Below are 55,897 nucleotides of genomic sequence, written 5' to 3' on the forward strand. Positions count from 1 at the left end.
CGAGAGTTTCTTGGAAAACCCCACCCAACAGTCGCAAACTGGTGGAAACGACAAAACATTCTCACACTCTGAGGAGCATCGCGCGAGCGATGCATCTCGAAGGATGGCCACAAACTCCTACGCCGATTTCAGCTTCAGCCCGTCATACAGCGCCTTGTTGTCGGCGATGACGGCCTCCAGCAGCGACCAGTCGAAGGCGCCCTGATCGGGCAGCTTCTTGACGTAGCCGAGTTCCTTCATCGAGGCGCCGCGATCGATGATGAACTGGGTCTGGCTGCGCTGGTCGACCACGATCGGCTGCTTGGCCGACGCATCGATCGCCGCCTCCATCGAGGTCTTGTAGTACTTGCCGACGGTGTCCTTGAGCGCTGCGGTCTTGTCGGCCTCGGCCTGGCTCTGCGCCACCATCAACGCCTTGATCACGGCCTTCACGGCCGCCGGGTTCTTCTCGATCAGCGGAACGCGCGCCGCCAGCACGCAGTCCGAATAGCCCTTGCCGTAGAGGTCGGTGCCGTCGGACAGCACGGTCGCGCCCTTGCGCTGCTGCACGCATTGCGTGGCATAGGGCTCGATGTGACAGATCGCGTCGAGCGCGCCGGCCATGAAGGCCTGCGCGAGCTCCGGCGAGGTGTCGAGATATTTGATGTCGACGTCCTTGAACGACAGCCCGGCCTTCTTCAGGTAGTCGTAGGGCAGCACTTCGAGCGTGTCGGCCTGGAACGTGCCGAACGTCTTGCCCTTGAGGTCGGCCGCGGACTTGATGCCTTCCTTGGCGACGATGATGCAGCCCTGCACGCCGCCGCCGGCGACGATCTTCACCGGCGCGCCGGCGTCATAGAGCGTCATGAAGTTGGAGTACGGGATCATCGAGATGTCGACGAGCCCCGCGCCGAACATCGTGGTGATCTCGGTGTTCGACGGCGTGACGACGAATTCGAGTTCGACGCCGTCGGCAACCGTGAGGTTGCGTTCCTTGGCGAGGAAGATGCCCATGTTGCAGAAGCCGGAGCCATGGGTGGCCTTGATGACGGTCGCGGCCATCGCCGGCGTCGGCGTCAGTAGCGCGGCGAGATGAGCGGGAACGGCAACGGTGGCGGCTGCGGCGGCCACCGAGGTCTTGATGAAACTTCGGCGAGAGAAGCTGCGATAAAAGGTTCCGTCACGATCGCACATGCGAGTCTCCATCCATGACGACGGGATGGACCCCATGATGGCGACGAGCGACAAGCTCCACCGACGGCGGGCGCGACCTGCATCGTCCCACCGACCCCACGGGATCCCGACGATGGGCACGCCAACCCAAGAGAGCGATGCTCTGCGCTGCGCTCAACTACGCAAGCGGTGTGCCAACGGCACGATGTTGAACTCGCAGAGGAATTTGTTGTTGTGCGTTGCAAGGCGCGGCGAGCGCGCTCAATCGGGCATCAGCCTGCCCACGGCCGCAGCATCATGGCGCCCGCACCGTCTCGGACGTTGCATTTGCCTTGGCATCTGCTTGGGCCTCGGCGGTCGTGACGAAACCCTTGGCCAGCGCGTGATAGAGCCCCTCCTCGCAGATCAGCCTGGAGGTGCCATAGGCAATCAGCGAGGCCATCATCAGCGGCACCACCATCGCGTGGTTGTCGGTCATCTCGGTGACGATGACGAAGGCGGTGATCGGCGCCTGCACCACGCCGGCGAAATACGCGACCATGCCGAGCAGCATGATCGGCGCCAGCGGCATTCCGTGGAACAGGCTGGCGATGTTGGCGCCGATGCCGGCACCAACGGCGAGCGACGGCGCGAAGATGCCGCCGGGAATGCCGCTGATGGCGGCGAAGGTCGTGGCCAGGAACTTGAGCACGCCGAAATCGGCCGGCAACGGCGTGCCGGTCTCCAGCGCCGCCTTCACCTGCGCGTAGCCGGTGCCGTAGACCGTGTCGCCGGAGGCCAGCCCGCACAGCGCGACGGCGAAGCCGCAGACGAGCGCGAACGGCAGCTTCCGGCGCTTGATGAACAGGCCCACGGCTCCGGGCAGGCCGCGCGCCATGGTGATCAGGATGCGGCTGAACAGGCCGCCGGCGGCCCCGCCGACCACCCCGCAGAGCGGCACGGCGAGCCAGTCGATGCCCTTGGCCAATGCGATCGGCGTGGTGCCGAAATAGGCGTAGTTGCCCATCAGCGCCAGCGAGGTCAGGCCGGCGGCGATCACGGTGGCGATGACGAGGCTCGAGGTCCGCGTCTCGAAGGCGCGGCTCATCTCCTCGATGCCGAACACGATGCCGGCCAGCGGCGTATTAAAGGCCGCCGCGACCCCGGCCGCAGCTCCGGCCAGGATCAACCCGGGCTGCCGCCGTGGCGACAGCCGGCCGAGCGCGAACATGATGGAGGCCCCGACCTGGACCGTCGGCCCCTCGCGGCCGACCGAGCCGCCGCACAGCAGCCCGAGCAGCGTCAGCAGCACTTTGCCGATCGCGACCCGGATCGACACCAGGGGGCTGCGCGCCCTTGTGTCCGACAGATGCCGCGCGGCCATCGCCTGCGGAATGCCGCTGCCTTGCGCGTTCGGAAAATAGCGCTGGGTCAGATAGACCGACAGCGCGAAACCGGCCGGTGTGACCACGAGCGAGGCGTAGCGCGATTTCGACAGCAGCCAGTTGAAGGCGAGTTGGGCTTGGTCGGCGAGCTCCGCCAGCGCCACCGCTGCGGCGCCGACCACCAGCCCGCCAGCGACGAACAGCACCCGCCGCTGCCACCGCGCCGAGGTCAGCTTGAGCCAACGCTTGCGGCGGGGGGTGATCTTCAACATGGGCGCGGCACGGTCCGAAATTTACGCAGGTGCAACACCCTCGACGAAAATCAGCCGGCGGTCCAGCGCCCTCTCGCGCTCGCCCAGGGCCTCGGCATATTCGGGCGATGCATACCATTCGCGGAGCCGCGCCATCGACAGGAACTCGACGATGATGAGGGTCTTCGGCGGCGGCTCGCCTTCGACCGTCTCGGCCGGGCCGCCGCGGACGAGATAACGCCCGCCATATTGCGCGATCGAGCGCGCCGCACAGGTGCGGTACCGCTCCATCGCCTCGGCGTCGCGCACCTCGACCTCGGAGATGACGTAGGCCGCCATCGGCGGCCTCAGGCGATGGTGTCGACGAGGCCGCCCTCGACCCGCAGCGCCGCGCCGTTGGTGGCAGACGCCTCCTTCGACGCCACGTAGACCACCATGTTGGCGATCTCCTCGACGCTGGCGAAGCGCTGCAGCAGCGAGGCCGGCCGGTGCTGCTTGACGAAGGAGGAAGCCGCCTCTTCCTCCGACTGGCCGTTCTGGCGCGCCAGATCCTTGACGAAGGTCTGCACGCCCTCCGACATCGTCGGTCCCGGCAGCACGGCGTTGACGGTGACCCCGGTGCCGCGGGTCAGCTTGGCAAGCCCGCGCGACACCGCGAGCTGGGCGGTCTTGGTCGTGCCGTAGTGGATCATTTCGGTCGGGATGCTCAGCGCCGACTCCGAGGAGATGAAGACGATGCGGCCCCAGTTGCGCTTCAGCATGCCCTGCATGTAGGCGCGCGCCATGCGCACACCGGACATGACGTTGACCTCGAAGAAGCGGCTCCAGTCCTCGTCGGGAATGTCGAAGAAGTCCTTCGGCTCGAAGATGCCGGCATTGTTGATGAGGATGTCGACCTCGGGGACCGCGGTGACCACGGCATTGCCGCCATCGATCTGAGCGACATCGCCGGCGACGCCGCGGAGCCTGGCGGCGGGGATCGCCTGCTTCAGCTTGGCGACGGCCTCATCGACACGGCCCTGGCTGCGGCCATTGATGATCACCTCCGCGCCGGACGCGGCGAGTCCCTTGGCGATGGCAAAGCCGATGCCGGCAGTCGAGCCGGTCACGAGCGCGGTTTTTCCCGAGAGGTCGATGTGCATGAGCAGCTCTCCGTTGTGCTGAGGGAACGAATATGGGTGTCGTTGCGCCGACACCCAACGCGCTATGCGCAGAGCTGATCCCCTTTCGCTTGCGAGCCAAGCCTGGCGGCGCAGGCCGAACTCCTAGCCCGTGGTCCCCATGAGGGTCGCGACCTCGCCCCGGCCCTTCAGCAGCTGCACAAACTCCACAGCAAAGCGTTCGAGGATCGCATATTCCGTCAGGAAGCGGATCGCGGCGCAGTTCTACTGGTCGGCTCGTAGACGATCTGCAGCTCTGCCGTGCTGATAGCTGATGCTCCGACCCACCACGCTCATCTTCGTCCGCCACGCAGCCGAGCCGCGGCCCAACGACCCTTCCGAAAACGAAAAACGGCGCCCGAAGGCGCCGCTTTGCAGAACCGTGGACCGGATCCGCTTACGCGGCTTCCGAGGTCTCCTGCACCGGGCCGGAATCCTGGCCCTTGGCATCAACGTCGCGATCGACGAACTCGATCACGGCCATCGCGGCGTTGTCGCCGTAGCGGAAGCCGGCCTTGATGATGCGGGTGTAGCCGCCGTTGCGGTCCTTGTAGCGGGGCGCCAGCACGTCGAACAGCTTCTTGACCTGGTCGACGTCGCGCATCTCGGAGATGGCCTGCCGGCGCAGCGCCAGGCCGCCCTTCTTGCCGAGCGTGACCAGCTTCTCGACGATCGGCCGCAGCTCCTTGGCCTTGGGCAGCGTGGTGACGATCTGCTCATGCTTGATCAGCGCGGCGCACATGTTGGCGAACATCGCCTTGCGATGCTCGGCGGTGCGGTTGAGCTTCCGATGAACCTTGCCGTGACGCATATTCCTAGTCCTTCATTTCAATCTGCCGCGACGGTTCGTCGGACATTTGCTCAGGTGGGCTGCCTGCGTTCGCCCAGAGAGGCGAGTAGTGAATGGCGATGAGCGAATGGTTTCCCCTCGCCAGATCCCCTATTCGCTATTCGCCACTCCCTATTCGCTCAGTAGTGATCCTCGAAGCGCTTGGCCAGTTCGTCGATGTTCTCCGGCGGCCAGCCCGGCACTTCCATGCCGAGATGCAGACCCATCTGGGCCAGCACTTCCTTGATCTCGTTCAGCGACTTGCGGCCGAAGTTCGGGGTGCGCAGCATCTCCGCTTCCGACTTCTGCACGAGGTCGCCGATGTAGACGATGTTGTCGTTCTTCAGGCAGTTCGCCGAACGCACCGACAGCTCGAGCTCATCCACCTTCTTGAGGAAGGCCGGGTTGAAGGCGAGGTCCGGGATGATCTCCTGGGCGACTTCCTTGCGCGGCTCTTCGAAGTTGACGAAGACATTGAGCTGATCCTGCAGGATGCGGGCGGCATAGGCCACCGCGTCCTCCGGCGTGATCGCGCCGTTGGTCTCGATCGTCATGGTCAGCTTGTCGTAGTCGAGGATCTGGCCCTCGCGGGTGTTCTCGACCTTGTAGGAGACCTTGCGGACCGGCGAGAACAGGCTGTCGACCGGGATCAGGCCGATCGGCGCATCCTCAGGACGGTTGCGCTCGGCGGCGACATAGCCTTTGCCGGTCGCGACCGTGAATTCCATGCGGATCTCGGCGCCCTCGTCCAGGGTGCAGAGCTGCAGGTCCGGATTGAGCACGACCACGTCGCCGACGGTCTGGATGTCACCGGCAGTGACGGCCCCGGGCCCCTGCTTCTTCACGACCATCCGCTTTGGGCCTTCGCCCTGCATCTTGATCGAGATGTCCTTGATGTTCAGCACGATGTCGGTGACGTCCTCGCGGACACCGGCGATCGAGGAGAACTCGTGCAGCACGCCGTCGATGTGCACCGACTGCACGGCGGCGCCCTGCAGCGACGACAGCAGGATGCGGCGGAGCGCGTTGCCCAGAGTCTGGCCGAAGCCGCGCTCCAGCGGCTCGGCAACCACGGTCGCGAAACGGGTCGCGTCGGAGCCCGGCGTGACCTGGAGCTTGTTCGGCCGAATCAATTCTTGCCAATTCTTCTGGATCGTCACTGTTTCACCCATGGGCCAGTCATGGGATCTGACTGACTGGCGTTGGAGAACCGCGCTTCAGATCGCGGCAGTCGAAATGTCTCAAAAGCACGACGAGGCGGACATGCTGTCCGCCTCCTTCACATCAGACGCGCCGGCGCTTGCGCGGACGGCAACCATTGTGCGGGATCGTCGTCACGTCGCGGATCGACGTGACGGTGAAACCCGCGGCCTGCAGCGCGCGGAGCGCCGACTCACGGCCCGAACCCGGACCCGCAACCTCGACCTCGAGGGTGCGCATGCCATGTTCCTGGGCCTTCTTGGACACGTCCTCCGCCGCGACCTGCGCGGCATACGGGGTCGACTTGCGCGATCCCTTGAAGCCCATCGTGCCGGCCGACGACCAGGCAATGGTGTTGCCCTGCGCGTCTGTGATGGTGATGGTCGTGTTGTTGAACGACGAATTCACGTGGGCGACGCCGGAGGCGATGTTCTTGCGCTCGCGGCGGCGGACACGTGTGGCTTCCTTGGCCATATAGGTACCTTTCTCGAGATCTCAACGCCGCCGTAGTGCCAGCGGCTACACCAGAAAAGCGAATGGTGAATAGCGAGCAGCGAACAGGGGCATTGCCCTATTCGCCACCCGCCATTAGCAATTCGCCAGATTACTTCTTCTTGCCGGCGATCGCCTTGGCCGGCCCCTTGCGCGTGCGCGCATTGGTGTGGGTGCGCTGACCGCGCACCGGCAGGCCGCGGCGATGACGCAGGCCGCGGTAGCAGCCGAGGTCCATCAGCCGCTTGATGTTGATACCGGTCTCGCGCCGCAGGTCACCCTCGACGACGTAGTCGCGGTCGATCACTTCGCGGACCTGCAGGACTTCCTGGTCGCTGAGCTGATTGACGCGGCGATCCTCGGCGATCTTCACCTTCTCCAGGATCTCGGCCGCGATCTTCGGGCCGATGCCATGGATGTACTGGAGCGCGATCAGGACGCGCTTGTTGGTCGGGATGTTGACACCGGCAATACGGGCCACGGACTTCTCTCCTGTCACCGATCCCAGGACGGACCGGCCTTGATTCTCGCTATCTCGGGCAAGCGTCCGCAAACGCGAACAAGACGCCCACCCCTCGTTTGGCGGGGCCCGGCATCTTGGAAAACTATCCGACTTGGATGCGGGCTTATTAATGGATTCACACGACGGTCGTCAACCGTCCCTAGAAGATTCGGTCACCTCTTGGTGGGCTTTTTTGCAGATTTTGCAGAGGTTTTCCGGGTTCCCTTGGCCGCCTTGGCCGCGGCCTTCGCGCCCCTGCCCGCGGCCTTGGAGGCCCTGCCGGCGGGTTTGGACGCCCTGCCGGAGGCCTTGGAGGCCTTCTTCGGCGCAGTCTTGGCGGCTTTTTTGCCCGCCTTCTCGGCCGTTTTGGCAGCCTTCTTGGCCGGTGCGGCCGCCTTGGTGCCTTTCTTGGCGGCCTTCTTGGTCGCTTTCTTCACGGCCGATTTTGCAGATTTGGCCGGCGCCTTGCCCGCTGACTTGGCGCTGCGCTTGGCCGGGCTCGCCCTCTTGGCCGCCCGGCTGCCGCCGCTCTTGCCCACCGCCGCCAGGATCCGCCCGATCTCCTCGGTGACCTGCTCGATCGACATCATGCCGTCGACGGTCGCGAGCATCCGGTGGTCGGAATAATAATGGATCAGGGGCTCGGTCTGGTCACGGTAGCTGGCCAGCCGCTTGGTGAGGACTTCCGGCGTGTCGTCGGCGCGCACGGCCTCGCCTCGCGCCTGCATCTCGGCGGCCCGGCGCTCGACGCGCTCCAGCAGCACGCCCTCGTTGACCCGGAGCTCGATCACGGCATCGAGCTTCATCTGCATCTGCTTCAGGAGCGCATCCAGCGCCTCGGCCTGCGGCACGGTGCGCGGGAAGCCGTCCAGGATGAAGCCATTGGCTGCGTCCGGCTGCTCGATCCGGTCGGCGATGATGCCGACCACGACCTCGTCGGGCACCAGCCCACCGGCGGCCATGATGTCCTTGGCTTTCAGCCCGATCGGCGTCTGCGCGGCCACGGCGGCCCGCAGCATGTCACCGGTCGACAGCTGCACGATGCCGTGACGCTGCACCAGGCGCTGCGCCTGCGTGCCCTTGCCCGAACCGGGCGGTCCCAGAAGAATGAGTCTCATTGAATTCCGCCCCCCGGCACACGGTGGGCGACCCTCCCGCACACCTTGTTCTTGGCTTGTGGTTCCCGGGCCCCGAGCCACCGCTGTCAGCGGCGGCGCCCCCGCAATTTCGACTTCCTGATCAGCCCCTCATACTGGTGGGCGAGCAGATACCCCTGAACCTGCGCGACGGTATCCATCGTAACGCTGACCACGATCAGAAGCGAAGTGCCACCAAAGTAGAACGGGACGGACGCGTAGGAAATCAGAATTTCGGGGATCAGACAGACGATCGCGAGATAGACCGCACCGAGCACGGTGATCCGCGACAGCACGTAATCGATGTATTCCGCCGTGCGCTCGCCCGGCCGGATGCCGGGAATGAAGCCGCCATGCTTCTTCAGATTGTCCGCGGTCTCGGTCGGATTGAACACGATCGCGGTGTAGAAGAAGGCGAAGAACAGGATCAGCGCCAGATAGAGGATCAGGAACAGCGGCCGGCCGTGGCCGAGCTGGGTCGTAATCCACTGGAACCACTCCGGGCCCTTGCCGGCGTTGAAGTTGGCGACGGTGGTCGGCAGCAGCAGCAGCGACGAGGCGAAGATCGGCGGGATCACGCCCGAGGTGTTCAGCTTCAGCGGCAGATGCGAGGACTGGCCCTCGAACATCTTGTTGCCGACCTGGCGCTTCGGATATTGGATCAACAGGCGGCGCTGGGCGCGCTCCATGAACACGATGAAGGCGATCACGGCGACCGCCATCACGATGACGACCAGGATCAGGCCGGTCGACAGCGCGCCCTGGCGGCCCAGCTCCAGCATGTTGGCGAGCGCCGAGGGCAGCTCCGCCACGATGCCGGAGAGGATGATCAGAGAAATACCGTTGCCGATGCCGCGCGAGGTGATCTGCTCGCCCAGCCACATCAGGAACATGGTGCCGCCGGTCAGCGTGATCGCGGTCGAGAGGCGGAAGAACAGGCCGGGATCGGCGACGACGTTGCCGGCGCCTTCGAGACCGACGGCAATGCCGTAGGACTGCACCGCAGCGAGAATCACGGTCAGATAGCGGGTGTACTGGTTCAGCATCTTGCGGCCCGCCTCGCCCTCTTTCTTGAGCGCTTCGAGCTGCGGCGAGACGGTGGTCAGGAGCTGGATGATGATCGATGCCGAGATGTACGGCATGATGTTCAACGCGAAGATCGCCATGCGGTGGATGCCGCCGCCGGCGAACATGTTGAACATCCCGAGAATGCCGCCGGCCTGGGTGCGGAACACCGAATCCCAGATGTTGGGATCGATGCCGGGCAGCGGGATGTAGGTACCGAGGCGGTAGACGAGCAGCGCTCCGAGCGTGAACCAGATGCGCTTCTTCAGCTCGTCGGCTTTCGCGAACGCGCCGAAATTGAGGTTTGCCGCGAGTTGTTCCGCTGCTGAGGCCATATCTAGCTTTCTCCCGCCGCCCTTCTTGACCAGATGAGCCCCGCGAGGGCTCGCGGGGCTTGAGGCGGACGTCGGATATTATCTGGTGCGCCGACGCATTCTGTCCATCGCCCTGCCCGCTTTGGCGTCAGCCTGTGCGGGGCGATGACGCAGAAGTTACGCCGCTTCGCCTTCGTCCTTGGCGGGAGCCAGGAGCTTCACGGTGCCGCCGGCCTTCTCGACTGCCGCGATCGCCGACTTCGAAGCGCCATGCACCTCGATGTTGATCTTCGCGGTGAGTTCGCCACGGCCGAGCAGACGCACGCCGTCCTTGGCCCGGCGCAGCGCGCCCGACTTGATCAGGGACTCGGCGTTGATCACGCTACCGGCGTCGAGCTTCTTCGCATCGATCGCCTGCTGGATCCGGTCGAGATTGATTTCGACGAAATCGAGCGCGAAGATGTTGTTGAAGCCGCGCTTCGGAAGCCGGCGATGCATCGGCATCTGACCGCCCTCGAAGCCCTTGATGCGCACGCCGGAGCGCGCGGTCTGGCCCTTGCCGCCACGGCCCGAGGTCTTGCCCTTGCCGGAGCCGATGCCGCGGCCGACGCGCATGCGCTTCTTGCGCGCACCGGCGTTGTCGGCGATATCGCTGAGCTTCATCGCCCTTCTCCTTACTTCTCGCCGACGATGCGGACGAGATGATGAACCTTGGTGATCATGCCGCGAACCGCCGGCGTATCCGGCAGCTCGGTCACCCGGCCGATCTTGTTGAGCTTCAACCCGATCAGCGTCTCGCGCTGCGAGTGATGCCGGCGGATCGGGCTGCCGATCTGCTCGATCTTGATCGTCTTGGCGCTAGCCATGGTGTTCACTCCGAGTTGCGCCATCCGCAGGACGGCGCGCGTTCGTTAGTCGGCGGCTGCTTCGGCATCGCCACCGACGCGGCGGGCCTGCAGGGTCGACACCTTGATGTTGCGGCGCGCAGCAACCGAGCGCGGGCTGTCCTGGTGCTTCAGCGCGTTGAAGGTCGCACGCACCATGTTGTACGGGTTCGACGAGCCGATCGACTTCGCCACCACGTCCTGGATGCCCAGCGTCTCGAACACGGCGCGCATCGGACCGCCGGCGATGATGCCGGTACCGGCCGGAGCCGCACGCAGATAGACGCGGCCCGCACCGTGACGACCGAAGATGTCGTGGTGCAGGGTGCGGCCCTCGCGCAGCGCGACGCGGGTCAGGTTGCGCTTGGCGGAGTCGGTCGCCTTGCGGATCGCCTCCGGCACTTCGCGCGCCTTGCCGTGGCCGAAACCGACCCGGCCCTTCTGATCGCCGATCACGACGAGCGCCGCAAAGCCGAAGCGCTTACCGCCCTTCACGACCTTCGCGACTCGGTTGATGTGGACGAGCTTGTCGACGAACTCGCTGTCGCGCTCCTCGCGCTCCTTGCGATCGCGACCGCCTCGTTCCCGTTCACCTGCCATGGTGCTATCCAATCTTCTGAGGGGCTCTGACGCCCAAATCGGTTGATGTTAGAAGCTCAGCCCGCTCTCGCGCGCCGCGTCGGCCAGCGCCTTGACGCGCCCGTGATAGAGATAGCCGCCGCGATCGAACACGACTTCCTTGATCCCCGCCTTCACCGCGCGCTCGGCGAGCAGCTTGCCCACCGCCTTGGCCGCATCGATGTCGGCACCGGTGTTGCCGGCCGCGCGCATCTCCTTCTCCATCGACGACGCCGAGGCGAGCGTCTCGCCCTTCTGGTCGTCGATGACCTGGGCGTAGATGTGCTTCGACGAACGGAACACCGACAGACGCGGACGGCCGCCGGCGGAGCGGCGCAGCGACAGCCTCACACGCTGCTTGCGCCGGGCATTCGTAACCTTTGCTCTCGACATGTCCGGCTCCGTTACTTCTTCTTGCCTTCCTTGCGGAAGATGAATTCACCCGCGTACTTCACACCCTTGCCCTTGTAGGGCTCCGGCGGCCGGTAGGCGCGGATTTCGGCGGCCACCTGGCCGACGCGCTGCGGGTCGATGCCCGTGATCGTGATCTCGGTCGGCTTCGGCACGGCGATCGTGATGCCTTCCGGGATCTGGTAGACGACGTCGTGGCTGTAGCCGAGCGCGAGCTGCAGGTTCTTGCCCTGCATCGCGGCGCGGTAGCCGACGCCGGTGATCTCGAGCTTCTTCTCGAAGCCCTTGGTGACGCCCTCGACCAGGTTGGCGATCTGGGCGCGCGCGGTGCCGTAGAGCGAACGGGCGCGCTTGGTCTCGGCGCGCGGAGCGACCTTGACCTGGCCGTTCTCGAACTTCACCTCGACGTCGTCATGGACGAGGAACTGAAGCTGGCCCTTCGGCCCCTTCATCTTGACGGTCTGTCCGTCGACGGTGGCGGTCACACCGGACGGCACCGTCACAGGCTTCTTGCCAATACGTGACATGGCTCAATCCTTCTTAGAACACCGTGAAGAGAACTTCACCGCCGACATTCGCGTCACGCGCGCTATGGTCGGCCATGATTCCCTTCGGCGTCGACAAAACAGAAATTCCGAGCCCGTTGTTCACACGCGGCAGGTTCTTCACCGAGGTGTAGACGCGCCGGCCGGGCTTGGAGACGCGCTCGATCTCGCGGATCACGGGCTCGCCGTCGAAATACTTCAGCTCGATCTCGATCTCGCTGCGGCCCGACGGATGCTCCATCGTGGCATAGCCACGGATGTAGCCCTCGGACTTCAGCACTTCGAGCACGCTGGCGCGCATCTTCGAGCCGGGGGTCGTGACCTTCGACTTCGAGCGCATCTGCGCGTTGCGGATGCGGGTGATCAGATCGCTGATGGGATCGTGCGTTGACATGTTCGACCCTCCTTACCAGCTCGACTTCACGAGGCCCGGAACCAGGCCCTTGGACCCGAGCTCGCGCAGCGCGATGCGGCTCAGCTTGTTCTTGCGGTAGTTCGACCGCGGACGGCCCGTCAGCTCGCACCGGTTGCGGATGCGGGTGGTCGACGAGTTGCGCGGCATTTCCGCGAGCTTCAGGGTCGCGGCGAAGCGCTCCTCCATCGGCTTTTCCTTGTCGGCGATGATCGCCTTCAACCGGGCGCGCTTCGGAGCGGCGTTCTTCGCCATCTTCTTGCGCCGGTTGTTCTTCTCGACTGAACTCTTCTTTGCCATGCTTGGCTCCTGGGTATCCGCGTTTGAGAAGCTAGAAGTCAGCTGCTCACTGCCGGAACGGGAAATTGAATGCGGTCAGAAGGGCACGGGCCTCGTCGTCGGTCGTCGCGGTGGTGCACACCGTGATGTCCATGCCCCAGCTCTCCCCGGCCTTGTCGAAGTCGATCTCGGGGAAAATGATGTGCTCCTTGATGCCGAGCGAGTAGTTGCCGCGGCCGTCGAAGCTCTTCGGGTTCAGGCCGCGGAAGTCGCGGACGCGCGGCAGCGCGACGTTGATCAGGCGGTCGATGAACTCGTACATCTTGGCCTTGCGCAGCGTGACCTTGCAGCCGATCGGCTGGTTCTCACGCAGCTTGAAGGTCGCGATGGCGACGCGCGAATAGGTCACGACGGCCTTCTGACCGGCGATCAGCGACAGGTCGGCCGCAGCCGTCTCCGCCTTCTTGCGGTCGTTGACGGCCTCGCCGATGCCCATGTTCAGCACGACCTTGTCGAGCCGCGGCACCTGCATGACGTTGGCGTAGCCGAACTTCTCGGTCAGCGCGCTCTTGATCTTGCGGTCGTATTCCGTGCGGAGGCGCGGGGTGTAAGCGGTCTCAGCCATCGATCTCAACTCCCGAGCTCTTGGCAACGCGGACCTTCTTGCCGTCCGCCTGAATCTTGAATCCGACGCGCGTCGGCTTGCCGTCCTTGCCGACATAGGCGACGTTCGACAGGTTGATCGGGGCTTCCTTGGTGATGATGCCGCCCTCCTGGTTCTGCGTCTGCTTCTGGTGACGCTTCACCAGGTTGATGCCGCGCACCAGCGCCGTGCCGGCGTCGGGGCGCACCTCGAACACCTCGCCGGTGCGACCCTTGTCGCGGCCGGTCAGGACGATCACCTTGTCGCCCTTGCGGATCTTGGCAGCCATCACAGCACCTCCGGAGCGAGCGAAATGATCTTCATGTGGTTCTTGGCGCGCAGCTCGCGCGGCACCGGCCCGAAGATACGGGTGCCGACCGGCTCCGACTGGTTGTTGATCAGCACGGCGGCGTTGCGGTCGAAGCGGATCACCGAGCCGTCGGCGCGGCGGATGTCCTTGCGGACGCGCACCACGACGGCCTTCATGACGTCGCCCTTCTTCACCTTGCCACGCGGAATGGCTTCCTTGATCGACACCACGATGATGTCGCCGACGGTGGCATAGCGGCGCTTCGAGCCACCCAGCACCTTGATACACATAACACGGCGTGCGCCGGAATTATCGGCCACGTCGAGGTTGGTCTGCATCTGAATCATTGATGCACCTCGTCCTCTTCATATGCTGCGCAGGAAAGCTGCGCCTTTTCTGATCCCGAAAGCGAAACCGGCCCCTTCAATCAGGGCCGCGTCTCACGACTCAGGCGGTTTTCTTATGCTCGCCGCGGACCACCGTCCAGCGCTTGAGCTTCGAGATCGGCTTGCTCTCCTCGATCCAGACCATGTCGCCCGGCTTGAACTCGTTGTTCTCGTCGTGGGCGTGGTAGTTCTTCGAGCGGCGGATCGTCTTCTTGTAGATCGGGTGGGTGAAGCGCCGGTCGACGCGCACGACCACCGTCTTGGCCTGCTTGTCGCTGACGACAACGCCCTGGAGGGTCCGTTTCGGCATGTCGAGCCTCTTACTTCGTCTTGGCGCGCTGCTGCGCGGCGATGGTCTTGATACGGGCGATGTCGCGGCGCGCCTCACGCAGGCGCGCGGTGTTCTCGAGCTGCCCGGTGGCGCGCTGAAAACGCAGGTTGAAGCGCTCCTTCTTCAGATTGACGATCGCATCGTCCATCTGGTCGGGGCTCATCGCGCGAATGTCGGCAATCTTCATCTCGGCCATGACCATTACTCCGCAATGCGTTCGACGAAGCGCGTCTTGATCGGCAGCTTGGCAGCGGCCAGCGTCAGCGCCTCGCGCGCGATCTGGTTGCTGACGCCGTCGATCTCGAACATCACCCGGCCCGGCTTGACGCGGGCCACCCACAATTCCGGCGAACCCTTGCCGGAGCCCATGCGGACTTCGGCCGGCTTCTTCGACACCGGCAGATCCGGGAACACCCGGATCCAGACGCGGCCGGCGCGCTTCATGTGACGGGTCAGCGCACGACGGGCGGCCTCGATCTGGCGCGCGGTGACGCGATCCGGCTCCATCGCCTTCAGCCCGAACTGGCCGAAGGCCAGCGTCGCGCCCGACGACGCAACGCCGTGGATACGGCCCTTATGCGCCTTTCGGAACTTGGTCTTCTTTGGTTGCATCATGGCTTTGAGCCCTCAAACCTGTCTTGTCGCGGCTGATCGATCAGGCCGCGTCGCGGCGCGAACGCGGCGACGGGCTTTCGCCACCACCCTCGTTCATCCGCTTGTCCTGTGCCATCGGATCGTGCTCGAGGATCTCGCCCTTGAAGATCCAGACCTTCACGCCGCAGGTGCCGAAGGTCGTGAACGCGGTGGCCACGCCGTAGTCGATGTCGGCGCGCAGCGTGTGCAGCGGCACCCGGCCCTCGCGGTACCATTCCATGCGGGCGATTTCCGCGCCGCCCAGACGACCCGAGCAGTTGATGCGGATGCCCTCGGCGCCGAGACGCATCGCCGACTGCACGGCGCGCTTCATGGCGCGGCGGAACGCGACGCGGCGCTCGAGCTGCTGCGCGATCGATTCGGCGACCAGCGTGGCATCGAGCTCCGGCTTGCGGATCTCGACGATGTTGATGACGACGTCCGACGAGGTGATGTCGGCGACGCGCTTGCGCAGCTTGTCGATGTCGGCGCCCTTCTTGCCGATCACGACGCCCGGACGCGCCGAGTGGATCGTCACGCGGCACTTCTTGTGCGGTCGCTCGATCACGATGCGGGCGACGGCCGCCTGCTTGAGCTCCTTGTGCAGGATCTCGCGGATCTTGACGTCTTCATGCAGCAGCTTGCCATACTCGGCCTTGCCGGCGAACCAGCGCGAATCCCAGGTCCGGTTGATGCCGAGACGCAGACCGATCGGATTGATCTTTTGACCCATCGTATTCTCCCAGCGCTCTTTAAGCGCTCGCCTCGACCTGACGAACAATGATCGTCAGCTGCGAAAACGGTTTGAAAACCCGGCCCGAACGGCCACGGCCGCGCGGCGAGAAACGCTTCATCACGATGCCCTTGCCGACGAAAGCCTGCGTGACGACGAGATCGTCGACCTCGAGCTCGTGATTGTTCTCGGCATTGGCGATCGCGGATTCCAGGCACTTCTTGACGTCGACCGCAATCCGCTTGCGCGAGAACTGCAGGTCGGCGAGGGCTGCCGACGCCTTGCGGCCGCGGATCATCTGCGCCACCAGGTTCAGCTTCTGCGGGCTCACCCGAAGCATCCGGGCCACAGCCTTGGCCTCGTTGTCCGGGAGGCTCCGTTCGCGCTTTGGTTTGCTCATCGCTTAATCCTCAAGCCTTCTTGGCTTTCTTATCGCCCGAATGGCCGTGGAAGGTCCGGGTCGGCGAGAACTCGCCGAACTTGTGGCCGACCATCTCTTCGTTGATCGCCACCGGCACATGCTTCTGGCCGTTGTAGACGCCGAACGTCAGGCCGACGAACTGCGGCAGGATGGTCGAGCGGCGGCTCCAGATCTTGATGACGTCGTGACGGCCGGACGCGCGCGCCGCATCTGCCTTCTTGAGCAGCGACGCCTCGACGAACGGGCCTTTCCAGACTGAACGAACCATGTCCGTCGTTCCTTACTTCTTCCGCTTGTGGCGGCTCAAGAGAATGAATTTGTCGGTCGACTTGTTGGTGCGGGTCTTCTTGCCCTTGGTGGGCTTGCCCCATGGAGTGACCGGGTGACGACCGCCCGAGGTACGGCCTTCGCCGCCGCCGTGCGGATGGTCGATCGGGTTCATCGAGACACCGCGGTTGTGGGGCCTGCGGCCCAACCAACGCGTGCGGCCGGCCTTGCCGATCGAGGTGTTCATGTGGTCCGGGTTCGACACCGCACCGATGGTGCCGCGGCAGCGGCCATGCACCAAGCGCTGCTCGCCCGAGTTCAGGCGGACGATCACGTAGTCATGGTCGCGGCCGACGAGCTGGGCGTAGGTGCCGGCCGAACGCGCCAGCTGGCCGCCCTTGCCGATCTTCACCTCGATGTTGTGCACGATCGTGCCCACCGGCATGTTGCCGAGCGGCATGACGTTGCCCGGCTTCACGTCGACATAGTTGCCGGCGATGATGGTGTCACCGACCGCAAGCCGCTGCGGCGCCAGGATGTAGGCGAGCTCGCCGTCCTGATACTTGACCAGGGCGATGAAGGCTGTGCGGTTCGGATCATATTCCAGGCGCTCGACGGTCGCGGGAACGTCGACCTTGTCGCGCTTGAAATCGACCATGCGGTACGACTGCTTGTGGCCGCCGCCGAGGAAGCGGACGGTGATGCGGCCGGTGTTGTTGCGGCCGCCGCTCGACTGCTTGCCTTCGGTCAGCGCCTTGACCGGCTTGCCCTTGTAGAGGGCCGAACGATCGACCATTACCAGCTGGCGCTGGCCCGGCGTCGTGGGGTTGAATGTCTTCAGTGCCATGGCAGCTCTGCCCTACAGTCCGGTGGTCACGTCGATGCGGTGGCCCTCTTCGAGGGTCACGATCGCGCGCTTGCTGTCCGATTGCGACCCGAGATTGCCGCGGAACACCTTGGTCTTGCCCTTGCGGACCAGCGTGTTCACGCTGCGGACCTTGACGTCGAACAGCTTCTCGATCGCCTCTTTGATCTGCGGCTTGGTCGCCTTGGCGGCCACCTTGAACAGAACCTTGTTCTGCTCGGACGCGAAGGTCGCCTTCTCGGTCACGACCGGCGCGATGATGATGTCGTAGTGGCGCGGATCAATGGTCTTCATTTGAAGCGCGCCTCCAGCGCATCGATCGCCGCCTTGGTCAGAACGAGCTTCTGACGGCGCAGGATGTCGTAGACGTTGATGCCCTGGATCGGCAGCACGTCCAGGTTCGGGATGTTGCGGGCCGCAGCAGCAAAGCCGTTGTGCAGCTCGGCACCGTCGATGATCAGCGCGTTGGTCAGGCCGAGACCGGAGAAGTGACCGATCAGCGCCTTGGTCTTCGCCGCCTCAAGCGTGGCGTTCTCCAGCACGACCAGATCGCCGTCCTTGGCCTTGGCCGACAGCGCATGCTTCAGCGCCAGGGCACGCACCTTCTTCGGCAGGTCGGTCGCATGCGAGCGAACGACCGGACCGAAGGCACGGCCACCGCCGCGGAACTGCGGCACGCGTGCCGAGCCGTGACGGGCGCCACCGGTGCCCTTCTGCTTGTACATCTTCTTGCCGGTGCGCCAGATCTCGGCGCGGCCCTTGGCCTTGTGGGTGCCGGCCTGACGCTTGTTCAGCTGCCACTGAACGCAGCGCTGGATGATGTCTACGCGCGGCTCAAGCCCGAAGATGGCGTCGGACAGCTGGACGGAGCCGGCTTCCTTGCCCTCGAGCGTGGTGACTTTCAGTTCCATTTATGCGCCCTCCTGCACGGCCGGCGCTTCGGCAGCCTGCTCACCCGCGACCTTGAACTTGCCGGGCTTCGGCGCTTCCTTCGGCAGCGGCTTCTTCACGGCGTCGCGCACCGAGATCCAGCCCCCCTTCGAGCCGGGCACCGCACCTTCCACCAGGATCAGGCCGCGCTCGACGTCCGTCTGCACCACACGCAGGTTGAGCGTGGTGATGCGGTCGACGCCCATGTGACCGGGCATCTTCTTGTTCTTCCAGGTCTTGCCGGGGTCCTGACGGCCACCGGTCGAACCGATCGAACGATGCGAGATCGACACACCGTGCGTGGCGCGCAGACCGCCGAAGTTCCAGCGCTTCATGCCGCCGGCGAAGCCCTTACCGACCGAGGTGCCGGTGACGTCAACGAACTGGCCGACGACGAAGTGATCGGCCTGGATCTCGGCGCCGACCGGAATCAGCGAGTCCTCGCTGACACGGAATTCGGCGAGCTTGCGCTTCGGCTCGACCTTGGCGACCGCGAACTGGCCGCGCTCGGCCTTCGGCATGTAGACCGTCTTGCGGCTGCCGCTGCCGAGCTGCAGAGCGACGTAGCCGTTCTTCTCGGTGGTGCGGTGACCGACCACCTGGCAATTGCCGAGCTTCAGCACGGTCACGGGGATATGTTCGCCGGTCTCCGTGAAGACCCGCGTCATCCCGACCTTTTGTGCGATCACTCCGGAGCGCATCGGCGTGCTTCCTGTTCTTCTCTATGTCCGCGTGAGGTGCGAACGTGAATCCAAAAACTTAGAGCTTGATCTCGACGTCGACGCCAGCGGCCAGGTCGAGCTTCATCAAAGCATCGACGGTCTGCGGGGTCGGATCGACGATGTCGAGCAGGCGCTTGTGGGTGCGCATCTCGAACTGCTCGCGGCTCTTCTTGTCGACGTGCGGCGAACGGTTCACGGTGAACTTCTCGATGCGGGTCGGCAGCGGAATGGGTCCGCGAACCTGCGCACCGGTCCGTTTCGCCGTGTTGACGATCTCGCGCGTCGACGTATCGAGGATCCGATGGTCGAACGCCTTGAGACGGATGCGGATATTTTGGCCGTTCATTGCCGTATCTTTCTTTGAGTAGTGAGTGGCGAGTAGCGAACAGCGAATGGATTTCTCCATTCGCCACCCGCCATTCCCTATTCGCTGTTGTTACTCGATGATCGAGGCGACGACGCCGGCGCCGACGGTGCGGCCGCCTTCACGGATGGCGAAGCGCAGCTTCTCTTCCATCGCGATCGGCACGATCAGGTGCACTTCCATCGCGATGTTGTCGCCCGGCATCACCATCTCGGTGCCTTCCGGCAGATGAACGACGCCGGTCACGTCGGTCGTGCGGAAGTAGAACTGCGGACGATAGTTGGTGAAGAACGGAGTGTGACGGCCGCCCTCTTCCTTGGTGAGGATGTAGGCCTCAGCCTTGAACTTGGTGTGCGGCTTGACCGAACCCGGCTTGCACAGCACCTGGCCGCGCTCGACGTCCTCGCGCTTGGTGCCGCGGAGCAGCGCACCGATGTTGTCGCCGGCCTGGCCCTGATCGAGCAGCTTGCGGAACATTTCGACGCCGGTGACGGTGGTCTTCTGGGTCGGACGGATGCCGACGATCTCGATTTCCTCACCGACCTTGATGATGCCGCGCTCGACACGGCCGGTCACCACGGTGCCGCGTCCCGAGATCGAGAACACGTCTTCGACCGGCATCAGGAAGGGCTGGTCGATCGGACGCTCCGGCTGCGGGATGTACTCGTCGACATTGCGCATCAGTTCGAGGATGGCGTCGTGGCCGAGCTTCTTGTCCGAATCTTCGAGAGCGGCGAGCGCCGACCCCTTGATGATCGGGATCTTGTCGCCCGGGAACTCGTACTTCGAGAGCAGCTCGCGAACCTCGAGCTCGACCAGTTCGAGCAGCTCCGGATCGTCGACCATGTCGCACTTGTTGAGGAACACGACCAGCGCCGGCACGCCGACCTGACGGGCGAGCAGGATGTGCTCGCGGGTCTGCGGCATCGGGCCGTCGGCGGCCGACACGACCAGGATCGCACCGTCCATCTGGGCGGCGCCGGTGATCATGTTCTTCACGTAGTCGGCGTGGCCGGGGCAGTCGACGTGCGCGTAGTGGCGGTTCTTGGTCTCGTACTCGACGTGGGCGGTCGAGATGGTGATGCCGCGCGCCTTCTCTTCCGGCGCCTTGTCGATCTGGTCGTAGGCAGTGAACGTCGCACCGCCCGTCTCGGCCAGGATCTTGGTGATCGCTGCGGTCAACGAGGTCTTGCCGTGGTCGACGTGACCGATGGTGCCGATGTTGCAGTGCGGCTTGTTACGTTCAAACTTTGCTTTGGCCATTTGACTCTCCGTTCAGTCGCTAAGCTGAGCTAACGACAATCAGGCAAACTTCTTCTGGACTTCAGCCGACACGTTGGCCGGCGCTTCAGCGTAGTGCGAGAACTGCATCGTGAAGGTCGCGCGCCCCTGGCTCATCGAGCGCAGGTTATTCACGTAACCGAACATGTTCATGAGCGGCACCATCGCGTTGATGACGTTGGCGTTGCCGCGCATGTCCTGGCCCTGGATCTGGCCACGACGCGAGTTCAGGTCGCCGATGACCGAACCGGTGTAGTCTTCCGGGGTCACCACTTCGACCTTCATGATCGGCTCGAGCAGAACCGACTTGCCCTTCTGCAGCGCCTCGCGGAAGGCCGCGCGGGAAGCGATTTCGAAGGCCAGCGCCGACGAGTCGACGTCGTGATACTTGCCATCGACCAGCGCCACCTTGACGTCGACCACCGGGAAGCCGGCGACCACGCCTGCGCCGAGCACGCTCTCGATGCCCTTTTCGACGCCGGGGATGTATTCCTTCGGAACCGCACCGCCGACGATCTTGGACTCGAACACATAGCCGCCGCCCGGCTCGTTCGGCTCGACCACGAGGCTCACGGCCGCGAACTGGCCGGTGCCGCCGGTCTGCTTCTTGTGGGTGTAGTCCACATTGGCCGGCTTGGTGATGCGCTCACGGAACGCCACCTGCGGCGCGCCGATGTTGGCATCGACCTTGTAAGTGCGCTTCAGGATGTCGACCTTGATGTCGAGATGGAGCTCGCCCATGCCCTTGAGGATGGTCTGGCCCGACTCGTGGTCGGTCGACACGCGGAAGGACGGATCCTCGGCTGCGAGCTTCGCCAACGCGACGCCCAGCTTCTCCTGGTCGGCCTTCGACTTCGGCTCGATCGCGATCTCAATGACCGGCTCCGGGAATTCCATCTTTTCCAGGATCACCTGGTTGGACGGATCGCACAGCGTGTCACCGGTGCGCGCTTCCTTGAGGCCGGCGAGAGCGACGATGTCGCCGGCATAGGCTTCCTTGATGTCCTCGCGGTTGTTGGCGTGCATCAAGAGCATGCGGCCGATGCGCTCCTTCTTCTCGCGGGTCGAGTTCACGACGCCCGTGCCCGAGGCCAGGATGCCCGAATAGATGCGGCAGAACGTGATCGTGCCGACGAACGGGTCGTCCATGATCTTGAACGCGAGCAGCGCCAGCGGCTCCTTGTCGTCCGCCTTGCGCACGACTTCGTTGCCCTTGTCGTCAGTGCCCTTGATCGCGGGCACGTCGAGCGGCGACGGCAGATAGTCGACGACGGCGTCGAGCAAGGGCTGCACACCCTTGTTCTTGAAGGCCGAGCCGCACAGCACCGGATAGAAGGCGCCGGTCAGAACCGCCTTGCGGATCAGCTTCTTCAGCGTCGCCTCGTCCGGCTCCTTGCCGTCGAGGAACGCGGTCAGGGCATCGTCGTCGAGCTCGACGGCAGCCTCAACCAGCTTCTCGCGGTATTCCTTGGCCTGGTCGGCGAGATCTTCCGGAATATCGGTGTAGTCGAACTTCGCGCCGAGCGACTCGTCGTTCCAGACGATCGCCTTCATCGTCACGAGGTCGATGCAGCCCTTGAAATTGTTCTCGGCGCCGATCGGAAGCTGAATCGCGACCGGCTTCGCGCCAAGGCGGTCGACGATGTCGGCCAGACACTTGAAGAAGTCGGCGCCGGTCTTGTCCATCTTGTTGGCGAAGACGATGCGCGGCACCTTGTACTTGTCGCCCTGGCGCCAGACGGTCTCGGTCTGAGGCTCGACACCCTGGTTGGAGTCGAGCACGCAGACGGCGCCGTCGAGCACGCGAAGCGAACGCTCGACCTCGATCGTGAAGTCGACGTGGCCGGGGGTGTCGATGATGTTCAGGCGCTTGCCGTTCCAAAACGCGGTGGTCGCAGCCGAGGTGATCGTGATGCCACGCTCCTGCTCCTGCTCCATCCAGTCCATCGTCGCGGCACCTTCGTGCACTTCGCCGATCTTATGGCTCTTGCCCGTGTAGTACAGGATGCGCTCGGTGGTCGTCGTCTTACCGGCGTCGATATGCGCCATGATACCGAAGTTGCGATAGTCTTCGATGGGGTGTTGGCGGGGCATGGGTGTGTTCCCTGATTTCCGTCGGTTTCGCCGTTACCAGCGATAGTGCGAGAAGGCGCGGTTGGCTTCAGCCATCCGGTGCACGTCTTCACGCTTCTTCACGGCATTGCCCCGGTTGTTGGAGGCGTCGAGCAACTCCGCCGAAAGCCGCTCGGTCATGGTCTTTTCGTTGCGGTCGCGTGCAGCCGAGATCAGCCAGCGAATCCCCAGTGCCTGCCGGCGGGTCGAGCGCACCTCGACCGGAACCTGATACGTCGCACCACCGACGCGGCGCGAGCGCACTTCGATCGTCGGCATGACGTTGTCGAGCGCCTGCTCGAACACCGTCAGCGGGCTCTGCTTGGTCTTGGCCTCGATGAGACCGAACGCACCGTAGACGATACCTTCGGCGACCGACTTCTTGCCGGCGTACATCACCGAATTCATGAACTTGGTGACGATGATGTTCCCGAACTTCGGATCCGGAAGCACTTCACGCTTTTCGGCTGAATGGCGACGCGACATCTGATCTTTTCCCGCTTTTCTCGAACGTCTTACTTCGGACGCTTCGCGCCGTACTTCGAACGGCGCTGCTTACGGTTCTTGACGCCCTGGGTATCCAGCACGCCGCGGAGGATGTGGTAACGGACACCCGGCAGGTCCTTGACGCGGCCGCCGCGGATCATGACCACCGAGTGCTCCTGCAGGTTATGGCCCTCGCCCGGGATGTAGCCGATCACCTCGAAGCCGTTGGTCAGGCGTACCTTGGCGACCTTACGAAGCGCCGAGTTCGGCTTCTTCGGAGTCGTGGTGTAGACGCGCGTGCAGACGCCGCGCTTCTGCGGCGACTGCTGCAGCGCCGGCACCTTCTTGCGCGACTTCTGCACTTCGCGCGGATTTGCGATCAGCTGGTTGATCGTCGGCATCTTGGCCTTCACCCTTCTCAACGTTCGAACGGAAACCCGACCGGATTTCCGCAAATTCTGTTCGAGGTTCCCCGCCTCACCGGGCCGCCCAGCGCGACGAAAACCCGCGCAAAACGAAATCGCGCCAACCGTTCATCGCTGAACGGAAAGCGCTTGACGCCACAGAGGACCGCGATCACCACCTGTCAGCTTGCGCTGGCGAGCGGCCTACCGAGGTCATGCATCCGAAATTGGTCTCAAGAGAACAGGCTCGAGAGATCTAATATCGTTCTGGCATTGCCTAGCTATGATCGACAGCGTTTGAGCGGCATTCGTCGAGGTTGGTGCCCAATCCGCCCCGTTTGAGGTGGTCTGGGTGGTCCGTACCGACGCTGGCGAAGCTCACCGCCTGTCGTTGAGTGCCGGCCTTTTATAAGCGGTAAATACCCAAGTCAAGCAAAACGACACTGCAGGATGCGCAAAGAAGCGCTTCTGGCCGTTGCGGTTTCCGTTCCCGCGGCACCACGCGGCCGCAAGGTAGCGGCGGACCGCCCCGCCTGCCCAGGACCTCCAGCGGACGCGTCATGGCCGGGCAATGTTCCGAAACATTGAAGATAAGGCTTTTTTCGGCTTTCGGCGACAAGGATGGCGCTGCGACGAGGCGTCCCGTGACCCGATATACCGACATAGCGATCATCGGCGGTGGCCTGGCCGGCTCGATCACGGCGGCCATGCTGGGCAAGGCCGGCGTTTCCGCGATTCTGGTCGACCCACACGCCGTCTACCCACCGGACTTCCGAATCGAGAAGATCTCCGGCCCCGAGCAGATCGGGCGATTCCGCCGCACCGGCGTGGCCGACCTGGCGCTTCGCCGGGCGACGCTGGCACCCGAGAACTGGATTGCCCGATTCGGCTATGTCCTCGACCGGGCGCCGGTCCACCAATACGGCATTCTGTACGACGCGCTGGTGGCCGCCGTGCGCGAGGAAATTCCCGAATCGGTCGGGCGAATCGTGGCCAAGGCGGCCGCGATCACGCCGGGCGAGGACCGCCAGTCGGTGGTCCTTTCCAACGGCGAGACACTCTCCGCCCGCCTCGTCGTGTTCGCCAACGGGCTGAACGTCAGCCTGCGCCACGCACTGGGAATCACCCGCACGATCACCAGCCCGGCGCATTCGATCTCGGTCGGCTTCGATCTGGAGCCGGTTGGCCGTCCCGCCTTCCCGTTCCCGGCCATGACCTATTTCCAGGAACGCGCCGGCGCCCGGGTGCCCTACGTCACCCTGTTCCCGATCGGGGACCGGATGCGCGCCAACCTGTTCGCCTATCGGGCGGTCGACGATCCCTGGCTGCGGGCGGTCCGGCGCAATCCTGCCGAGACCCTGGACGCCGCCCTGCCCGGCCTGCGGCGGATCACCGGCGACTACGCCGTCAACGGCGAGGTCAAGGTTCGGCCGGCCGACCTCATCGTCACGAGCGGCTATCGCATGCCGGGCGTCGTCCTGGTCGGCGACGCGTTCTGCACCACCTGCCCGGTCACCGGCACCGGCTCCGACAAGGTGTTCACGGACGTCGAGCGCCTGTGCAACGTCCACATCCCGCGCTGGCTCGCCACCGACGGCATGAGCGAGGCCAAGATCGCCACGTTCTACGACGATCCGGTCAAGATCGCCTGCGATGCGTGGTCGTTGAAGAAGGCGTGGAATTTTCGATCGGTCTCGATCGGCACCGGACCCCATTGGCTGGCCCAGCGCTGGGCACGCTTTGCGGTCTCGCTCGGACGCGGCGTCTGGCACCGGCTGGCGGGCAGACCGCTCAGCGCCTATTCCTCGTCATCCTCGTCGTCATCATCATCGTCGCTGTCGTCGTCGGCCTGATGCAGCCGGCTCGGCTGATGGCCCTGGTCGTCCCAGAGCTTGCGATAGGTTCCGTCCTTGGCGAGGAGCTCGGCGTGGCTGCCGCGCTCGATGGCGCGGCCGCCGGAGATGACGATGATCTCGTCCATCTCGACCACTGACGTGAGGCGATGGGTCGACCAGATCATGGTGCGGCCCTTGGCGACCTTGAGCAGCGTGCGGTTGATCGCGGCTTCGGTGGTCTGGTCGAGCGCCGAGGTCGCCTCGTCGAGCAGCAGGACGGAGGGGTTGCGGATGATGGCGCGGGCGATCGCGATGCGCTGGCGCTGGCCGCCGGACAGCGTGTCGCCGCGCTCGCCGACGAGGGTGTCGTATTTCTGCGGCAGGCTCATGATGTAGCGGTGGATCTCCGCCTTCTTGGCGGCCTCCTCCACCTCCTGGTCGGTCGCGCCTTCCTTGCCGAGCCGGATGTTCTCCCGGAGCGACATGTTGAACAGCATGTTGTCCTGGAACACCACGGCCATGCTGCCGCGCAGCGAATCGCGTGTCACTTTTCGGATGTCGACGCCGTCGATGGTGATGCGGCCCTCGTCGGGCACGTAGAGCCGCAGGATCAGGTTGAGCAGCGTGCTCTTGCCCGAGCCGGAGGGGCCGACGATCGCGATGCGCTTGCCGACGTCGAGCCTGAGGCTGAGATTGTCGAGCACCGGCGTCTGGCTGCCCTCATACTGGAAGCCGACGCGCTCGAAGGTGATGTCGTGGCTGATGCGCGGCAGATCCGGCGCGCCCGGCCTGTCCGCGCCGCGGGTGGGCTCGTCCAGCAGCTCCTGCATGTGGCGAATCGCGGCCGCCGAGGAGATCGACACCGGGACGAAATGCATGACATGGGCGATGTTGTAGGACACCTCCCAGAACGCGCTCTCGAAGGTCACGAAGGTGCCGATCGTGATCTGGCCCTTGGTGGCGAGATAGGCGCCGATCGCCAGCACCACGAGATGCAGCAGCAACACCGCGATCGTCACCGAGCGCTCGACCATGGTCGACAGGAACATCGCGTCCGCGATCTTCCGCCTTGCCTCGTCGTTGCGGAACGAGAACCAGCCGAACACCTTGCGATGCAGGCTGAAGGCCTTGATGACCGCCTGCGCCGCGATGTTCTCCTGGATGACGCCGAGCAGCGCGGACTCGTTGAGCTTCTGCTCGTAATTCGCCTGCACCGCCTTGGGCGTCAGGATGCGCGGGCCGATCAGGGTGATCGGGAACACCAGCAGCGCGATCGCCGCGAGCTGCCAGTTGAGGAACAGCATCAGGATGATGCCGGCGATGAGCTCGAGCAGCGGCAGCGCGGCACTGTTGACGAAGGTCTTGACCACGCCTTCGAAGGCCGACATGTCGACCGAGAAGCGCGACAGGATCTCGCCGCGCTTGGTGCGCTGGAAATAAGCCGCCGGCAGGTTCTGCACGTGATCGAACAGACGCGTGCGGACATCCGAGATGATGCCGGCCGCCAGCCGCGCATCCCAGCGCTCGTAGAGCACGGCGACGATCGAGGTGAAGATGCCGGCCGCGGCCAGCACGCCGAGGATGCGGTAGAGCGCCTCGAAGTCCTCCTCGCCGAGCGCGTCGTCGATCAGGAACTTCAGGCTCAGCGGCATGATGACGTTGAACAGCGTCTCGATCAGGACGCCGATCGTCACGAAGGCCAGCATCTTCTTGTATTTCGCCAGCAGCGGCGAGACGAAGCCGTAGATCGTCGCCAGCGCGCCGGCCGCCTCGCGGGCGGTAAAGACGACGAGATCCTCATCGTCGTCATCGTCGAGATCGAGACCGGCCTCTCCGCCGTCCTCCTCATCGTCCTCGTCGTCGATCAGAGGCGCCGTGTCGCTCGCCGGCGCCTTTCCCGTTCCGGCTTTTGGAACTACAGACTTGGCCGCAGCGGCCGTCCCCTGCTTGTCCTGATCATCGGCGGGCTCAGCCGCCGATGCGGACTTCCGATTTTCCGGCCGTGAAGATTTGGGCGCCATGCAACGAACCGATCCTGCACGGCCGATACGGCCGTCACGGATGAAAGCGGTCCGGCTTTAACATCTGCGCTGGCCTGCCGCCAGCATTCTCGCGACACGGTGCCGCACCGGAAAAGACAGAGGCAGCCTTGCTGTCGCGCAATCGGCACAGTCGTCGGCGCGAGGCGCGGCGATGGACGCGATCGCGGACGGCTTATGCCTCCGCTCGTCGCACCATCCCGCTCGCCGCACTAATCTTCATCGTCCTCGACCTTGTCGAAGAAGGAGTAGCGCAGGCTGTCGGCGTCCGCGTACCACTGGCCGGGGCCCTTGTTGGCGGCGAGCGTCGCGGCCCACACCTCGTCGGTGCAGTCGCGGCGATGCATCGCCAGGTCGAAGCCGTTGCCGAAGAACAGCTCCGACCACTCCCACCAGGTGCCGAGCTTCTTGACCCCGCGCAAGAGGTCGTAGCGGTCGACCAGCGCCGGCGCCATGTCCGAGGTGATCGAGCCGAACACCAGGCCGGTCTTGACGACGCGGTTGAGCTCGCGAATCGCGCGTGCCACCTGCTTGTCGCCGAGATGGCAGAGGCTGGTCTCGAACACGAAATCGAACTCGCCGGCCTTGAACGGCATGTCGGTGACCGAGCCGAGCTTGTTGTACTTCTTCAGCGCCTTCGGCGTCTTGCCGTGGATGTAGCGGTTGTTCTCGATGCCCCAGGCATCGATGCCGCGATCGCGCAGCGCACCGACCAGCTCGCCGCTGGCGGAGCCGGCGACCAGCAGCTTGTAGTCTTTGTCTTTGCCTTGGTCCTTACCTTGGCCTTTGGCTTTTCCCTGGCCCTTGTTCCAGACGATCTTGATCAGGCTGGTCAGGTAGTCCGGGTCGGTGAAATGCGCCCACGCCTCGCTGTACGGCCCCTGCCCGCGATAATTGTCGAAATAGTCGCGGTCGATCTTGTCGGACAGCGGCGTCTCCGCCTGCGAGCGGACGCGGCGCAGCCGCATCATCTCGGTGAGGATGATGTCGGTGGCGGCATCCGAGGAATCGAGCAGCCCGTTGAGCGTCGAGTCGAACAGATAGTCGCCGACCACCACGATGCCGGGATGCTCCTTCGGCTCGGGACGGTGATTCGTCATGACGTCGCGCACCGGCAGGCCGCCCGGCAGCGCATTCACCGACGACAGCCAGCGGTGGATCTTGCCTTCCATGAAGTGCGCCCGCGCATCGCCGAGCGCCGCCGGCAGCGACTTCACCGCGGCGTCGATCAGCTCCTGATCCGACAGGTTGGCGAAGGCGAGCGCATCGGAGCCCGCAATCAGCCAGTTGAGCACGCCATGCTTGCCGACATCGTGGCGCGAGCCCTCATTGTAGACGCAGCAGCCGCCGAACGCTTCCGACATGAACCAGGAACCCGGGATCCTGTCACCCCAGAACGGCTCGTCGAACAGGATCGAGACGCGCAGATAGTGCGCGGGGCGATCGAAATAGGCGATATGCTTGACCATCGACTGGCGCAGCTTCTCGCCGTCCCAGCCGACGGTCGACAGCCAGGAATGCGGCAGGCACACCAGCACGAGATCGAACTCGCGGATCTCGGGCCCCTTGCCGTTCATCATGTTGAGCCGGTAGCGGCCCTGCTCCGTCTTGCCGATGCGAAGAATACGATGGTTGAGCTGAATGTCGGCGTCGACCTCCGAGCGCAGGCACTCGATCAGCTGCTCGTTGCCGTTCTGGATCGAGTACAGGCCGATGTAGTCGTCGATATCCATCACGAAGTTCTTGAGCGCATTGAGCCCGTTGGTGTTATGCGCCTCGGTCGCGAGGTCGGAGCGCGACATCACCTTGAAGAACCGCTTGGCCGTGGGATCCTCGACCTCCTTGTCGAGCAGTTCCTCGCAGGTGACGTAGGCCCAGGGATGCTCGTTGTCGTGCGCGCCGACCCCCTCGTAATATTCGACCGGCGACATCACCTCGGTGCAGCGCTTGCGGAACGCCTCGACGGCGGCAGCGGTCTTCGGACCGAATTTGCGGCGCAGGCCGGGCACGTCGTCGAGCAGTTCGCCGTCGAGTTGCACCTGCAGCGCATCCATCGGAATCGTCTGCAGGCCGAAATGCTGGATCAGCTCGCGCAGCGGATCGGGGCCGGTCATCGAGTAGTCGTAGATCTCGGCAACCCCCGCCTCGTACATTGCCGGCGCCGTATCGAACTTGCGCGTCACGATCTTGCCGCCGAGCCGGTCGGACGCCTCGAAGATCGTCACCTTGCAGAGATCGCCGAGCTTCCGCCTCAAGTACCAGGCACTCATCAAGCCGCCCGGACCACCACCAACAATCGCAAGGTCAAGCATCGAAGTTCCGCCATCTCCGGCTGTCAGCGACGTCGCCGGTCGTCCATATCAGGGTCCTGCCACCCTCGGGGCTCGATCGGCCATAGCGTACCCGGCCTGCAGAAGCTTTGCGCCGGAGCAAATCGGCGCATCGCGACGGCAGCCGTGGGAAACCAGCTCAGCGGATCTGATGTATCCAAGAGCGCCTTCGTCCCTGAAGGGAAGATGAACAACGGGGCAGTAGCGCGGCAACAGGAGAAGATAATGTCAAAAAAAGGCCGGCTGCAGCCGGCCTTTTCTCTGATCGATGAACGCTGGGCAGCACCCGACACCGCCGGGCGCTGCCGTAACCGTTCGTTTACTCTGCCGGCGGCAGCGCCAGCGGCTGCGGCTCGGGCTGCGACGGCACGATGGCCGCCTGCTTTTCGCGCTCGTCGAGAATCAGCTTGTCGCGCTTCAAGGCGACTTCGCGGATGCGGGCCATGGAGGCGCCGGTGCCGGCCGGGATCAGACGGCCGACGATGACGTTCTCCTTGAGACCCTCGAGCGGATCGATCTTGCCGTTGACCGCCGCCTCGGTGAGGACACGGGTGGTCTCCTGGAACGAGGCCGCCGAGAAGAACGACCGGGTCTGCAGGCTCGCCTTGGTGATGCCGAGCAGAACCGGATTGCCGGTGGCGGGCTTCCTGCCCTCCTCCTTGGCCTTCTCGTTCAGCGCGTCGAACTCGATCTTGTCGACCTGTTCGCCCGAGATCATGTCGGTGTCGCCCTGGTCGGTGACCTCGATCTTCTGCAGCATCTGACGGACAATCACCTCGATGTGCTTGTCGTTGATGAGCACGCCCTGCAGCCGGTAGACCTCCTGGATCTCGTTGACCAGATAGGCCGCGAGTTCCTCGATGCCCTTGATCGCCAGGATGTCGTGCGGCGCCGGGTTGCCTTCGACGATGAAGTCGCCCTTTTCGACGATGTCGCCATCCTGCAGATGGATGTGCTTGCCCTTCGGGATCAGGTACTCGCGCGCCTCCTCGGTCTTATCGACCGGCTCGATCGAGATGCGGCGCTTGTTCTTGTAGTCGCGACCGAACCGGATGGTGCCGGCGATCTCGGCGATGATCGCGGCATCCTTCGGCTTGCGCGCTTCGAACAGCTCCGCCACCCGCGGCAGACCGCCGGTGATGTCACGCGTCTTGGCGCTCTCGGTCGAGATACGCGCCAGGATGTCGCCCGGCTTCACCGTCGCTCCAACGTCGACCGAAAGAATCGCGTCGACCGACAGCATGTAGCGGGCATCGCCGCCACGGGCGAGCTTGAGGACCTTGCCGTCCTTGCCCTTGATCACGATCGCCGGACGCAGGTCCGCGCCACCGCGCGTCCCGCGCCAGTCGATGACGACGCGCTTGGCGATACCGGTGGATTCGTCGAGCGTTTCCGAGATCGACAGACCTTCGGTCAGATCCTCGAACCCGATCGTACCCTCCGCTTCGGTGAGGATCGGACGGGTGTAGGGATCCCACTCGGCGATGCGCTGACCGCGCTTGATCGTGTCGCCCTCGTCGATATGCATGCGCGCGCCGTACTGGATACGGTGCGTCGCACGCTCGGTGCCGTCGGCGTCGACGATGGCAACCACCATGTTGCGCACCATCGCGATCAGGTGACCCTCGCTGTTGCGAGCGATCGCCTTGTTGCGGATCACGACCTTGCCCTCGAAGTTGGATTCGACGAAGGACTGTTCGTTGAGCTGCGCGGCGCCGCCGATGTGGAACGTGCGCATCGTCAGCTGCGTGCCCGGCTCACCGATCGACTGCGCGGCGATGACGCCGACAGCTTCACCGTGGTTGACGGGCGTGCCGCGGGCCAGATCGCGCCCGTAGCACATCTTGCAGATGCCGTTGACGAGCTCGCAGGTGAGCGCCGAACGGATCTTCACCTCCTGCACGCCAGCCTGCTGGATGGCGTCGATATGGCTCTCCTCCATCAGCGTGCCGGCCTTGATCAGCACGTTGCCGGTGGCCGGATCGCGCACGTCATCGCACGGCACGCGGCCGAGAATGCGCGAGCCGAGCGAAGCCACGATCGTGCCGGCGTCGACGATGGCGCGCATCTTGATGCCGAGATGCGTGCCGCAATCGTCCTGCGTGATGATGCAGTCCTGCGCGACGTCGACCAGACGGCGGGTCAGGTAACCCGAGTTCGCCGTCTTCAACGCGGTGTCCGCGAGACCCTTGCGGGCGCCGTGGGTCGAGTTGAAGTACTCGAGAACCGAGAGACCTTCCTTGAAGTTCGAGATGATCGGCGTCTCGATGATCTCACCCGACGGCTTGGCCATCAGGCCGCGCATGCCGGCGAGCTGACGCATCTGGGCCGGCGAACCGCGCGCACCGGAATGCGACATCATGTAGATCGAGTTGATGTCGGCATCCGCCCCCGTCGCCGTCTTCTTGGTGACGGAGATCTCCTTCATCATCTCCTTGGCGATCTCTTCCGAGGCCTTCGACCAGGCGTCGACGACCTTGTTGTACTTCTCGCCATGGGTGATCAGGCCGTCATTGTACTGCTGCTCGAAATCCTTCGCCAGCGTACGGGTGCTGTCGACGATCTTCCACTTGCCCGCCGGCACGACCATGTCGTCCTTGCCGAACGAGATGCCCGCCTTGAAGGCGTTGTAGAAGCCGAGCGCCATGATGCGGTCGCAGAAGATCACCGTCTCCTTCTGACCGCAGTGACGGTAGACCTGGTCGATGACGCCCGAAATCTCGCGCTTGGTCATCAGCTTGTTGATGACCTCGAAGGTCACGCGCGGGTGCTTCGGCAAGAGATTGCCGAGCATCACGCGGCCCGCGGTGGTCTCGATCCAGCGCTTGGCGATCTTGCCTTCCTCGTTCATCCCCTCCCAGCGATACTTGATCTTGCTGTGGAGATGGATGGCCTTGGCGTGCAGCGCGTGCTCGAGCTCGGCCATGTTGCCGAACGCCATGCCCTGGCCGTTCATGCCCTCGCGCATGATCGAGACGTAGTAGAGACCGAGCACGATGTCCTGCGACGGCACGATGATCGGCTGACCGTTGGCCGGATGCAGGATGTTGTTGGTCGACATCATCAGGACGCGCGCTTCCAGCTGCGCTTCGAGCGACAGCGGAACGTGCACGGCCATCTGGTCGCCGTCGAAGTCGGCGTTGAACGCCGAGCAGACCAGCGGATGCAGCTGGATCGCCTTGCCCTCGATCAGAACCGGCTCGAACGCCTGGATGCCGAGACGATGCAGGGTCGGGGCGCGGTTCAGCAGCACGGGATGCTCGCGGATGACCTCGTCCAGGATGTCCCAGACCTCCGGACGCTCCTTCTCGACCAGCTTCTTGGCCTGCTTGACCGTCGTCGACAGGCCCTTGGCGTCGAGCCGCGAATAGATGAACGGCTTGAACAGCTCGAGCGCCATCTTCTTCGGCAGGCCGCACTGGTGCAGGCGCAGCTCGGGACCGACCACGATGACCGAACGGCCGGAATAGTCGACGCGCTTGCCGAGCAGGTTCTGACGGAAGCGGCCCTGCTTGCCCTTGAGCATGTCGGCGAGCGACTTCAGCGGACGCTTGTTGGCGCCGGTGATGACGCGGCCGCGGCGGCCGTTGTCGAACAGCGCATCCACCGCTTCCTGAAGCATGCGCTTCTCGTTGCGGATGATGATGTCGGGCGCGCGCAGCTCCATCAACCGCTTCAGGCGGTTGTTGCGGTTGATGACGCGCCGGTAGAGGTCGTTGAGGTCGGAGGTCGCGAAGCGGCCGCCGTCGAGCGGCACCAGCGGCCGCAGATCCGGCGGGATCACCGGAACGACGGTCATGATCATCCATTCCGGCTTGTTGCCGGAGTGGCGGAAGGCCTCGACGATCTTCAGGCGCTTGGCGAGCTTCTTGTGCTTGATGTCGGAGTCGGTCTCCTGCATCTCGGCACGCAGCGTCTGCTCGAGCTTCTCCAGCTCGAGGCCACGCAGCAGCTCACGGATGGCCTCCGCGCCGATCATGGCGGTGAAGCTGTCCTGGCCGTATTCGTCCTGCGCCTTGAGGTATTCGTCCTCGGACAGCAGCTGACGATCCTTGAGCGCGGTCAGACCCGGCTCGAGGACGACGTAGTATTCGAAGTACAGGATCCGCTCGAGATCCTTCAGCGTCATGTCCAGGAGGAGGCCGATGCGCGACGGCAGCGACTTCAGGAACCAGATGTGCGCGACGGGAGCGGCGAGCTCGATGTGGCCCATGCGCTCGCGCCGGACGCGCGACAAGGTCACCTCGACCGAGCACTTCTCGCAGATGATGCCCTTGTACTTCATCCGCTTGTACTTGCCGCACAAGCACTCGTAGTCCTTGATCGGCCCGAAGATGCGGGCGCAGAACAGGCCGTCGCGCTCGGGCTTGAAGGTGCGGTAGTTGATGGTTTCCGGCTTCTTGATCTCGCCGTAGGACCAGGACAGAATCTTCTCCGGTGACGCAATCGAGATCCGGATCTGGTCGAAGACCTGAGCCGGCGTCGTCGGATTGAAGAGATTCATAATTTCTTGGTTCATCGTATTCTCCTCGCGGACCGATCGGGGGTCGGCCGCAAATTCGAAAATCTCTTGCAGAGGGCGCCCTGCCCCGACCCGCAGGACGAAGGCGCCGGCACCCGGCCGTCCAAGACGGCCGGGCCTTGATCTCTCGACTTACTCGGCGGCTTCCGACGTCGGCGCCGGTCCGAGCTTGGAGTTGTGCAGGTCGACGTTGAGGCCGAGCGAGCGCATTTCCTTGACCAGCACGTTGAACGATTCCGGAATACCGGCCTCGAACGTGTCGTCGCCGCGCACGATCGCCTCGTAGACCTTGGTGCGGCCGGCGACGTCGTCCGACTTCACCGTCAGCATCTCCTGCAGCGTGTAGGCGGCGCCATAGGCTTCGAGCGCCCACACCTCCATTTCGCCGAAGCGCTGGCCGCCGAACTGTGCCTTGCCGCCCAGCGGCTGCTGGGTGACCAGCGAGTACGGGCCGATCGAACGCGCATGGATCTTGTCGTCGACCAGATGGTGCAGCTTCAGCATGTAGATGTAACCGACGGTCACCTTGCGATCGAACGCATCGCCGGTGCGGCCGTCATAGACGGTCGACTGACCAGAGGCGTCGAGGCCGGCGAGCTTCAGCATCTCCTCGATGTCGGCTTCCTTGGCGCCGTCGAACACCGGCGTGGCGATCGGCACGCCGCGGCTCAGATTGTGACCAAGCTCGATCAGCTCGTTGTCGTTGAGCGACTTGATGGTCTCGTCCTCGCCGTAGATGCGCTTCAAGGTCTCCTTCAGCGGCTTGACGTCCTGCTTCGACAGATAGGCATCGACCGTCTGGGCGATGCGCTTGCCGAGGCCGGCGCAGGCCCAGCCGAGATGCGTCTCGAGGATCTGGCCGACGTTCATGCGCGAGGGCACGCCCAGCGGGTTCAGCACGATGTCCGCGTGGGTGCCGTCCTCCAGGAACGGCATGTCCTCGATCGGCACGATCTTGGAGACGACGCCCTTGTTGCCGTGACGGCCGGCCATCTTGTCGCCCGGTTGAATCTTGCGCTTCACCGCGACGAAGACCTTGACCATCTTCATCACGCCCGGCGGCAGTTCGTCGCCACGCTGCAGCTTCTCGACCTTGTCGAGGAAGCGCTGTTCAAGCCCCTTCTTCGACTCGTCGTACTGCTTCCGCATGGCCTCGATCTCGGCCATCAGCTTGTCGTTGGCCGAGGCGAACAACCACCACTGCGACTTCGGATACTCGTCGAGCACCGCACGCGTGATCTTGGTGTCCTTCTTGAAGCCCTTCGGACCGGAGATGCCCTGACGGCCATCCAGCATGTCGGCGAGACGGCTGTAGACGTTGCGGTCCAGGATCGCCTGCTCGTCGTCACGGTCCTTGGCCAGACGCTCGATCTCTTCCCGCTCGATCGCCAGCGCACGCTCGTCCTTGTCGACGCCGTGGCGGTTGAAGACGCGGACTTCGACGATCGTGCCCTGCACGCCCGGCGGCACCCGCAGCGAGGTGTCGCGCACGTCGGAGGCCTTCTCACCGAAGATGGCGCGCAAGAGCTTCTCTTCCGGCGTCATCGGGCTCTCGCCCTTCGGCGTGATCTTGCCGACCAGGATGTCGCCGGCGCGCACTTCCGCGCCGATGTAGACGATACCGGCTTCGTCGAGGTTCTTCAGCGCCTCTTCCGACACGTTCGGAATGTCGCGCGTGATTTCCTCCGGACCGAGCTTGGTGTCGCGGGCCATCACCTCGAATTCCTCGATGTGGATCGAGGTGAAGACGTCCTCCTTCACGATCCGCTCGGAAAGCAGGATGGAGTCCTCGAAGTTGTAGCCGTTCCACGGCATGAACGCGACCAGCACGTTGCGGCCGAGCGCGAGCTCGCCGAGATCGGTCGACGGACCGTCCGCGATGATGTCGCCCTTCTTGACGATGTCGCCGACCTTCACCAGCGGACGCTGGTTGATGCAGGTCGACTGGTTCGAGCGCTGGTACTTCATCAGCCGGTAGATATCGACGCCCGACTTGGTCGGATCGAGATCCTCGGTGGCGCGGATGACGACGCGGGTGGCGTCGATCTGGTCGATCACGCCCGAGCGGCGCGCCGCGATCGCAGCGCCCGAGTCACGGGCGACCACGCCCTCCATGCCGGTGCCGACGAACGGCGCCTCGGCGCGAACCAGCGGCACCGCCTGGCGCTGCATGTTCGAGCCCATCAGCGCGCGGTTGGCGTCGTCGTTCTCGAGGAACGGGATCAGCGCCGCGGCCACCGAAACCAGCTGCTTCGGCGACACGTCCATGTAGTCGACCTTGTCCGGCGTCACCGGCAGCACTTCGCCGGCGTGACGGCAGACCACCAGGTCCTCGGTGAAGCGGCCCTTGGCATCGAGCGGAACGTTGGCCTGGGCGACGCGATAGCGCCCCTCCTCCATCGCCGACAGATAGATCACCTCGTCGGTGACCCGGCCATCCTTGACCTTCCGGTACGGCGTCTCGACGAAGCCATACTTGTTGACGCGCGCAAAGGTCGCGAGCGAGTTGATCAGGCCGATGTTCGGACCTTCCGGCGTCTCGATCGGGCAGATGCGGCCGTAATGCGTCGGATGCACGTCGCGCACCTCGAAGCCGGCGCGCTCGCGGGTCAGACCGCCCGGTCCGAGCGCCGACAGGCGGCGCTTGTGGGTGATCTCCGACAGCGGATTGGTCTGGTCCATGAACTGCGACAGCTGCGACGAGCCGAAGAATTCACGCACGGCAGCGGCCGCAGGCTTGGCGTTGATCAGGTCCTGCGGCATCACGGTGTCGATGTCGACGCTCGACATGCGCTCCTTGATGGCGCGCTCCATGCGCAGCAGGCCGATGCGATACTGATTCTCCATCAGCTCGCCGACCGAGCGGACGCGGCGGTTGCCGAGATGGTCGATGTCGTCGATCTCGCCCTTGCCGTCGCGCAGGTCCACCAGCGTCTTGATGACGGAGAGGATGTCCTCCTTGCGCAGCGTGCGCTGGGTGTCCGGCGCATCGAGCTCGAGGCGCATGTTCATCTTGACGCGGCCGACCGCGGAGAGGTCGTAGCGCTCGGCATCGAAGAACAGCGATTGGAACATCGCCTGCGCGGAATCAAGCGTCGGCGGCTCACCCGGACGCATCACGCGGTAGATGTCGAACAGCGCGTCCTCACGCGTCATGTTCTTGTCGGCCGACAGCGTGTTGCGGATGTAGGGACCGACATTGACGTGGTCGATGTCGAGCAGCGGCAGGTCCTTGTAGCCCTGCTCGTTCAGCACCTTGAACAGCTTGTCGGTGATCTCCTCGCCGGCCTCGGCGTAGATCTCGCCGGTCTTCGGGTTGACGAGATCCTCGGCAATGTAGTTGCCGAGCAGCTCCTCGTCCGACATGCGCAGCGCCTTCAGCCCCTTCTCCTGGAGCTGGCGGGCGGCGCGGACGGTGAGCTTCTTGCCGGCCTCGAGCACGACCTTGCCGGTGTCGGCGTCGATCAGGTCGTTGACGGTCGAATAGCCGCGGAAGCGGTTGGCGTCGAACGGAACGCGCCAGCCTTCCTTGATGCGCTTGTAGATCAGCTTCTTGTAGAAGGTCGACAGGATGGTCTCGCCATCGAGGCCGAGCGCGAACATCAGCGACGTCACCGGCAGCTTGCGGCGACGGTCGATGCGCGCGAACACGATGTCCTTGGCGTCGAACTCGATGTCGAGCCAGGAGCCGCGATACGGGATGACGCGGGCGGCGAACAGCAGCTTGCCCGACGAATGGGTCTTGCCCTTGTCGTGGTCGAAGAACACGCCCGGCGACCGGTGCATCTGCGAGACGATGACGCGCTCGGTGCCGTTGACGATGAAGGTGCCGTTCATGGTCATGAGCGGAATGTCGCCCATGTACACGTCCTGCTCCTTGATGTCCTTGACCGACTTGGCGCCGGTTTCCTCGTCGATATCGAACACGATGAGGCGCAAGGTCACCTTGAGCGGCGCAGCGAAGGTCATGCCGCGCTGGCGGCACTCGTCGACGTCATATTTCGGCGGCTCGAACTCGTAACGGACGAACTCGAGCATCGAGGTGCCCGAGAAGTCGGAGATCGGGAACACCGAGCGGAACACCGCCTGCAGGCCCTCATCCGGCCGGCCGCCCGTGGGCTCGTCCACCATCAGGAACTGGTCGTAGGATGCCTTCTGAACCTCGATGAGGTTCGGCATCTCCGCGACTTCCTTGATGTGTCCAAAAAACTTGCGAACGCGTTTGCGACCGGTGAATGTCTGCTGCGCCATCGTGGCCTCTCATGTCGTCGCCCGGAGGGGCGATCCTTCCGAAACAGCGGCTGCCACCGCCATCCCGGGTTGAATTTCGATCCATTTCGAAGGTCGAAAGCGCAGAGCGCGGAACGGAAACGTCCCAGATCTGTTCTTCAGACCACCAAAACGCAAAACGACGCGCGAGGCGCGAGGGCGCACCCGCTCGTCACAACCATCTCGTCACGGACTGCAAAAGCCCGAAATTGCCTGTCTCCCGACGGTCCACGGATGGAGTCGCCACTCCACCGATAACCGGCTTTTCGTGCTGCCGACCCAATATGGGCCGACGATAAACGAGATTCGAGGGGCAAGCCCCACGATTTCCACACATTTTCGTGTTCGGCCCGCAACAGGCGATCCCGTTGCACGCCTTTTGCAGCAATTTCGGGCCGCGCCCGGCACCTCTGCAAAATTCCTTGTCCGCATGATGACCGGGCGATGTTACCACCCGGTCACCAATATTCCTCGAAACGCTCGGGCCTGCCTGGTGGCCGCCCGAGAGCCTCGCCTCGCGATCGCAGCGATTACTTGAGCTCGATCTTGGCGCCAGCCTTCTCGAGCTGAGCCTTGATCTTCTCGGCCTCGTCCTTGTTGACGCCTTCCTTGACCGGCTTCGGAGCGCCCTCGACCAGGTCCTTGGCTTCCTTCAGGCCCAGGCCGGTGATGGCGCGGACTTCCTTGATGACCTCGATCTTCTTGTCGCCGGCCGAAGCCAGGACAACGGTGAACTCGGTCTTCTCTTCCGCCGGAGCGGCAGCGGCAGCAGCCGGGCCAGCAACCGCAACGGCGGCAGCGGCAGACACGCCCCACTTTTCTTCCAGCAGCTTGGCGAGTTCGGCAGCCTCGAGAACGGTCAGGCTCGAGAGGTCGTCGACGATCTTTTGCAGGTCAGCCATTGATGTATTTCCTTGGTAGTGTGGTTCGGTTCGAAACCAGGTTGTGAGTGTTTGCGAAGGGCGTCAGGCCGCTTCGCCCTTTGAGGCATGAGCCTGAATGACGCGAGCGACCTTGGCCGCGGGCGCATTGGCGAGCTGGGCGAGCTTGGTCGCCGGAGCCTGGATCAGGCCGACGAGCTTGCCGCGCAGTTCGTCCAGCGACGGCAGCGAGGCGAGAGCCTTGACGCTGTCGACATTCAGGACGGTTTTACCCATGGAGCCGCCGAGAATGACGAACTTATCGTTCGCCTTGGCGAATTCCATGGCAACCTTGGGCGCCGCGACAGGATCGTTGGAAGTTGCGATCACGGTCGGCCCCTTCAACAGGGGACCGATGCCGACGACGTCCGTGCCTTCAAGAGCAATTTTGGCGAGACGGTTCTTCGAGACCTTCACCGACGCGCCCGCCTGCTTCATCTGCGAGCGCAGCTTCTGCATCTGGGCCACGGTGAGGCCGGAATAGTGAGCGACGACCGCGACGCCCGTGGTCTTGAAGACCTCGTGCAGTTCCCCGACCGCCTCTTTCTTTGCCGCTCGTTCCACAGCAAGCTCTCTCCGGTTGGCGGCCTTCGCCCGAAAGCGGGACCGCCGGGTTAAACCCGCCGCCCCACCAAACCCGACCTCTTGGACGCAAAAGACCCCGAGGACACGTCAGGCAGAACGACGATGAATAGCCTGCCCTTCCCAAGGCCTCTCGGCCCGGGGAGTGTCGAGGTTCGAACCAAACCTGCACGCCACCACGACCAGCGTGGTGGAACATGCCGAAATCCGGTCTTCACCCGTCTATGCAGGCCATATGATTAAGCCATTGAGGAAATTGAATTTCCGCGCCGGCGCCTGCAGTCTCGGACAGGATCGGGGGGATCGGCGGACCGACCTCCCCTGCGGCATTGTCGAGAACAGAAGATCCTTGTTCCTTCCGAGTCATCCAAGCGGATATCTCAAAAGGAATGCTGGCCCCTCAAGCTTTCGGAATGCGCGCACGGGCGCGTCAGCAAAAGCCGACCCGCCCGGAAGACGGTTCTTTAACGGGTCGATGACGACTTGCCAAGACCCCTACAGCAAAAATCGCACCAGTTACATCCGCCCCCCGCGCGAGGGATTATTGAGTCCGGGCTCATTGCGGCGCGATGCCCCGGAATGACGAGGAAACAACTGCGCCCGTCTACCCCTTCGGACAGGATGCCCCGGCGTCGACCCAGGCCTTGATGAGCTCGCCGAACTGCTTCTGCGTGCCCGGCGCCGGCGTCCGCCCTGCGCCCGGGTTCCAGCCCCAGCCGACCAGCTCATCCTCAGCCATATGGTGAACCAGCTGGGCCATGGTCTTGCCGCCGTTGAGCTTCGGATCCTTGATCTGGGTACAGATCTGGCCGAGCGACCGGCCCTGCCAGGCCATCTCGATCGGCGCCAGCTGCCATTTGGGATTGCCGGGCACCTGCGCCGCGTCGAAATTGGCCTCGTGGTGACAAGTCGTACAGGCAAGCCCGCCGGGTGCGCCCATGCCGGCCTCGCCACGGACCACCAGCGGCTGGTGTGGAATCATCCGGTCGGTCTGCGTCGGACGGTCGCCGGCCGGATGGCAGTTCATGCAGCGCGGCGACTGCAGCACCTTGCCGGCCTCCTCGAACAGCGCCACCGCGCGCTCGTTCTTGTCCTTGATCCCGGCGAAGTCCGCCGCCGGCTTTAGGCTGCCGGCGACACGGCTCGCCTCGGGCGCCGCATCGGCCCGCTCGAGCCCTGGATAGGCCGCGATCGCAATCGCGACCAGACTACCGGCGACCAGCGCCGTTGCTCCCGTTCTGACAAGGCTCATGCGGTGTCTCCCGGCCGAATCGGCAATTGAGTCGGTCGCGGCAGGCCGAGCTTCGCCATCGCGTTGGCCACGGCAGGTCCGAGCGGCGGCACGCCGGGCTCACCGACACCCGACGGTTTCTCCGTCGAGGGCACGATGACCACCTCGACCTCCGGCATCTCGTGGATGCGCAGCGAGCGGTAAGTGTCGAAATTGCCAGACACCGGGCGCCCCTCGTCGAGCGGCTGCTGCGCATAGAGGATGTGACCCAGCGCAAAGCCGATCCCACCCTCCATCTGGGCGCGGATGATGTCGGGATTGACTGCGACGCCGCAGTCGACGGCGCACCAGACCTTGTGCACGACGGGGCCCTCGGGGCCCATCGACAGCTCGACCACCTGGGCCACGAAGGTATTGAAGCTCTCGACCACAGCGACGCCACGGGCGCGGCCGGCTTCGACCTTGGCGCCCTTCCAGTCCGCCAGCCTTGCGACCGCCTTGAGCACGCCGGCATGGCGCGGCTTGTCCGCCATCATCGCGAGCCGCCCCTCCACCGGATCCTGACCGGCGGCCTCCAGCAGCTGGTCGACGAACGCCTCGACGGCATATCCCGTATGGGTGTGGCCGACCGAGCGCCACCACAGCACGGGCACGCCGACATCGACCTGGTGCAGGTCGCAGCGGAAGTTCGGCACCTGATACGGGATCTCGTTCGAGCCCTCATAGGCCGTCGAATCGAGGCCGTTCTTCATGGTCATCGCCTCGAACGGAGACCCCTTCATGATCGACTGGCCGACGATCGTATCGGACCACGCCACGATCCTGCCGTCGCGGACCACGCCGCGCATGCGGTGCAGACTGAACGGCCGGTAATAGCCGCCGCGCATGTCGTCCTCGCGGGTCCACACCAGCTTGACCGGACGCCCTGGCCCGATCGCCTTGGCAACCTGGGCGAGCTCCATCGCGACGTGTGTCGATTGCTGTGCCCGCCGGCCGAAGCTGCCGCCCGCCAGGATCGTCTTGAGGTCGACCTTGGCGATGTCGAGCCCGAGCACTTGCGCGATCACGGCGTGATCCGGCGTCGGAAACTGGCTGCCATAGCGTGCGGAGGCGGTGTCGCCCTTCCAATGCAGGAACGCATTGATCGGCTCCATCGGAGCGTGCGCCAAATAGGGGAAGACGAATTCGGTCTCGATCAGCCGGCCGCCTTTGGCGATCTCGGCATCGACGTCGCCCTCCTGCTTCACCAGCGCGCCCTGCTTCTTCGCGCGCGCACGAAACTCCTCCAGCAGTTGCGCCGTGCCGCGCGTCTCCGCCTTGCTGTCGTCCCAGGTGATCTTGAGCAGGTCGCGCGCGGTCTTGGCCGGCCAGAAGCCCTCGGCATAAACGGCGACGCCGTTCGGCACTTCCTTGACGTCGACCACGCCAGGCACCGCCTTCGCCGCGGCCGCGTCGAACGAGGCCACCTTGCCGCCGAAGCGCGGCGAGCGCGCCACCAGCACGGTCAGCGTCCCCGGATCCTTGATGTCGAGCGTGTATTCCGCCGAGCCGTTCGACTTGGCGACGCTGTCGAGCCGCGTCACGGCGCCGTCCTTGCCGATCAGCTTGAAGGCCGCGGGATCCTTCAGCGGCGGGTTGGCAGGCGCCGGCTGCTGCATGGCCTTGGCGGCGAGCGCCCCGAAGCCGCTCTGCTTGCCCGAGGGATGCCGGATGATGCCTTTCTCGACCGTGATCTCCCCGGCCGGGACCTGCCATTCGTCGGCGGCGGCCGCCACCAGCATCGCGCGGGCGGCAGCGCCGACTTTGCGCATCTGCTCGTAGGAATTGGCGATCGCGCTCGAACCGCCAGTGCCTTGCACGCCGAAGGCGAGATTCTTGTAGAGCGCCGGATTGGACGGCGCGTGATCGGCGCGCATCTGCGCCCAATCGGCATCGAGCTCCTCGGCGACCAGGGTTGCCATGCCGGTGAACGGCCCCTGCCCGAACTCAATGTGCTTGCAAAGCACCGTCACGGTGTCGTCCTGGCCGATCACCAGGAACGTGTTCGGCGCAATGTTGACGGACTTCGCCGAGCCAGCCTCCTGCGCGTAGGCGACGCCGTTGCGGGCGACATAGGTCGCGAGCACCATCCCGGCGCCCGCCTTCAGCAGCGAGCGGCGAGACAAAGTCGCAGCGACCTCAGATGGCACATGAGCGTTCATGATCAGCCCTCCAGCGACTTGGCGGCCGAATGGATCGCGGCGCGGATGCGGACATAGGTGGCGCAGCGGCAGATGTTGCCGTTCATCGCCAGATCGATGTCCTGGTCGGTCGGCTTGGGGTTGAGACCGAGCAGCGCGGCGGCGCTCATGACCTGCCCGGACTGGCAGTAGCCACATTGCGGCACGTCATGCGCGGCCCAAGCCTTCTGCACGGCAGCCGCTTCCTTGCCGCTCAGCCCCTCGATCGTCGTGACCTCGCTCTTTCCCACCGCCGACACCGGCAGCGAGCAGGAGCGCACGGTCTGGCCGTCGAGATAGACGGTGCAGGCCCCGCACTGTGCGACGCCGCAGCCATATTTGGTGCCCGTCAGGCCGGCATTGTCGCGAATGGCCCACAGCAAGGGTGTTCCGGGGTCGACATCGATCTGATGCTCGCGCCCGTTGATCTTCAAGGTGAACGCCGCCATGGCCCCTCGCTTTGTCTGTCGTTCGAACAGCGAGAGTTAGAAGCATTCGAGAATGGTTCGCAATTCACAGAGAAGTGCAGCGCGTCAAAATATTTCTGCGTTGGGGAGGAACGATTTTGCGGCTTGCGCACGCGCTCCCCGGATGACGCGCAGCGGTCCCGCATGTCGCTTCGCTCATGCGGGCTACGAGCTACTTCACCTGATACGGCAGCTTCTCGCCCGCGAAGAACGCGGCGAGGTTCGCGACCACGCAGCCCTGCATCGCGACGTGCGACTCCCTGGTGTTGCCGCCGATATGGGGTGTGACGACCACATTGGGCAGCGACGTCAGTTCATCCGGTGCATGAGGTTCGGTCTCGAACACGTCAAGGCCGGCGCCGGCGATGGTGCCGTCCTGCAGCGCGGCCACCAGTGCGCCTTCGTCGATGACCGAGCCGCGCGAGATGTTGACGACATGGCCGTCGGGGCCGAGCTTCTTGAGCAGATCGGCATTGACGGCGTGGGTGGTCTCGGCACCGGCGCGGACCGCGATCATCAGCACGGTGCACCACTCAGCGAGCGCATCGAGGCTCGGAAAATATTGATACGGCAGGTCGTCGTAGCGGGTGCGGTTGAAATAGCCGATGTCGGTCTCGAACGCGGCGACGCGGGCAGCGATCTTGCGGCCGATCTCGCCCATGCCGTAGATGCCGACCTTACAGCCCGACAGGCTCGGCGGCGGCTTCATCAGCGGCGACGGTTTCGCCGCGGCCCAGCCGCCATCGCGGACGTAAGCGTCGGCGACCATCAGTCGCCGCGTGCTCGCCAGCATCAGCATGAGCGCGACGTCGGCGACCGCCGCGGCATTGGCGCCCGGGCTGTGGCCAACGGCGATGTTGCGCGCCGCCGCCGCCTCGAGGTCAACGCCATCATAGCCGGTGCCGTAGCAGACGATCGCGCCGAGCGCCGGCAGCCGGTCCATGTGCTCGGCCTTCAGCGGCGTACCGCCGGCCGTGATCAGTGCCCGGATCTGTGCGACCTCGTCAGCCGGAAACACCTCATGCGCCGGCCTGCCGCCGCCGTCGAGCAGTTCGAAGCGATCGGCGAAACGCTGGGTCAGCGACTTCGGGAAGCGGGAATAGATCAGGACCTTGTCGGGCATGTCGGATGGTTTCCCCCAAATAGCGAAGGGCGGGACCGATGACCGATCCCGCCCTGCTTCATCTCAATTCGTCCGGCCGCTTAGACCAGCACGGTGCCCGGCTCGACCTTGACGCCCGGGCCCATGGTCGACGACACGGCGACGCGCTGGACATAGGTGCCCTTGGCGCCCGCCGGTTTGGCCTTCACGACCGCGTCGGCCAGCGCCTTGATGTTCTCGACCAGCTTGTCCTCGGCGAACGAGGCCTTGCCGACGCCCGCCTGGATGATGCCGGCCTTCTCGACGCGGAACTCGACCGAGCCGCCCTTGGCACCCTTGACGGCGCCGGCGACGTCCATGGTCACGGTGCCGATCTTCGGGTTCGGCATCATGCCGCGCGGACCGAGCACCTTACCGAGACGGCCGACCAGCGGCATCATGTCGGGGGTGGCGATACAGCGGTCGAAGTCGATGTTGCCGTTCTGCACCTTCTCGACCAGGTCCTCCGCGCCGACCACGTCGGCACCGGCGGCCTTGGCTTCCTCGGCCTTGGCGCCACGGGCGAACACGCCGACGCGGAGCGTACGGCCGGTGCCGTTCGGCAGCATGACGACGCCGCGGACCATCTGGTCGGCGTGGCGCGGATCGACGCCGAGGTTGATCGAGACCTCGATGGTCTCGTCGAACTTGGAGACGGCGCGCTCCTTGATCATCTTGATCGCGTCAGCAAGCGGGTAGAGCTTGGTGCGGTCGATACCCTCGCGGGCCTTCTTCAAACGCTTTCCGATAGCCATTGGCGCTTACCCCGCAACTTCCAGACCCATCGAGCGGGCAGAGCCCTCGACCATCTTCATGGCCGACTCGATCGAGTCGCAATTCAGATCCTTCATCTTCTTCTCGGCGATCTCGCGCACCTGCGCGCGTGTCACCGCGCCGGCCTTGTCACGACCCGGGGCCTTGGAGCCCGACTGGATCTTGGCCGCCTGCTTGAGGAAGAAGGACATCGGCGGGGTCTTCATCTCGAAGGTGAAGGACCGGTCCGCATAGATGGTGATGACCACCGGGATCGGGGTGTTCTTCTCTTCCTTCTGGGTCTGCGCGTTGAACGCCTTGCAGAACTCCATGATGTTGAGACCGCGCTGGCCGAGCGCGGGGCCGATCGGAGGCGACGGGTTGGCCGCGCCGGCCGGGACCTGAAGCTTCAGGTAACCGGTTACTTTCTTTGCCATTGGGATTCTCCAATGCGCTCGCAGCTTTGCCGTTTGCGAACGCAACGCCTTGGGCGACAAAACCCGAAGGCGGTGGTTTGGGACCGTGGTCCGGCGCGCTCAATCCGGCTGGCAAAGCCGGCCGCGCCTCCCACGAACGAAATCGCCCCCCGTTTGGGGAGCGAAGGGCGCCCGATACACGAGATCGGACGAAAAGGAAAGCCCGGCCGGCCGCAGGACGCGGCGGCCCGGCCGTTAGCCGACGACCTTCTCGACCTGGTTGAACTCCAGCTCGACCGGCGTCGCACGGCCGAAGATCGAGACCGCGACCTTGACGCGCGAGCGGGCCTCGTCGATTTCCTCGACCACGCCGGAGAACGAGGCGAACGGCCCGTCGGCGACGCGGACGTTCTCGCCGATCTCGAACGACACCGAGGATTTCGGCCGCTCCACGCCTTCCTGCATCTGGTTCAGGATGCGCATCGCCTCGCCTTCGGAGATCGGCATCGGCTTGTTCTCGGCGCCGAGGAAGCCGGTCACCTTGGGCGTATTCTTGATCAGGTGGAACGCCTCGTCGGTCAGCTTCATCTTCACCAGCACGTAGCCGGGGAAGAACTTGCGCTCGGCGTCGATCTTGCGGCCGCGGCGCACCTCGGTGACCTTCTCGATCGGCACCAGCACCTGCTCGAACAGATCCTCGAGATTGCGCTGCTTGGCCTGCTCGCGGATCGACTCGGCGACCTTCTTCTCGAAGTTCGAATAGGCGTGGACGATGTACCAGCGCTTGTCGGAGCTTTGCGTTGCGGTTGCCATCAGTGAATGCCCAGCACGAAGGTGATGAGATAGCGGATGATCTGATCGGCGGCGAAGAAGAACACCGAGGCCAGCGCCACCATCACGAATACCATGATCGTGGTGATCGTGACCTCGCGGCGGGTCGGCCAAGTGACCTTGGCGGTCTCCGAGCGCACTTCCTGCAGGAATTTGAACGGGCTGGTAGCCATCGTCAGGGGTCCGCGTCCGTCATCAGACGATTGAAGAGTTTACGGGGAAAACCGAACAGCCGACCTTGGCCCACCCTCTTGTCGGAGAGATGAGCCGATCCACGGGCTCGCTTGTTCGGGGAGTGAAAAGCCGCGCCGGATATCCGCTTTTGTCGCGGGCCGGCTGCAGGTCGCCGATATCTACTGTCGGAGCGGCCAAAGGTCAAGATATGGGCACGGCGCGCATCCCCGGTCATTCCCGCGGCACGGTGCCGCCGTCCCCCTTTCCATCCGTCTTTTCGCCGGGCGGCACGCCCGTTCCGCACGACGGCAGGTTGAGCAGGTGCGGCAACGATTTGTCGGAAGCAGCGAGGCCACGGCCCTTGTCGCGGGTGCATCGCCCGCTCATGCTCGCGTCCACAAGAACAATCAGGAGGAAACCCATGACCTTTGCCCCGCGCAAGGGACTGATGCGCCTTGCCGCCGTCAGCCTTGCTGCCGTCAGTCTTGCTGCCCTCGCCCTCACATCCGTCCCCGCCCGCGCCCAGGCCCCGCTCAAGATCGGCGTGCTCAGCGACTTCTCGTCGGTCTATTCGGACATCGGCGGCCAGGGCAATCTCGAGGCGACCAGGCTCGCCATCGAGGAGTTCGGCGGCAGCATGTTCGGCAAGCCGATCGAGGTGATCAGCGCCGATCCGCAGAACAAGGCCGACATCGCCGCCGCGATCGTCCGCAAATGGTACGAGAACGAGAGCGTCGACATGGTCATCGACATGCCGACCTCGGCCACTGCGCTCGCCGGCATGGAGATGTCGAAGCAGTTCGAGAAGCTGATGATCGTGACGGACGCCGCCAGCTCCGACATCACCGGAAAATCCTGCTCGCCCTACACCGTGCACTGGACCTACGACACCTATGGCAATGCGCACACGGTCGGCAGCGCCATCGTCAAGACCGGCGGGGACACCTGGTTCTTCATCACGGCCGACTATCTGTTCGGCCACTCGATCGAGCGCGACACCGGCGACGTCGTGCGCGCGGCCGGCGGCAAGGTGGTGGGCAGCGCCAGGCATCCGCTGAACAACCAGGACTTCTCGTCCTTCCTGCTGCAGGCGCAAGCTTCCAAGGCCAAGATCATCGGCATGGCCAATGGCGGCGGCGACACCATCAACACCATCAAGCAGGCCGCCGAGTTCGGCATCGTCGCCGGCGGCCAGAACCTCGCCGGCATCGTGATGTTCATCTCGGACATCCACAGCCTCGGCTTGAAGCTCGCCCAGGGCCTGATCATCACCGAGGCCTACTACTGGGACCTCAACGACCGCACGCGGGCGTTCGGCAAGAAGTTCTTCGAAAAGATGAAGCGGATGCCGACCATGAACCAGGCCGCGATCTACAGCGCCACCCTGCACTATCTCAACGCGGTGAAAGCCGCCGGCACCCGCGACACCAAGCCGGTGCTGGCGAAGATGCGCGAGACCCCGTTGCGCGACGCCTTCACCGACAACGGCGTCCTGCGCGAGGACGGCCGCATGGTGCACTCGATGTTCCTGTTCGAGGTCAAGAAGCCGGAAGAATCGAAGGCGCCGTGGGACTATTACAAGGTGCTGGCTGAGGTGCCCGGCGACCAGGCGTTCCGGCCGATGAAGGACGGCAATTGTCCTTATGTGAAACAATAAGGACCGGCCAAAACGCGTTCGGGGCTCGCTCGTCGCGGGCCCCGGCCTCGTCAGTCTCGTCGATTTTGGCGGTAAGTGCTTGATCTCGCTGGCAGGAGTGGAGAGGCTCGAACTCCCAACCCCCGGTTTTGGAGACCGGTGCTCTACCAATTGAGCTACACTCCTAGCGAGCCGGGACAGTGTCGCCGGTTCGGGCGCTTTCAAGCATAGACCTCCCCCCCAATGCAAGGGTGCAATGGGGCAAATCGACTGGTCAGACCACAACTTCCGCGCCAGACTTGATGCAAACCGACAACAGGACTTCAGGGAGAGCCCATGACCCCGCCAAACGCCGCACCGAGCGTGCCCTTTTCCGCGCTGCGCTCCCTGACCCCGCCGCTGCCGGATGACCGGCCGGAGGCGCTCGGCCTGTCGGCGGCGCGGCTGCAGCGGGCGTCGGACGCCTTCAAGCGCGAGGCCGACAAGGGAACCATTCCCGGCGCCACGCTTCTGGTCGGCCGGCGCGGCCGGATCGGCTGGTTCGATGCGATCGGCCGCCAAGCCCCCGATGCCGACACGCCGATGCGGCCCGATTCGATCTTCCGCATCTTCTCGATGACCAAGCCGATCGTGTCGCTGGGCATCATGATGCTGGTCGAGGACGGCGAGCTGCTGCTGTCTGATCCCGCCGCCAAGTTCATCCCGGAATTCGCCGATCAGAAGGTCGGCATCGACAGTGGCGGCAAGCTGGAGCTGGCGCCGGTCACCCAGCCGATGACGATCCAGGACCTGCTGCGCCACACGTCCGGCTTGGCGTATGAACACACCGGCACCGGGCCGGTGCACCTGCTCTACCAGCAGTCGCGGGTGCGCAGCCGCAAGATCAGCAACGCCGAGCACGCGGCGATCATCGCGGGGCTGCCGCTGGTCTGCCAACCCGGCACCGAATTCAACTACAGCCGCTCGACCGACATCCTCGGCCGCATCATCGAGATCGTCGCCGGCCAACCGCTCGGCGTCTTCCTCTCCGAGCGCATTCTCAAGCCGCTCGGCATGAACGAAACCGGGTTCTTCACCGACGAGGCCAATGCGGCGCGCCTCGCCGAGCCGTTCGCCAAGGACCCGTGGACCGGCGAGGCCGTCAATTTGTTCAACATGACCGAGCAGCCGGTGATGGAATCCGGCGGCGGCGGGCTGGTCGCGACCACGATGGACTACGCCCGCTTCTGCGCCATGCTGCTCAACAAGGGCAGCCTCGACGGAGTCAGGCTGGTCGGCCGCAAGACGCTCGAGCTGATGGCCTCCGACCATCTCGGTCCTCACGTCAAGACGATGGGCACCCTGCTGTCGCCCGGTCACGGCTTCGGCCTCGGCTTCGCCGTGCGCCGCGAGCCCGGCATCGCCCCCTTCCCCGGCTCGCCCGGCACCTTCTTCTGGAGCGGCATCGCCGGCACCTTCTTCTGGATCGATCCGAAGGAGGAGCTGTTCTGCGTGTTCATGGCCCAGGCCCCGGGGCAGCGGGACTATCTGCGCACGCTGGTGCGGGACGTGGTGTATGCGGCGGTGGAGTGAGTAGCCGGTCTCATAGCCCGGATGCGCGTCGGCCGTGGTGTCGCGACGACCACAGCTGTCGTCCCTGCGAACGCAGGGACCCATACCGCGTGATCTGTCGAGGGACGTGACTGCCAGTTGCCTGCCTCCTGCCGGCCGGTGGTTATGGGTCCCCGCGTTCGCGGGGACGACACTGTTGGGCGAGGCCATGGCACCGGCCTCACTGACAGCCCCTCAACTGATCGTCGCGCCGCCGTCGATCACCATGGTCTGACCGGTCATGAAGTTGCCGGCGGCCGAGCCTAGGAACACCGCGGCGCCGGCGATCTCGTCGGGGATGCCGATGCGGAGCAGCGGGGAGCGCGCGGTGGAGGCCTTCAGATTGTCCGGATTGTCCCACAGCGCCTTCGCGAAGTCGGTCTTGATCAGCCCCGGCGCGATGCAGTTCACGCGCACATTGTGCGGGCCGTATTCGCAGGCGAGGTTGCGGGCGAGCTGCATGTCGGCGGCCTTGGAGATCGCGTAGGCGCCGAGGATGGTCGAGCCCTTCAGGCCGCCGATCGAGGACACGACAACGATCGAGCCGTCCTTGCGCGCGATCATCTGCGGCACGACCATGCTGATCAGCCAGTTGTTGGCGACGATGTTGTTGTCGAGGATTTTTCGGAACTGATCGTCGGAGATGCCGGCGAGCGGTCCGTAATAGGGATTCGACGCGGCGTTGCAGACCAGCACGTCGATCTTGCCGTAGATGCGGTTGGCCTCGTCGACGAGGTTTTGCAAATTCTCCTTGCTGGAGATGTTGGCGGCGACCGCCGCCGCCGTCCCCGCGCCGAAGCGCTCGTTCAGCTCTTTGGCGACGGCGTCGCAGACATCGGCCTTGCGCGAGGAGATCACCACCTTGGCGCCGTGCTCGGCCATGCGCTCGGCAATGGCGAGCCCAATGCCGCGCGTGGATCCGGTGATGACGGCAACCTTGCCGGTCATGTCGAACAGGGTCATGGGGAGTTCCTCCTACTTATTAGCTGTTTTTGGTTTCGACGTTGGCACTGCGACGTCCACGAGACTTTTCCGCGGTGACAGTGACTGCGCCCTCTCCCCCAAGGCGAAGCGAAGCTTCGCCAGGGTGGGAGAGGGCATGTAGGACGGCGCTGCAAGCTCGGTCGGGTGAGGGGTATGTCTCCACGAGTCGAGTTCGCGGAGAGAGACCCCTCACCCGGTATGACCGCGCTGGCGCGGTCATACCGCCCTCTCCCACAAGGGGAGAGGGTGCACTATCCGTGTGGCGAGATATGTGCTGATGGCCGCCGATATGCAGCATGTGGATTGCTTGTATGAACATTGAGCCAACTGCTCCCTACTACGCCAGCTTGCTCGTCGTGACCTCCGGCCCGGCCGGCTGATGCATCGCGCGGTGCGCCGCATCCGCCATCCAGGGCTGCTGATTGACCATCGGCAGGCGCCATGTGCTGATCTCGCCGGCCACGATGTGATCGAGCCGGGTCACCGAGCAATTGTCGATGTCGAAGGCGAGGCCCTTGTCGACCAGGCCGCCGAGCGCGAGCCCCACCGCGGCCTTGATGGTGCCGCCATGGCCGATGGCGATGACGTCGCGGCCGGCTTCCGAAACCGTGATGCGCGCGATCGCCGCGGTGACGCGGATGTAGAGATCCATGTAGCTCTCGCCGCCCGGCGCCGGCTGGTCGATGGCGGCGAACCAATGGCTGCCGGCGGGACGGCTGGCCAGGAACGCGGCGCGGTTCATGCCCTGCCATTGACCGAGATGCTGCTCTGCGAAGGCGGCCTCCTTGATCATCGTGGCGGGCCGCGGAAAGCCGGCGGCCCAGATCGCCTCCGCGGTCTGATGCGTGCGCATCAGATTGCTCGCATACCAAACGGCGCTGCGCGGCAGGATTTTCGCCACGGCCTCGAACACCTCGCGGTCCCCGGTGTCGCAGGCGATGTCGGACTGGCCGTAGATGTTGCCGCCATCGCTGCGCACCGGTGCGTGACGCACCCACCACCAGCGCGTGGTGACGACCGCAGGCCTGTCCTGATTGTCCGGCATCACGATCACCCTTCCCTGTCGCCCCTCATCGCTGTACGTGAGTGGCAAAGCCGTCTCAAGTCACTTCGCCCTCGGCATGAAAGCGGCGCGTTTGAAACGGTGTTTGAATTCCGTTGCACGGCACGCAACTGATCAGAACCATAGCAGGAGGAAACATGGGCCGCCTCGAAGGCAAATCCGTCATCATCACCGGAGCCGGCAGCGGCATCGGCCGCGCCGCAGCGCTGATGTTCACGAAGGAAGGCGCGCGGCTGATCGCGGTCGATCGCAGCGAAGGCGTCAAGGAGACGGTCGAACTGGTCAAGCAGCAGGGCGGCATTGCGGAAGCCGTGATCGCCGACGCCGGCTCGGAAGCCGATGTCAGCGGCTTCATCGATCGCGCGGTGGCGACCTATGGCAGGCTCGACGTGATCTGGGCCAATGCCGGCATCTCCGGCGGCCTGATCCCGATCGCCGAGCAGACCGTCGAGCACTGGCAGGAGATCCTGCGCATCAATCTGATCGGCCCGTTCCTGGCGGTGAAGCACGCGATGCCGCACATGATCAGGCAGCAGCGCGGCGCGATCGTATGCACCGCCTCGGTCGCGGGCCTGAAGTCCGGCGCATCGGGGCATCCCTATGCAGCGAGCAAGGCCGGCGTCATCAGCCTGGTGCAGACCACCGCCTATTCGCTCTCCGGCACCGGCGTGCGCATCAATGCGGTGTGCCCCGGCCTGATCGAGACCGGCATGACCAAGCCGATCTTCGACGGCGCCAAGGAGCGCGGCACCGAAGCCAAGATCGGCCAGCTCAATCCGCTGAAGCGCGCCGGCCAGCCGCATGAGATCGCCGCCATGGCCCTGTTCCTCGCCAGCGACGAGGCCTCCTACGTCAACGGCCAGGCCTTCCCGGTCGACGGCGGCCTCACCGCGTCGATGCCTTATGCGGGGAAGCCGATTTAGCGCCGTCGCCTTTTGGCGATGCGCCGACATCGCGCCTCCTCTCTCCTCCGTCATGGCCGGGCCTGTCCCGGCCATCCACGTCGCGCGGCATATGCGGAGCGACGTGGATGCCCGGGCCTTCACCACACCGAAGCGGCTTCGGCCGCGCAGGCGGGACGAGCGTGAGATTAGCGCTACCGCGACAAACGAAGAGCTCGCTGAACTAAGAGACATGGAAATACATTCCCGCGACGCTCTCGCGCCCGAGTGATCCCGAATTTCACCGCCCTCTCGAACGAAGGGCGCAGGGAAGGCCAGGCGCCGACTGGCGCCTGCGGCCCGCCTGCTTAAAAAAATGCAGGCGGCAGGTACCACAGGTGCAGCCGGAAAACGCCCGGCCCTCCCTGCGCGATGGTCTTCACGCTTATACGCAGTCTGCCTGGTGCGCCGGGCTTTCTGGCCACCATTCGCGACAATGCTTGCGCATTGCGCGGGACACCAGCATCGGGGTGTCAGCACGCTGCGACTTCACGTCCACGTCATGCCGTTCGTCCGCGCAGGTCTCCCCACGCTGCGGCACTTCGCGGCCACCGCTCCCCGCCTCGCGTGTCGTGACGATCGCGCGCAACGCCCCTTCGGTGAGGCGGGATGCAGCGATCAAATCATAAATTCCGAAAAAGCGAAAGACGAATCTTTGTGCAGCGGCATCCGACTGACCTCACCGCGTTGAATCGTCGCTCGAAAATGCGTTCGGATGGAGCGCGCCGGGATGGTCTTGTTGCGGTCCTGCTTCGCTGTTCATCAAACCCGAGTCGCCCGTCGGGCAAGCGAGCTGTCGGATGGTCCCTACATGGTGGGCAGCAGGCTCCGCCCCCACGCCGGCGAATAACCGACCGGCGCGAGCTGCCGGTCCTCGATCTGGCCGACCATCAGCCCATGCTCGGCATGGGTGACGCGCTTGATCTCGGCCCATTCGGCATCGGCCATGAAGGCCGCCCATCCGGCGGTCTTGGCGGCCTCGTCCGGCCATTCCAGCACGTAGACGAACTCGGTGCGCTCGCCGAACCGGCTCTCCCACATGGCCACGATCCGAAAATCGTAACGCGTGCGCATGATGCGTGCGGCGTGGTCGCGAAAGCGGGCGTGGAACGCCGCCTTGTTGTGCTCGAAGATTTCGTAGATGCGAAGCTGATGGATCGTGATGCGATGCCCTTTGTCGACAAATGGCAACGGACACGAACACAGTCAACCTGCGCCGCAGTATGAACCCGAACGTCGCTTCTGTGCGATGAACCGTAGGGTGGGCAAAAGGCGCAGCCGTGCTCGCGCCGCTCATGAGATCGTCATTGGCGCCGTGCCCATCGTCTTTGCTGATGAGTCCGCGGATCGACGGTGGGCACGCTGCCGCCTTCGGCGGCCGCTTTGCCCACCCTACGGCAGCGCGCCAGAAGCTACGATGCGACTACACCGCGCCGGCCTTCTGCGCGTAGGACCAGGCCTGTTTGGTCATCGGCACCATTCGCTTGACCGACTCGATCGCCTTGTCGTTGGCGGCGGTGCCGTCGCGGATGCGGCCGATGATGCCCTGCAGAATGCCGGCAAGGCGGAACAGATTGTAGGCGAAGTACCAGTTGAGGTCGGGCAGCTCCGTGCCGGTGACGCCGCGATAGATTGCGGCCGCCTCCTCCATGGTCGGAATGTTCAGCGACTTGAGGTCGACGCCGTCGAGGCCGGGCATGATCCACTGCATCAGCAGATAGGTGAAGTCGGCCATGGGGTCGCCCAAGGTCGACAGCTCCCAGTCGAGCACCGCGATGACGCGCGGCTCGGTCGCGTGGAAGATCATGTTGTCGAGCCGGTAGTCGCCATGCACGATCGAGACGCGCTGCTGCGCCGGCAGCGTGCGCGGCAGCCACTCGATCAGCTTCTCCATTTCGGGGAGATGCTCGGTCTCGGACGCCCGGTACTGCTTGGTCCAGCGGTCGACCTGGCGCGCGAAATAATTGCCGGGCTTGCCGAACTCGGCGAGGCCGATCGCGGCGGGATCGTAGCTGTGCAGCCTCGCTAGCGTCTCGATCTTGCTCTCGAAGATCGCGCGCCGCTGCGGCGGATCGACATGAGGCAGGGTCGGATCCCAGAACACCCGGCCCTCCTCCATCGACATGATGTAGAAGGCGGCCCCGATCACGCTGTCGTCGTTGCACAGGGCATAGGCCTTGGCGACCGGAAAACCCTGCTTTCCGAGCGCTGCGATGACGCGGAATTCGCGATCGACCGCATGCGCCGATGGCAGCAGCTTGCCGAACGGTTTTCGTCGCAGCACGTAGGAGCGGCCCGGCGTGTTCAGCCGATAGGTCGGGTTCGACTGGCCGCCCTTGAACTGCAGCACGGTCAACGGACCCTGATAGCCCTCGACATGCTCGGCCATCCACGCCGCGAGCTTGGCCTCGTCGAAGCGGTGCCGCTCCTCGACCGGCTTGGTGCCGGAGAA

Annotated in this window: 58 protein-coding genes and 1 tRNA gene (1 of these 59 cut by a window edge); 4 read left to right on the forward strand and 55 right to left on the reverse strand. The window is 64.6% G+C overall.

The annotated features are described in order from the left end of the window. Positions 1-117 precede the first annotated feature (117 nt). The 35 genes from ACQR1B_RS09340 to rpsL form a co-directional block, all read right to left on the reverse strand. Positions 118-1,173: an ABC transporter substrate-binding protein gene (locus tag ACQR1B_RS09340; RefSeq protein WP_434831191.1), complete on the reverse strand. Its 1,056-nt coding sequence runs from the start codon at positions 1,171-1,173 to the stop codon at positions 118-120. Positions 1,174-1,447: 274 nt separating this feature from the next. Next, on the reverse strand, positions 1,448-2,788 hold the full coding sequence (locus tag ACQR1B_RS09345; protein ID WP_434831190.1) for a chloride channel protein: 1,341 nt from the start codon (positions 2,786-2,788) through the stop codon (positions 1,448-1,450). Positions 2,789-2,809: 21 nt separating this feature from the next. Beyond that, positions 2,810-3,106, reverse strand: a complete 297-nt coding sequence (locus ACQR1B_RS09350) for a DUF1330 domain-containing protein (protein WP_434831189.1) — start codon at positions 3,104-3,106, stop codon at positions 2,810-2,812. A gap of 8 nt (positions 3,107-3,114) precedes the next feature. After that, on the reverse strand, positions 3,115-3,909 hold the full coding sequence (locus ACQR1B_RS09355) for an SDR family NAD(P)-dependent oxidoreductase (protein ID WP_434831188.1): 795 nt from the start codon (positions 3,907-3,909) through the stop codon (positions 3,115-3,117). A 415-nt stretch (positions 3,910-4,324) separates the two neighbouring features. Next, complete coding sequence (gene rplQ / locus ACQR1B_RS09360; RefSeq protein WP_284423139.1) at positions 4,325-4,738, reverse strand: 50S ribosomal protein L17; 414 nt, start codon at positions 4,736-4,738, stop codon at positions 4,325-4,327. Positions 4,739-4,896: 158 nt separating this feature from the next. Beyond that, positions 4,897-5,928: a DNA-directed RNA polymerase subunit alpha gene (locus tag ACQR1B_RS09365; protein ID WP_434831187.1), complete on the reverse strand. Its 1,032-nt coding sequence runs from the start codon at positions 5,926-5,928 to the stop codon at positions 4,897-4,899. 112 nt (positions 5,929-6,040) lie between these two features. Continuing rightward, positions 6,041-6,430, reverse strand: coding sequence for a 30S ribosomal protein S11 (gene rpsK, locus ACQR1B_RS09370; protein ID WP_012045029.1), 390 nt, complete (start codon positions 6,428-6,430; stop codon positions 6,041-6,043). 130 nt (positions 6,431-6,560) lie between these two features. Continuing rightward, a complete protein-coding gene (gene rpsM / locus ACQR1B_RS09375; protein WP_434831186.1) occupies positions 6,561-6,929 on the reverse strand; it encodes a 30S ribosomal protein S13 in 369 nt (122 codons plus the stop codon). Positions 6,930-7,123: 194 nt separating this feature from the next. Then, positions 7,124-8,068 (reverse strand): adenylate kinase, encoded by a 945-nt coding sequence (locus tag ACQR1B_RS09380; RefSeq protein ID WP_434831185.1) that lies wholly within the window; start codon positions 8,066-8,068, stop codon positions 7,124-7,126. Between the two features lie 86 nt (positions 8,069-8,154). Further along, the gene (gene secY / locus ACQR1B_RS09385; RefSeq protein WP_434831184.1) at positions 8,155-9,486 is read right to left on the reverse strand and encodes a preprotein translocase subunit SecY; all 1,332 of its coding nucleotides are present in this window, start codon (positions 9,484-9,486) and stop codon (positions 8,155-8,157) included. Positions 9,487-9,642: 156 nt separating this feature from the next. Further along, complete coding sequence (gene rplO, locus ACQR1B_RS09390) at positions 9,643-10,128, reverse strand: 50S ribosomal protein L15 (RefSeq protein ID WP_434831183.1); 486 nt, start codon at positions 10,126-10,128, stop codon at positions 9,643-9,645. 11 nt (positions 10,129-10,139) lie between these two features. Next, entirely contained in the window at positions 10,140-10,331 is a 192-nt protein-coding gene (gene rpmD, locus ACQR1B_RS09395; RefSeq protein ID WP_434831182.1) for a 50S ribosomal protein L30, read from the reverse strand. A gap of 45 nt (positions 10,332-10,376) precedes the next feature. After that, positions 10,377-10,949, reverse strand: coding sequence for a 30S ribosomal protein S5 (gene rpsE, locus ACQR1B_RS09400; protein ID WP_006611855.1), 573 nt, complete (start codon positions 10,947-10,949; stop codon positions 10,377-10,379). Positions 10,950-10,997: 48 nt separating this feature from the next. Continuing rightward, positions 10,998-11,360, reverse strand: coding sequence for a 50S ribosomal protein L18 (rplR, locus tag ACQR1B_RS09405; protein WP_008963474.1), 363 nt, complete (start codon positions 11,358-11,360; stop codon positions 10,998-11,000). An 11-nt stretch (positions 11,361-11,371) separates the two neighbouring features. Then, positions 11,372-11,905, reverse strand: a complete 534-nt coding sequence (rplF, locus tag ACQR1B_RS09410) for a 50S ribosomal protein L6 (RefSeq protein WP_008963473.1) — start codon at positions 11,903-11,905, stop codon at positions 11,372-11,374. 13 nt (positions 11,906-11,918) lie between these two features. Next, positions 11,919-12,317, reverse strand: coding sequence for a 30S ribosomal protein S8 (rpsH, locus tag ACQR1B_RS09415; RefSeq protein WP_006611852.1), 399 nt, complete (start codon positions 12,315-12,317; stop codon positions 11,919-11,921). A gap of 12 nt (positions 12,318-12,329) precedes the next feature. Next, complete coding sequence (gene rpsN / locus ACQR1B_RS09420; protein WP_006611851.1) at positions 12,330-12,635, reverse strand: 30S ribosomal protein S14; 306 nt, start codon at positions 12,633-12,635, stop codon at positions 12,330-12,332. Between the two features lie 46 nt (positions 12,636-12,681). Then, positions 12,682-13,239, reverse strand: a complete 558-nt coding sequence (rplE, locus tag ACQR1B_RS09425) for a 50S ribosomal protein L5 (RefSeq protein WP_006611850.1) — start codon at positions 13,237-13,239, stop codon at positions 12,682-12,684. Beyond that, entirely contained in the window at positions 13,232-13,546 is a 315-nt protein-coding gene (rplX, locus tag ACQR1B_RS09430) for a 50S ribosomal protein L24 (protein ID WP_434831181.1), read from the reverse strand. Before rplX ends, rplE begins: the two co-directional genes overlap by 8 nt. Next, a complete protein-coding gene (rplN, locus tag ACQR1B_RS09435) occupies positions 13,546-13,914 on the reverse strand; it encodes a 50S ribosomal protein L14 (RefSeq protein WP_006611848.1) in 369 nt (122 codons plus the stop codon). Before rplN ends, rplX begins: the two co-directional genes overlap by 1 nt. Before the next feature lie 100 nt (positions 13,915-14,014). Beyond that, the gene (rpsQ, locus tag ACQR1B_RS09440; protein ID WP_008963469.1) at positions 14,015-14,263 is read right to left on the reverse strand and encodes a 30S ribosomal protein S17; all 249 of its coding nucleotides are present in this window, start codon (positions 14,261-14,263) and stop codon (positions 14,015-14,017) included. Positions 14,264-14,273: 10 nt separating this feature from the next. Beyond that, positions 14,274-14,480 (reverse strand): 50S ribosomal protein L29, encoded by a 207-nt coding sequence (rpmC, locus tag ACQR1B_RS09445; RefSeq protein WP_006611846.1) that lies wholly within the window; start codon positions 14,478-14,480, stop codon positions 14,274-14,276. A 5-nt stretch (positions 14,481-14,485) separates the two neighbouring features. Next, the gene (rplP, locus tag ACQR1B_RS09450; RefSeq protein ID WP_006611845.1) at positions 14,486-14,899 is read right to left on the reverse strand and encodes a 50S ribosomal protein L16; all 414 of its coding nucleotides are present in this window, start codon (positions 14,897-14,899) and stop codon (positions 14,486-14,488) included. 40 nt (positions 14,900-14,939) lie between these two features. Further along, entirely contained in the window at positions 14,940-15,650 is a 711-nt protein-coding gene (gene rpsC, locus ACQR1B_RS09455) for a 30S ribosomal protein S3 (protein WP_006611844.1), read from the reverse strand. 19 nt (positions 15,651-15,669) lie between these two features. Further along, entirely contained in the window at positions 15,670-16,050 is a 381-nt protein-coding gene (gene rplV / locus ACQR1B_RS09460) for a 50S ribosomal protein L22 (protein WP_015667616.1), read from the reverse strand. Between the two features lie 10 nt (positions 16,051-16,060). After that, entirely contained in the window at positions 16,061-16,339 is a 279-nt protein-coding gene (gene rpsS, locus ACQR1B_RS09465) for a 30S ribosomal protein S19 (RefSeq protein WP_006611842.1), read from the reverse strand. A 12-nt stretch (positions 16,340-16,351) separates the two neighbouring features. Then, on the reverse strand, positions 16,352-17,185 hold the full coding sequence (rplB, locus tag ACQR1B_RS09470; protein WP_434831180.1) for a 50S ribosomal protein L2: 834 nt from the start codon (positions 17,183-17,185) through the stop codon (positions 16,352-16,354). Between the two features lie 12 nt (positions 17,186-17,197). Then, on the reverse strand, positions 17,198-17,497 hold the full coding sequence (locus tag ACQR1B_RS09475; RefSeq protein ID WP_284423129.1) for a 50S ribosomal protein L23: 300 nt from the start codon (positions 17,495-17,497) through the stop codon (positions 17,198-17,200). After that, entirely contained in the window at positions 17,494-18,114 is a 621-nt protein-coding gene (rplD, locus tag ACQR1B_RS09480) for a 50S ribosomal protein L4 (RefSeq protein WP_315737598.1), read from the reverse strand. The genes ACQR1B_RS09475 and rplD overlap by 4 nt, the downstream gene beginning before the upstream one ends. Next, positions 18,115-18,834, reverse strand: coding sequence for a 50S ribosomal protein L3 (rplC, locus tag ACQR1B_RS09485; protein WP_006611838.1), 720 nt, complete (start codon positions 18,832-18,834; stop codon positions 18,115-18,117). A gap of 58 nt (positions 18,835-18,892) precedes the next feature. Further along, positions 18,893-19,201: a 30S ribosomal protein S10 gene (gene rpsJ, locus ACQR1B_RS09490; RefSeq protein ID WP_002712302.1), complete on the reverse strand. Its 309-nt coding sequence runs from the start codon at positions 19,199-19,201 to the stop codon at positions 18,893-18,895. A 90-nt stretch (positions 19,202-19,291) separates the two neighbouring features. Further along, positions 19,292-20,482: an elongation factor Tu gene (gene tuf, locus ACQR1B_RS09495; protein WP_006611837.1), complete on the reverse strand. Its 1,191-nt coding sequence runs from the start codon at positions 20,480-20,482 to the stop codon at positions 19,292-19,294. Between the two features lie 39 nt (positions 20,483-20,521). Further along, positions 20,522-22,594: an elongation factor G gene (gene fusA, locus ACQR1B_RS09500; protein WP_434831179.1), complete on the reverse strand. Its 2,073-nt coding sequence runs from the start codon at positions 22,592-22,594 to the stop codon at positions 20,522-20,524. Positions 22,595-22,627: 33 nt separating this feature from the next. Next, positions 22,628-23,098 (reverse strand): 30S ribosomal protein S7, encoded by a 471-nt coding sequence (gene rpsG, locus ACQR1B_RS09505; protein ID WP_284423126.1) that lies wholly within the window; start codon positions 23,096-23,098, stop codon positions 22,628-22,630. A gap of 29 nt (positions 23,099-23,127) precedes the next feature. Then, entirely contained in the window at positions 23,128-23,499 is a 372-nt protein-coding gene (gene rpsL, locus ACQR1B_RS09510; RefSeq protein WP_006611834.1) for a 30S ribosomal protein S12, read from the reverse strand. Positions 23,500-24,146: 647 nt separating this feature from the next. Between rpsL and ACQR1B_RS09515 the strand changes: the two genes are divergently transcribed. Further along, positions 24,147-25,355, forward strand: coding sequence for an FAD-dependent oxidoreductase (locus tag ACQR1B_RS09515; protein ID WP_434831178.1), 1,209 nt, complete (start codon positions 24,147-24,149; stop codon positions 25,353-25,355). On the opposite strand, the gene ACQR1B_RS09520 is transcribed toward ACQR1B_RS09515, so the two are convergent. The 15 genes from ACQR1B_RS09520 to ACQR1B_RS09590 form a co-directional block, all read right to left on the reverse strand. Beyond that, the gene (locus tag ACQR1B_RS09520) at positions 25,301-27,358 is read right to left on the reverse strand and encodes an ABC transporter ATP-binding protein (protein WP_434831177.1); all 2,058 of its coding nucleotides are present in this window, start codon (positions 27,356-27,358) and stop codon (positions 25,301-25,303) included. The genes ACQR1B_RS09515 and ACQR1B_RS09520 overlap by 55 nt on opposite strands. 230 nt (positions 27,359-27,588) lie before the next feature. Continuing rightward, on the reverse strand, positions 27,589-29,688 hold the full coding sequence (locus ACQR1B_RS09525; protein ID WP_434831176.1) for an FAD-dependent oxidoreductase: 2,100 nt from the start codon (positions 29,686-29,688) through the stop codon (positions 27,589-27,591). A 337-nt stretch (positions 29,689-30,025) separates the two neighbouring features. Then, positions 30,026-34,225 carry a DNA-directed RNA polymerase subunit beta' gene (gene rpoC / locus ACQR1B_RS09530; RefSeq protein ID WP_434831175.1) on the reverse strand — a complete coding sequence of 1,400 codons (4,200 nt, stop codon included), beginning with the start codon at positions 34,223-34,225 and terminating at the stop codon, positions 30,026-30,028. 135 nt (positions 34,226-34,360) lie between these two features. Then, positions 34,361-38,479 (reverse strand): DNA-directed RNA polymerase subunit beta, encoded by a 4,119-nt coding sequence (rpoB, locus tag ACQR1B_RS09535; RefSeq protein WP_434831174.1) that lies wholly within the window; start codon positions 38,477-38,479, stop codon positions 34,361-34,363. Between the two features lie 548 nt (positions 38,480-39,027). Then, the gene (gene rplL / locus ACQR1B_RS09540) at positions 39,028-39,399 is read right to left on the reverse strand and encodes a 50S ribosomal protein L7/L12 (RefSeq protein WP_284423120.1); all 372 of its coding nucleotides are present in this window, start codon (positions 39,397-39,399) and stop codon (positions 39,028-39,030) included. A 63-nt stretch (positions 39,400-39,462) separates the two neighbouring features. Then, a complete protein-coding gene (rplJ, locus tag ACQR1B_RS09545; protein ID WP_434831173.1) occupies positions 39,463-39,981 on the reverse strand; it encodes a 50S ribosomal protein L10 in 519 nt (172 codons plus the stop codon). Positions 39,982-40,603: 622 nt separating this feature from the next. After that, complete coding sequence (locus ACQR1B_RS09550) at positions 40,604-41,251, reverse strand: Isoquinoline 1-oxidoreductase subunit (RefSeq protein WP_434831172.1); 648 nt, start codon at positions 41,249-41,251, stop codon at positions 40,604-40,606. Continuing rightward, positions 41,248-43,431, reverse strand: coding sequence for a molybdopterin cofactor-binding domain-containing protein (locus ACQR1B_RS09555; RefSeq protein ID WP_434831171.1), 2,184 nt, complete (start codon positions 43,429-43,431; stop codon positions 41,248-41,250). The genes ACQR1B_RS09550 and ACQR1B_RS09555 overlap by 4 nt, the downstream gene beginning before the upstream one ends. A gap of 2 nt (positions 43,432-43,433) precedes the next feature. After that, positions 43,434-43,898, reverse strand: coding sequence for a (2Fe-2S)-binding protein (locus ACQR1B_RS09560; protein ID WP_434831170.1), 465 nt, complete (start codon positions 43,896-43,898; stop codon positions 43,434-43,436). 190 nt (positions 43,899-44,088) lie between these two features. Beyond that, the gene (locus ACQR1B_RS09565) at positions 44,089-45,039 is read right to left on the reverse strand and encodes a 2-hydroxyacid dehydrogenase (protein ID WP_434831169.1); all 951 of its coding nucleotides are present in this window, start codon (positions 45,037-45,039) and stop codon (positions 44,089-44,091) included. An 80-nt stretch (positions 45,040-45,119) separates the two neighbouring features. Then, positions 45,120-45,812: a 50S ribosomal protein L1 gene (rplA, locus tag ACQR1B_RS09570; protein WP_434831168.1), complete on the reverse strand. Its 693-nt coding sequence runs from the start codon at positions 45,810-45,812 to the stop codon at positions 45,120-45,122. A 6-nt stretch (positions 45,813-45,818) separates the two neighbouring features. Continuing rightward, positions 45,819-46,247, reverse strand: coding sequence for a 50S ribosomal protein L11 (gene rplK / locus ACQR1B_RS09575; protein ID WP_200293150.1), 429 nt, complete (start codon positions 46,245-46,247; stop codon positions 45,819-45,821). A 234-nt stretch (positions 46,248-46,481) separates the two neighbouring features. Beyond that, positions 46,482-47,039, reverse strand: coding sequence for a transcription termination/antitermination protein NusG (nusG, locus tag ACQR1B_RS09580; RefSeq protein ID WP_015667633.1), 558 nt, complete (start codon positions 47,037-47,039; stop codon positions 46,482-46,484). Further along, entirely contained in the window at positions 47,039-47,230 is a 192-nt protein-coding gene (secE, locus tag ACQR1B_RS09585; protein ID WP_434831167.1) for a preprotein translocase subunit SecE, read from the reverse strand. Before secE ends, nusG begins: the two co-directional genes overlap by 1 nt. Before the next feature lie 232 nt (positions 47,231-47,462). Then, positions 47,463-47,654: a hypothetical protein gene (locus tag ACQR1B_RS09590; RefSeq protein ID WP_434831166.1), complete on the reverse strand. Its 192-nt coding sequence runs from the start codon at positions 47,652-47,654 to the stop codon at positions 47,463-47,465. Here ACQR1B_RS09590 and ACQR1B_RS09595 point away from each other — a divergent pair. Further along, positions 47,653-48,888, forward strand: a complete 1,236-nt coding sequence (locus tag ACQR1B_RS09595) for an ABC transporter substrate-binding protein (protein WP_434831165.1) — start codon at positions 47,653-47,655, stop codon at positions 48,886-48,888. The two genes, ACQR1B_RS09590 and ACQR1B_RS09595, sit on opposite strands and share 2 nt — an antisense overlap. Positions 48,889-48,977: 89 nt before the next feature. Here the strand turns inward: ACQR1B_RS09595 and ACQR1B_RS09600 are convergent. Further along, a tRNA-Trp gene (locus ACQR1B_RS09600) sits at positions 48,978-49,053 on the reverse strand. Positions 49,054-49,203: 150 nt separating this feature from the next. Between ACQR1B_RS09600 and ACQR1B_RS09605 the strand changes: the two genes are divergently transcribed. Further along, positions 49,204-50,439 (forward strand): serine hydrolase domain-containing protein, encoded by a 1,236-nt coding sequence (locus ACQR1B_RS09605; RefSeq protein ID WP_434831164.1) that lies wholly within the window; start codon positions 49,204-49,206, stop codon positions 50,437-50,439. 213 nt (positions 50,440-50,652) lie between these two features. Here ACQR1B_RS09605 and ACQR1B_RS09610 read toward each other — a convergent pair whose 3' ends face one another. After that, on the reverse strand, positions 50,653-51,420 hold the full coding sequence (locus ACQR1B_RS09610) for an SDR family NAD(P)-dependent oxidoreductase (protein ID WP_434831163.1): 768 nt from the start codon (positions 51,418-51,420) through the stop codon (positions 50,653-50,655). A 358-nt stretch (positions 51,421-51,778) separates the two neighbouring features. Then, positions 51,779-52,486, reverse strand: coding sequence for a histidine phosphatase family protein (locus tag ACQR1B_RS09615; protein WP_434831162.1), 708 nt, complete (start codon positions 52,484-52,486; stop codon positions 51,779-51,781). Positions 52,487-52,641: 155 nt separating this feature from the next. On the opposite strand from ACQR1B_RS09615, the gene ACQR1B_RS09620 reads away from it, so the two are divergent. After that, a complete protein-coding gene (locus ACQR1B_RS09620; RefSeq protein WP_434831161.1) occupies positions 52,642-53,427 on the forward strand; it encodes an SDR family NAD(P)-dependent oxidoreductase in 786 nt (261 codons plus the stop codon). 825 nt (positions 53,428-54,252) lie between these two features. Here ACQR1B_RS09620 and ACQR1B_RS09625 read toward each other — a convergent pair. Then, positions 54,253-54,636, reverse strand: a complete 384-nt coding sequence (locus ACQR1B_RS09625; protein WP_434831160.1) for an NIPSNAP family protein — start codon at positions 54,634-54,636, stop codon at positions 54,253-54,255. A gap of 232 nt (positions 54,637-54,868) precedes the next feature. Further along, a protein-coding gene (locus tag ACQR1B_RS09630; protein ID WP_434831159.1) for a phosphotransferase family protein crosses the window boundary here: on the reverse strand, positions 54,869-55,897 show its 3' portion. 30 nt of this gene lie beyond the right edge of the window; only the last 1,029 of its 1,059 coding nucleotides appear in the window; the start codon falls outside the window, past its right edge; the stop codon is at positions 54,869-54,871.

It is taken from the genome of Bradyrhizobium oligotrophicum, assembly GCF_051168495.1.
GTDB lineage: Bacteria > Pseudomonadota > Alphaproteobacteria > Rhizobiales > Xanthobacteraceae > Bradyrhizobium > Bradyrhizobium oligotrophicum_A.

Coding starts and splice junctions, on each gene's coding strand:
- ACQR1B_RS09340 (WP_434831191.1), bottom strand. CDS start 1,173: ATGTGCGATCGTGACGGAACCTTTTATCGCAGCTTCTCTCGCCGAAGT.
- ACQR1B_RS09345 (WP_434831190.1), bottom strand. CDS start 2,788: ATGTTGAAGATCACCCCCCGCCGCAAGCGTTGGCTCAAGCTGACCTCG.
- ACQR1B_RS09350 (WP_434831189.1), bottom strand. CDS start 3,106: ATGGCGGCCTACGTCATCTCCGAGGTCGAGGTGCGCGACGCCGAGGCG.
- ACQR1B_RS09355 (WP_434831188.1), bottom strand. CDS start 3,909: ATGCACATCGACCTCTCGGGAAAAACCGCGCTCGTGACCGGCTCGACT.
- rplQ (WP_284423139.1), bottom strand. CDS start 4,738: ATGCGTCACGGCAAGGTTCATCGGAAGCTCAACCGCACCGCCGAGCAT.
- ACQR1B_RS09365 (WP_434831187.1), bottom strand. CDS start 5,928: ATGGGTGAAACAGTGACGATCCAGAAGAATTGGCAAGAATTGATTCGG.
- rpsK (WP_012045029.1), bottom strand. CDS start 6,430: ATGGCCAAGGAAGCCACACGTGTCCGCCGCCGCGAGCGCAAGAACATC.
- ACQR1B_RS09380 (WP_434831185.1), bottom strand. CDS start 8,068: ATGAGACTCATTCTTCTGGGACCGCCCGGTTCGGGCAAGGGCACGCAG.
- secY (WP_434831184.1), bottom strand. CDS start 9,486: ATGGCCTCAGCAGCGGAACAACTCGCGGCAAACCTCAATTTCGGCGCG.
- rplO (WP_434831183.1), bottom strand. CDS start 10,128: ATGAAGCTCAGCGATATCGCCGACAACGCCGGTGCGCGCAAGAAGCGC.
- rpmD (WP_434831182.1), bottom strand. CDS start 10,331: ATGGCTAGCGCCAAGACGATCAAGATCGAGCAGATCGGCAGCCCGATC.
- rpsE (WP_006611855.1), bottom strand. CDS start 10,949: ATGGCAGGTGAACGGGAACGAGGCGGTCGCGATCGCAAGGAGCGCGAG.
- rplR (WP_008963474.1), bottom strand. CDS start 11,360: ATGTCGAGAGCAAAGGTTACGAATGCCCGGCGCAAGCAGCGTGTGAGG.
- rplF (WP_008963473.1), bottom strand. CDS start 11,905: ATGTCACGTATTGGCAAGAAGCCTGTGACGGTGCCGTCCGGTGTGACC.
- rpsH (WP_006611852.1), bottom strand. CDS start 12,317: ATGTCAACGCACGATCCCATCAGCGATCTGATCACCCGCATCCGCAAC.
- rpsN (WP_006611851.1), bottom strand. CDS start 12,635: ATGGCAAAGAAGAGTTCAGTCGAGAAGAACAACCGGCGCAAGAAGATG.
- rplE (WP_006611850.1), bottom strand. CDS start 13,239: ATGGCTGAGACCGCTTACACCCCGCGCCTCCGCACGGAATACGACCGC.
- rplX (WP_434831181.1), bottom strand. CDS start 13,546: ATGGCTGCCAAGATCCGCAAGGGCGACAAGGTGATCGTCCTGACCGGC.
- rplN (WP_006611848.1), bottom strand. CDS start 13,914: ATGATTCAGATGCAGACCAACCTCGACGTGGCCGATAATTCCGGCGCA.
- rpsQ (WP_008963469.1), bottom strand. CDS start 14,263: ATGCCGAAACGGACCCTCCAGGGCGTTGTCGTCAGCGACAAGCAGGCC.
- rpmC (WP_006611846.1), bottom strand. CDS start 14,480: ATGGCCGAGATGAAGATTGCCGACATTCGCGCGATGAGCCCCGACCAG.
- rplP (WP_006611845.1), bottom strand. CDS start 14,899: ATGATGCAACCAAAGAAGACCAAGTTCCGAAAGGCGCATAAGGGCCGT.
- rpsC (WP_006611844.1), bottom strand. CDS start 15,650: ATGGGTCAAAAGATCAATCCGATCGGTCTGCGTCTCGGCATCAACCGG.
- rplV (WP_015667616.1), bottom strand. CDS start 16,050: ATGAGCAAACCAAAGCGCGAACGGAGCCTCCCGGACAACGAGGCCAAG.
- rpsS (WP_006611842.1), bottom strand. CDS start 16,339: ATGGTTCGTTCAGTCTGGAAAGGCCCGTTCGTCGAGGCGTCGCTGCTC.
- rplB (WP_434831180.1), bottom strand. CDS start 17,185: ATGGCACTGAAGACATTCAACCCCACGACGCCGGGCCAGCGCCAGCTG.
- ACQR1B_RS09475 (WP_284423129.1), bottom strand. CDS start 17,497: ATGAAGACCATTGATCCGCGCCACTACGACATCATCATCGCGCCGGTC.
- rplD (WP_315737598.1), bottom strand. CDS start 18,114: ATGGAACTGAAAGTCACCACGCTCGAGGGCAAGGAAGCCGGCTCCGTC.
- rplC (WP_006611838.1), bottom strand. CDS start 18,834: ATGCGCTCCGGAGTGATCGCACAAAAGGTCGGGATGACGCGGGTCTTC.
- rpsJ (WP_002712302.1), bottom strand. CDS start 19,201: ATGAACGGCCAAAATATCCGCATCCGTCTCAAGGCGTTCGACCATCGG.
- tuf (WP_006611837.1), bottom strand. CDS start 20,482: ATGGCCAAAGCAAAGTTTGAACGTAACAAGCCGCACTGCAACATCGGC.
- fusA (WP_434831179.1), bottom strand. CDS start 22,594: ATGCCCCGCCAACACCCCATCGAAGACTATCGCAACTTCGGTATCATG.
- rpsG (WP_284423126.1), bottom strand. CDS start 23,098: ATGTCGCGTCGCCATTCAGCCGAAAAGCGTGAAGTGCTTCCGGATCCG.
- rpsL (WP_006611834.1), bottom strand. CDS start 23,499: ATGCCGACGATCAACCAGCTGATCGCAAATCCGCGCGAAGTGCAGAAG.
- ACQR1B_RS09520 (WP_434831177.1), bottom strand. CDS start 27,358: ATGGCGCCCAAATCTTCACGGCCGGAAAATCGGAAGTCCGCATCGGCG.
- ACQR1B_RS09525 (WP_434831176.1), bottom strand. CDS start 29,688: ATGCTTGACCTTGCGATTGTTGGTGGTGGTCCGGGCGGCTTGATGAGT.
- rpoC (WP_434831175.1), bottom strand. CDS start 34,225: ATGAACCAAGAAATTATGAATCTCTTCAATCCGACGACGCCGGCTCAG.
- rpoB (WP_434831174.1), bottom strand. CDS start 38,479: ATGGCGCAGCAGACATTCACCGGTCGCAAACGCGTTCGCAAGTTTTTT.
- rplL (WP_284423120.1), bottom strand. CDS start 39,399: ATGGCTGACCTGCAAAAGATCGTCGACGACCTCTCGAGCCTGACCGTT.
- ACQR1B_RS09550 (WP_434831172.1), bottom strand. CDS start 41,251: ATGAGCCTTGTCAGAACGGGAGCAACGGCGCTGGTCGCCGGTAGTCTG.
- ACQR1B_RS09555 (WP_434831171.1), bottom strand. CDS start 43,431: ATGAACGCTCATGTGCCATCTGAGGTCGCTGCGACTTTGTCTCGCCGC.
- ACQR1B_RS09560 (WP_434831170.1), bottom strand. CDS start 43,898: ATGGCGGCGTTCACCTTGAAGATCAACGGGCGCGAGCATCAGATCGAT.
- ACQR1B_RS09565 (WP_434831169.1), bottom strand. CDS start 45,039: ATGCCCGACAAGGTCCTGATCTATTCCCGCTTCCCGAAGTCGCTGACC.
- rplA (WP_434831168.1), bottom strand. CDS start 45,812: ATGGCTATCGGAAAGCGTTTGAAGAAGGCCCGCGAGGGTATCGACCGC.
- rplK (WP_200293150.1), bottom strand. CDS start 46,247: ATGGCAAAGAAAGTAACCGGTTACCTGAAGCTTCAGGTCCCGGCCGGC.
- nusG (WP_015667633.1), bottom strand. CDS start 47,039: ATGGCAACCGCAACGCAAAGCTCCGACAAGCGCTGGTACATCGTCCAC.
- secE (WP_434831167.1), bottom strand. CDS start 47,230: ATGGCTACCAGCCCGTTCAAATTCCTGCAGGAAGTGCGCTCGGAGACC.
- ACQR1B_RS09595 (WP_434831165.1), top strand. CDS start 47,653: ATGACCTTTGCCCCGCGCAAGGGACTGATGCGCCTTGCCGCCGTCAGC.
- ACQR1B_RS09590 (WP_434831166.1), bottom strand. CDS start 47,654: ATGGGTTTCCTCCTGATTGTTCTTGTGGACGCGAGCATGAGCGGGCGA.
- ACQR1B_RS09605 (WP_434831164.1), top strand. CDS start 49,204: ATGACCCCGCCAAACGCCGCACCGAGCGTGCCCTTTTCCGCGCTGCGC.
- ACQR1B_RS09610 (WP_434831163.1), bottom strand. CDS start 51,420: ATGACCCTGTTCGACATGACCGGCAAGGTTGCCGTCATCACCGGATCC.
- ACQR1B_RS09615 (WP_434831162.1), bottom strand. CDS start 52,486: ATGCCGGACAATCAGGACAGGCCTGCGGTCGTCACCACGCGCTGGTGG.
- ACQR1B_RS09620 (WP_434831161.1), top strand. CDS start 52,642: ATGGGCCGCCTCGAAGGCAAATCCGTCATCATCACCGGAGCCGGCAGC.